Origin of the sequence: Nostoc sp. (assembly GCF_036917135.1) — a bacterium.
Taxonomy (GTDB): Bacteria; Cyanobacteriota; Cyanobacteriia; order Cyanobacteriales; family Nostocaceae; genus Nostoc.
In genome coordinates this window covers 57,672-115,342 of the sequence record NZ_JBALEA010000071.1, presented here as the reverse complement: position 1 = coordinate 115,342, position 57,671 = coordinate 57,672, and the positions used below count along the sequence as shown (strand labels likewise).

Annotated in this window: 47 protein-coding genes and 1 riboswitch (1 of these 48 only partly in view); of the genes, 20 read left to right on the top strand and 27 right to left on the bottom strand. The window is 42.7% G+C overall.

The features are described 5' to 3' along the window. The 6 genes from V7K50_RS22000 to V7K50_RS21980 form a co-directional block, all read left to right on the top strand. A protein-coding gene (locus V7K50_RS22000; protein WP_334963718.1) for a hypothetical protein crosses the window boundary here: on the top strand, positions 1-63 show its 3' end. Its footprint begins 540 nt before the window's first position; 63 of the gene's 603 nt are visible here — the last part of the coding sequence; the start codon falls outside the window, past its left edge; it ends in the stop codon at positions 61-63. Between the two features lie 12 nt (positions 64-75). Beyond that, a complete protein-coding gene (locus V7K50_RS30795; protein WP_442944653.1) occupies positions 76-150 on the top strand; it encodes a hypothetical protein in 75 nt (24 codons plus the stop codon). Between the two features lie 204 nt (positions 151-354). Further along, positions 355-561, top strand: a complete 207-nt coding sequence (locus V7K50_RS21995) for a hypothetical protein (protein WP_334963716.1) — start codon at positions 355-357, stop codon at positions 559-561. Between the two features lie 222 nt (positions 562-783). Next, positions 784-1,920, top strand: coding sequence for an AIR synthase related protein (locus V7K50_RS21990; protein WP_334963714.1), 1,137 nt, complete (start codon positions 784-786; stop codon positions 1,918-1,920). Positions 1,921-2,303: 383 nt separating this feature from the next. After that, a complete protein-coding gene (locus tag V7K50_RS21985) occupies positions 2,304-2,570 on the top strand; it encodes a hypothetical protein (protein WP_334963711.1) in 267 nt (88 codons plus the stop codon). A 367-nt stretch (positions 2,571-2,937) separates the two neighbouring features. After that, complete coding sequence (locus V7K50_RS21980) at positions 2,938-3,624, top strand: PHP domain-containing protein (RefSeq protein ID WP_334963709.1); 687 nt, start codon at positions 2,938-2,940, stop codon at positions 3,622-3,624. Positions 3,625-3,860: 236 nt separating this feature from the next. Here V7K50_RS21980 and V7K50_RS21975 read toward each other — a convergent pair whose 3' ends face one another. The 11 genes from V7K50_RS21975 to V7K50_RS21925 all read right to left on the bottom strand — a co-directional run bounded on the left by V7K50_RS21975 (position 3,861) and on the right by V7K50_RS21925 (position 14,300). Continuing rightward, entirely contained in the window at positions 3,861-4,385 is a 525-nt protein-coding gene (locus tag V7K50_RS21975; RefSeq protein WP_442944652.1) for a bluetail domain-containing putative surface protein, read from the bottom strand. 340 nt (positions 4,386-4,725) lie between these two features. Beyond that, positions 4,726-5,133 carry an arsenate reductase, glutathione/glutaredoxin type gene (arsC, locus tag V7K50_RS21970; protein ID WP_334963706.1) on the bottom strand — a complete coding sequence of 136 codons (408 nt, stop codon included), beginning with the start codon at positions 5,131-5,133 and terminating at the stop codon, positions 4,726-4,728. Positions 5,134-5,164: 31 nt separating this feature from the next. Further along, a complete protein-coding gene (gene arsB / locus V7K50_RS21965) occupies positions 5,165-6,229 on the bottom strand; it encodes an ACR3 family arsenite efflux transporter (protein ID WP_334963704.1) in 1,065 nt (354 codons plus the stop codon). Positions 6,230-6,333: 104 nt separating this feature from the next. Continuing rightward, a complete protein-coding gene (locus tag V7K50_RS21960; RefSeq protein ID WP_334963702.1) occupies positions 6,334-6,657 on the bottom strand; it encodes an ArsR/SmtB family transcription factor in 324 nt (107 codons plus the stop codon). A gap of 61 nt (positions 6,658-6,718) precedes the next feature. Further along, positions 6,719-7,423 (bottom strand): precorrin-2 C(20)-methyltransferase, encoded by a 705-nt coding sequence (locus V7K50_RS21955; protein ID WP_334963700.1) that lies wholly within the window; start codon positions 7,421-7,423, stop codon positions 6,719-6,721. Between the two features lie 2 nt (positions 7,424-7,425). Then, complete coding sequence (locus V7K50_RS21950; RefSeq protein ID WP_334963698.1) at positions 7,426-8,052, bottom strand: precorrin-8X methylmutase; 627 nt, start codon at positions 8,050-8,052, stop codon at positions 7,426-7,428. Positions 8,053-8,107: 55 nt separating this feature from the next. Further along, positions 8,108-9,739: a precorrin-3B synthase gene (gene cobG / locus V7K50_RS21945; RefSeq protein WP_334963696.1), complete on the bottom strand. Its 1,632-nt coding sequence runs from the start codon at positions 9,737-9,739 to the stop codon at positions 8,108-8,110. A 1-nt stretch (position 9,740) separates the two neighbouring features. Beyond that, positions 9,741-9,824, bottom strand: a riboswitch (adenosylcobalamin-variant (AdoCbl-variant) riboswitch). A gap of 605 nt (positions 9,825-10,429) precedes the next feature. Next, on the bottom strand, positions 10,430-11,134 hold the full coding sequence (locus V7K50_RS21940) for an actin-binding WH2 domain-containing protein (RefSeq protein ID WP_334963695.1): 705 nt from the start codon (positions 11,132-11,134) through the stop codon (positions 10,430-10,432). Positions 11,135-11,156: 22 nt separating this feature from the next. After that, positions 11,157-12,704, bottom strand: coding sequence for an FAD-dependent oxidoreductase (locus V7K50_RS21935; RefSeq protein ID WP_334963693.1), 1,548 nt, complete (start codon positions 12,702-12,704; stop codon positions 11,157-11,159). A 340-nt stretch (positions 12,705-13,044) separates the two neighbouring features. Then, positions 13,045-13,485 carry a hypothetical protein gene (locus tag V7K50_RS21930; protein ID WP_334963691.1) on the bottom strand — a complete coding sequence of 147 codons (441 nt, stop codon included), beginning with the start codon at positions 13,483-13,485 and terminating at the stop codon, positions 13,045-13,047. Between the two features lie 593 nt (positions 13,486-14,078). Continuing rightward, positions 14,079-14,300, bottom strand: coding sequence for a hypothetical protein (locus V7K50_RS21925; protein WP_334963689.1), 222 nt, complete (start codon positions 14,298-14,300; stop codon positions 14,079-14,081). A 137-nt stretch (positions 14,301-14,437) separates the two neighbouring features. Between V7K50_RS21925 and V7K50_RS21920 the strand changes: the two genes are divergently transcribed. The 5 genes from V7K50_RS21920 to V7K50_RS21900 all read left to right on the top strand — a co-directional run bounded on the left by V7K50_RS21920 (position 14,438) and on the right by V7K50_RS21900 (position 20,616). Next, on the top strand, positions 14,438-14,620 hold the full coding sequence (locus tag V7K50_RS21920; RefSeq protein ID WP_334963687.1) for a hypothetical protein: 183 nt from the start codon (positions 14,438-14,440) through the stop codon (positions 14,618-14,620). A gap of 368 nt (positions 14,621-14,988) precedes the next feature. After that, complete coding sequence (locus V7K50_RS21915) at positions 14,989-16,866, top strand: NAD(P)H-quinone oxidoreductase subunit F (protein WP_334963685.1); 1,878 nt, start codon at positions 14,989-14,991, stop codon at positions 16,864-16,866. A 26-nt stretch (positions 16,867-16,892) separates the two neighbouring features. Further along, on the top strand, positions 16,893-17,606 hold the full coding sequence (locus V7K50_RS21910; RefSeq protein WP_334963682.1) for a carbonic anhydrase: 714 nt from the start codon (positions 16,893-16,895) through the stop codon (positions 17,604-17,606). Positions 17,607-17,706: 100 nt separating this feature from the next. Beyond that, entirely contained in the window at positions 17,707-19,203 is a 1,497-nt protein-coding gene (locus V7K50_RS21905) for an NADH-quinone oxidoreductase subunit M (RefSeq protein WP_334963680.1), read from the top strand. 105 nt (positions 19,204-19,308) lie between these two features. After that, positions 19,309-20,616, top strand: a complete 1,308-nt coding sequence (locus V7K50_RS21900; protein ID WP_334963678.1) for a CO2 hydration protein — start codon at positions 19,309-19,311, stop codon at positions 20,614-20,616. 638 nt (positions 20,617-21,254) lie between these two features. Here V7K50_RS21900 and V7K50_RS21895 read toward each other — a convergent pair. Next, a complete protein-coding gene (locus tag V7K50_RS21895) occupies positions 21,255-22,334 on the bottom strand; it encodes a hybrid sensor histidine kinase/response regulator (RefSeq protein ID WP_334963676.1) in 1,080 nt (359 codons plus the stop codon). A gap of 12 nt (positions 22,335-22,346) precedes the next feature. Beyond that, on the bottom strand, positions 22,347-27,293 hold the full coding sequence (locus V7K50_RS21890; protein WP_334963674.1) for a PAS domain-containing protein: 4,947 nt from the start codon (positions 27,291-27,293) through the stop codon (positions 22,347-22,349). 353 nt (positions 27,294-27,646) lie between these two features. On the opposite strand from V7K50_RS21890, the gene V7K50_RS21885 reads away from it, so the two are divergent. Both V7K50_RS21885 and V7K50_RS21880 read left to right on the top strand, forming a co-directional pair. Then, a complete protein-coding gene (locus V7K50_RS21885) occupies positions 27,647-31,006 on the top strand; it encodes a PAS domain S-box protein (RefSeq protein ID WP_334963672.1) in 3,360 nt (1,119 codons plus the stop codon). 575 nt (positions 31,007-31,581) lie between these two features. Then, a complete protein-coding gene (locus V7K50_RS21880) occupies positions 31,582-32,673 on the top strand; it encodes a hybrid sensor histidine kinase/response regulator (protein WP_334963670.1) in 1,092 nt (363 codons plus the stop codon). 42 nt (positions 32,674-32,715) lie between these two features. Here V7K50_RS21880 and V7K50_RS21875 read toward each other — a convergent pair whose 3' ends face one another. Then, entirely contained in the window at positions 32,716-32,985 is a 270-nt protein-coding gene (locus tag V7K50_RS21875) for a hypothetical protein (RefSeq protein WP_334963668.1), read from the bottom strand. Between the two features lie 36 nt (positions 32,986-33,021). Here V7K50_RS21875 and V7K50_RS21870 point away from each other — a divergent pair, with 36 nt between their 5' ends. After that, entirely contained in the window at positions 33,022-34,908 is a 1,887-nt protein-coding gene (locus tag V7K50_RS21870; protein ID WP_334963666.1) for a serine/threonine protein kinase, read from the top strand. 136 nt (positions 34,909-35,044) lie between these two features. Here the strand turns inward: V7K50_RS21870 and V7K50_RS21865 are convergent, their stop codons facing one another. Then, positions 35,045-35,383, bottom strand: coding sequence for a hypothetical protein (locus V7K50_RS21865; protein ID WP_334803628.1), 339 nt, complete (start codon positions 35,381-35,383; stop codon positions 35,045-35,047). A gap of 761 nt (positions 35,384-36,144) precedes the next feature. On the opposite strand from V7K50_RS21865, the gene V7K50_RS21860 reads away from it, so the two are divergent. Beyond that, a complete protein-coding gene (locus V7K50_RS21860; protein WP_334963664.1) occupies positions 36,145-36,480 on the top strand; it encodes a hypothetical protein in 336 nt (111 codons plus the stop codon). A gap of 159 nt (positions 36,481-36,639) precedes the next feature. On the opposite strand, the gene V7K50_RS21855 is transcribed toward V7K50_RS21860, so the two are convergent. The 6 genes from V7K50_RS21855 to V7K50_RS21830 all read right to left on the bottom strand — a co-directional run bounded on the left by V7K50_RS21855 (position 36,640) and on the right by V7K50_RS21830 (position 45,620). Then, positions 36,640-37,305, bottom strand: a complete 666-nt coding sequence (locus V7K50_RS21855; RefSeq protein ID WP_334963662.1) for a DUF4082 domain-containing protein — start codon at positions 37,303-37,305, stop codon at positions 36,640-36,642. Positions 37,306-37,514: 209 nt separating this feature from the next. Continuing rightward, positions 37,515-40,151 carry a 4Fe-4S binding protein gene (locus V7K50_RS21850; RefSeq protein WP_334963660.1) on the bottom strand — a complete coding sequence of 879 codons (2,637 nt, stop codon included), beginning with the start codon at positions 40,149-40,151 and terminating at the stop codon, positions 37,515-37,517. 146 nt (positions 40,152-40,297) lie between these two features. After that, positions 40,298-40,459, bottom strand: coding sequence for a hypothetical protein (locus tag V7K50_RS21845; RefSeq protein ID WP_334963658.1), 162 nt, complete (start codon positions 40,457-40,459; stop codon positions 40,298-40,300). A gap of 115 nt (positions 40,460-40,574) precedes the next feature. Further along, positions 40,575-41,726, bottom strand: coding sequence for a PepSY-associated TM helix domain-containing protein (locus V7K50_RS21840; protein ID WP_334963656.1), 1,152 nt, complete (start codon positions 41,724-41,726; stop codon positions 40,575-40,577). A gap of 149 nt (positions 41,727-41,875) precedes the next feature. Beyond that, positions 41,876-44,473, bottom strand: a complete 2,598-nt coding sequence (locus V7K50_RS21835) for a TonB-dependent siderophore receptor (RefSeq protein ID WP_334963821.1) — start codon at positions 44,471-44,473, stop codon at positions 41,876-41,878. Between the two features lie 151 nt (positions 44,474-44,624). Beyond that, entirely contained in the window at positions 44,625-45,620 is a 996-nt protein-coding gene (locus V7K50_RS21830) for a helix-turn-helix transcriptional regulator (RefSeq protein ID WP_334963654.1), read from the bottom strand. A gap of 161 nt (positions 45,621-45,781) precedes the next feature. Here V7K50_RS21830 and V7K50_RS21825 point away from each other — a divergent pair, with 161 nt between their 5' ends. The 3 genes from V7K50_RS21825 to V7K50_RS21815 all read left to right on the top strand — a co-directional run bounded on the left by V7K50_RS21825 (position 45,782) and on the right by V7K50_RS21815 (position 47,645). Further along, positions 45,782-46,186, top strand: coding sequence for an NIL domain-containing protein (locus V7K50_RS21825; protein WP_334963652.1), 405 nt, complete (start codon positions 45,782-45,784; stop codon positions 46,184-46,186). A gap of 180 nt (positions 46,187-46,366) precedes the next feature. Next, positions 46,367-47,350: a CHAD domain-containing protein gene (locus V7K50_RS21820; protein WP_334963650.1), complete on the top strand. Its 984-nt coding sequence runs from the start codon at positions 46,367-46,369 to the stop codon at positions 47,348-47,350. A gap of 172 nt (positions 47,351-47,522) precedes the next feature. Further along, complete coding sequence (locus V7K50_RS21815) at positions 47,523-47,645, top strand: hypothetical protein (RefSeq protein ID WP_334963647.1); 123 nt, start codon at positions 47,523-47,525, stop codon at positions 47,643-47,645. 281 nt (positions 47,646-47,926) lie between these two features. Here the strand turns inward: V7K50_RS21815 and V7K50_RS21810 are convergent, their stop codons facing one another. The 5 genes from V7K50_RS21810 to V7K50_RS21790 all read right to left on the bottom strand — a co-directional run bounded on the left by V7K50_RS21810 (position 47,927) and on the right by V7K50_RS21790 (position 54,171). Beyond that, the gene (locus V7K50_RS21810; RefSeq protein WP_334963645.1) at positions 47,927-48,406 is read right to left on the bottom strand and encodes a YbjN domain-containing protein; all 480 of its coding nucleotides are present in this window, start codon (positions 48,404-48,406) and stop codon (positions 47,927-47,929) included. A 177-nt stretch (positions 48,407-48,583) separates the two neighbouring features. Further along, entirely contained in the window at positions 48,584-49,441 is an 858-nt protein-coding gene (locus V7K50_RS21805; protein ID WP_334963643.1) for a nitrate ABC transporter ATP-binding protein, read from the bottom strand. Between the two features lie 328 nt (positions 49,442-49,769). After that, positions 49,770-51,776: an ABC transporter ATP-binding/substrate-binding protein gene (locus V7K50_RS21800; RefSeq protein WP_334963819.1), complete on the bottom strand. Its 2,007-nt coding sequence runs from the start codon at positions 51,774-51,776 to the stop codon at positions 49,770-49,772. A 101-nt stretch (positions 51,777-51,877) separates the two neighbouring features. Then, positions 51,878-52,717 carry a nitrate ABC transporter permease gene (ntrB, locus tag V7K50_RS21795; protein WP_334963641.1) on the bottom strand — a complete coding sequence of 280 codons (840 nt, stop codon included), beginning with the start codon at positions 52,715-52,717 and terminating at the stop codon, positions 51,878-51,880. A 71-nt stretch (positions 52,718-52,788) separates the two neighbouring features. Beyond that, the gene (locus tag V7K50_RS21790; RefSeq protein WP_334963639.1) at positions 52,789-54,171 is read right to left on the bottom strand and encodes a CmpA/NrtA family ABC transporter substrate-binding protein; all 1,383 of its coding nucleotides are present in this window, start codon (positions 54,169-54,171) and stop codon (positions 52,789-52,791) included. A gap of 549 nt (positions 54,172-54,720) precedes the next feature. Between V7K50_RS21790 and V7K50_RS21785 the strand changes: the two genes are divergently transcribed. After that, positions 54,721-54,855: a hypothetical protein gene (locus tag V7K50_RS21785; protein WP_334963637.1), complete on the top strand. Its 135-nt coding sequence runs from the start codon at positions 54,721-54,723 to the stop codon at positions 54,853-54,855. Between the two features lie 116 nt (positions 54,856-54,971). Here the strand turns inward: V7K50_RS21785 and argJ are convergent, their stop codons facing one another. Next, positions 54,972-56,213 carry a bifunctional ornithine acetyltransferase/N-acetylglutamate synthase gene (argJ, locus tag V7K50_RS21780; protein WP_334963635.1) on the bottom strand — a complete coding sequence of 414 codons (1,242 nt, stop codon included), beginning with the start codon at positions 56,211-56,213 and terminating at the stop codon, positions 54,972-54,974. A 197-nt stretch (positions 56,214-56,410) separates the two neighbouring features. Here argJ and V7K50_RS21775 point away from each other — a divergent pair, with 197 nt between their 5' ends. Beyond that, on the top strand, positions 56,411-57,229 hold the full coding sequence (locus V7K50_RS21775; RefSeq protein ID WP_334963633.1) for a class I SAM-dependent methyltransferase: 819 nt from the start codon (positions 56,411-56,413) through the stop codon (positions 57,227-57,229). The last annotated feature ends 442 nt before the right edge of the window (positions 57,230-57,671 follow it).

Below are 57,671 nucleotides of genomic sequence, written 5' to 3'. Positions count from 1 at the left end.
TACCCGCTCCCTCCTGTTGAGCAAATCTTGGGTTTTTTGCTTTGGATGGCGCAGGAGAATTGACACTCTCAGGCGATCGCTTCTTACCAACGTGCGATCGAAGTAAATCCAGATTACTCTTCGTCGCATAAACACTTAGGGGTTGTTTGAACAGTTTTTTTATATACACCTATGGAGATCCCCCTAAATCCCCCTTAAAAAGGGGGACTTTGAGACTCTTATTCCCCCCTTAAAAGGGGGGCTTTGATTCCGGTTCCCCCTTTTTTAAGGGGGGTTAGGGGGGATCTTTATACAACTTGATGCTTTTCAAACATCCTCTTAAGGGATAACATTATCAAAATATAAAAAAAATATATGGATAGCAAAGAACTAGCGCAATACATCGAAGCAACTAATAGCATTACTAAACCTTGGCTATTGGTACAACTGCGCCTCAAGAAATTGCAAGAGCGTCGAGTCACCCTTACAAACGATGTCTACACTAAAGAATTAGAAGATATTCACAAAGACTTGATGAATTTGGGGGAATGGTGGCGCGGTATTGAAGATGAGGTATTTTAAAGTTAGGAGTTAAGAGTTAGGAGTTTTCTAAGGGACTTCCAAATAAAAAAACATCCTAAATTTTCTTGTGGGACGGGTTTCCTAACCCGTCCCATATTCAGGGCGGGTAGGATACCCACCCCACAAGATTGATAACTTATTTCTTGGAAGTTTTTAACTCCTAACTCATAACTTCTCATTCCTAACTCCTAACTTTTCACTCCTAATTTAAAACGCAACCTGATGGCTCAAGCTCTCGATCAAGTCGATTACGATACTCTCGATGCCGCAAAACGCCGCTTCATCGATGCTGCAAAACGCACACTTGGCTTTGCGAGCGCTTATGGCATTGTGCCCGCGTCAGGTCTCGGAGCAAGTGCCAACGCTTTCAGCTTCAACCTCGCTGCCTTTCTAGAGGCTGGGGCTAAAGAACTTTCTATGACACTTGTTCCCGAAGGACTAGGCACCGCAGACGATACCCGCCCTGACGACCTCTGTGAAGAAGAGCTTCGACGATTCTGGTGGAATATCGGCATCAAGATTATCTCGTGTCTGACCAACGATGCCGCAACTTCAGGTATGCAGACTATACTTCTTGGTTTATATCTGCCGTCAAGCACTCCTGAAACAATCTTTACCCCCGCTTTTCTTGATGGATTTCTGGATGGAGTAGTTGAGGGGTGCAAACGAGTGGGGTGTGTCTATCTCTCAGGGGAAACTCCTCAACTAAAAACGAAGATGATTTCAGGGCGGCTCGACATTGCCGGCTCGGTTTTTGGGGTTATGCCGGCTGGTGTCGCTCCTATTGACAGCTCGCGTCTGGATGCCGGAAATACAATTGTTCTCGTTGAGAGTTCTGGCCCCCATGAGAATGGCTTTACCCCACTGCGAAAGCTTGCCGAATCTCTCCCTGATGGCTACAGAACGAAACTTCCAAGTGGGCAGGAGTTTTGGGAAGCGATGAATGCTGCATCCTATCTATATACACCTCTTGTACAGGCGGTGCTTGGTGAGGGAATTCGCCCCACTGCGATGGAGAATATCACTGGACATGGCTGGCAAAAGCTGATGCGGTCGGTGAAACCGCTTCGGTATGTCGTCGAAACAATGCTCCCAGTACCGGAGATATTTACCTTTGTTGAGGGTCATCTTGAGGGCGGGGCCGAAACGATGCTTTCTGTATTCAATTACGGTGCAGGATTTGCATTCTATACAGACTCGGAGCAGGATGCAGAGAAAATCATCATCCTTGCAAGAGAACATCAGCTAACGGCTGTGATTGCCGGAAGGGTTGAAGCGTCCCTTAGTCGTGAGGTGGTGGTAGAACCCCTTGGCGTCACGTTGAAGGGAGATTCTTTTGGGATTGCGCGAGGGGTATAGTGATTGACAAGCGATCGCCAGTTTTGTGAGACCTATTTTGACACTCCTCAGCCTAAAGGCGTGAGGATTCTTGATTCAACGAGTCCACTTAAATTAGGTTCCTTGCGTTACCTAACCCAGAGGTGGTTCTCTCCCCAAGCTTTAACTTTCGGTATGCCCTACCGTAGTTGCATTACTGCAAAATTTGTTTTTTGTTTAATGCTAGTCGTCTAGTCCCTGTGAATCTTTTATCTACTTTCAGGAGGCAGCGCGGTCTTGGGGTCTCCCCAAGTAGAGCGACTGCCGTGATGTGCAAAAGCACTACTAGAACAACAAGTAGAACCCTATAGATTCAATTGTCAAGGTACAGCGTCTGCGTATTAGGCAGCAATGGGGTTTTTTAAGTGGTTGATTACCCTTCCACTATCCGTATTTTACCAAAAGCCGTCGTAGAACGACGGGGTTTTAGACCCAAGTTTTTGATAAACTCACAGGATTTGCTTTTTTGTGAGATGCCTGGGTTGGGCTACGCCTACGCTAAATTCATTACTAGTGGTCTACCACATCAACAATGCTTGGTGAATAAGTTCGTAGTAAGGACTTTAGTCCTTGGCTTGAGGGGTGGAGCCGCTCACTACGAACTCCGCAAAGTTTGTTTGGCGAACTACTAGTTAGACAAAAGTTATAATCACTGAGATAGATAATAGTTTTTATACGCAATATAGAGTTATATTTTCGGCTGATTATAGATAATTACTCTACTAAACCTATAGTATCTAAGTCTTTTACCACAGATAGTATAGGCGTATTTACGAAAAGTTGGATGCAATTTTTCGTACTACTTAAAATCAAAGTAGTTCAAAACACCCATGACTACTGACGTTAAGATTTGCTAACGTAGTCTTAACATATTGAAAAATTTGCTGAGAAAACTGAGAAAGTAGCAGCCAACACTAATTTTTAGTGCGGGTTATTTCTAATCTCGTAGATGTGGCATTTTAGTGTGTTGAGAATATATATTTTTATTCAGAGGGAGTTATGGCTGTAAATTTAGCTCAGACTACTGCTTCGGCAGAACTTTTGAAGCAAGTATTCCATAACATTGATGCACATAGTTGTCCAAGGTTATTCAACTTTCACATGCACACTATCTACTCCGATGGAAGGTTGCAGCCGAGTGCATTGATGGAACAGGCGATCGCTATTGGACTAAAAGGGTTAGCCATCACCGATCATCATGGTATTATCGGCTACCAAGCATCACTTGCTTGGTTAGAAGATTGGAAGTGGAATAATCCTGGTGTAAGCACTCCTCACCTGTGGAGTGGCACAGAAATCAATGCCAACCTTTTGGATATAGAAGTTCACATTTTGGCTTATGCTTTTGCACCAGAACACCCTAGTATAAAACCCTATCTGCAAAGAAGGCCGACTACAGGGCAAGAATACCAGGCAAGTAACGTAATTGCAGCGATTCATGAAGCTGGGGGATTGGCAGTTTTGGCTCATCCAGCTCGTTACAAGCGATCGCATTTTGACTTAATTCCAGCTGCATCCCAAAAGGGTATCGATGGCGTGGAAACTTTCTATGCCTACAATAACCCTAACCCCTGGCAACCCAGCGTCTTGGAATCAGAACAAGTGCAAAAGTTGGCTGATGAATACTTTCTTCTCAATACCTGTGGTACTGATACCCACGGTTTGAGTCTGCTACAACGCTTGTAAAGATGAATCCTTTTTTTTTGAAATCTCCTGGTTCAATGTGCCAGGAGGTTATTTTTTTGGGTATTGATGAAGAGGCAAGCCTGATATCACATTTAACATTTAACTTGCATGATTAGGGCGGGCAAGATGCCCACCCCACAAGACTTATGTTTAATTCATTTATGCAAATTAGATGTTTTTCAGCTTATCAACCGACATTTCGCAGGTTAGTTTGAAAATCAGGGTATTTGCTCTAACTAAACAAAGAAACTGCTGACTGCAATATTTCCCAACGCGGGTAAAGTACCTGTTAATCCTGTTAAATTGACTAACAAATCACTACTTGCCTGAAAACCAGCAGTGCTATCGTTAACCGCCAGATAAGTTCCCGCGAGCGCTCCACTTGTGACTTTGACTAAGACTGCACCATTCACCCCTAAAGTTTGATTTCCGGCTAAGGCACCATTAGCATCGGTAAATACCTGATTAGCTAAATTTAGTAAGGTGGTGACAGTGCTATCGGCTGCACGGGTAAAACTGCTAGGTGCATTCGCGGCTAGTCCGCCTTGAGTCAGTAAATCAATTTTATCTGTGCCAATGGTGAAGTCAGTAATGCGATCGCTTGCTGATACTGTTGATTGTCCAAACTGGAAGATGAATCTATCTGCGCCTTGGCCGCCAGTTAGAGTATCAGCACCAGCACCACCATTCAAAATATCATTTCCATTGTCGCCATTAATAACATTGGCTCCAAAGTTGCCGGTGAGGATGTCATCGAAAATCGAGCCTTTGATGTTTTCAACGTTAGAAATAAAATCGGTTCCTGCAATCTATTTAGTGATTGATTGGACAAATTGGGCTTGTTTAAATAGCATTTTTTTATATCTCTGAATAGAGAAAAATAAGATACTTATTTTGAATCTTTTTAAAAGCCTCATTTTTTGAGCAAAGCTAAAAATCATTTCGGACTTTAACTTCTTCCACCAATCTTCATCCATTGCCTTATCCCACTATCTAACAGTAATTAACGCTGAGAAATAAGCTTATTTTTCTGCTAACTCTCGCAAGAAGCTAGTTTGAACTTCTCGCAGTTCAACTTCTGGGTTGGTGGTTTGGATTGCCTCATCCAACAGATGCAACTTGCAGAGATTCAACTAGGCGAGTCACCCGTTCTCTGATTTCATCCCGTACACGAGGAAAAATTTCTGGTTGCTCTGCCGGATCATCCAATTGCCAATCTTCAAATACTTCCCGTGTTAACCACTCTGGAGGCAAATTCACACCACACCCACACAACGAAATCACCATATCAAAATTCTCTGATTTGAATTCACTCAAAGTTTTCGAGGTTTGAGCGCTAATATCAATACCTGCATCTTTCATGGTGGCGATCGCTTCTGGTCTGACCTGACTTGCTTCTAACCCAGAGCTAATTACTTCAATCTTTCCCTGACCAATAGTTTTAGCAAAACCTTCTGCCATTTGGGAACGGGCAGAATTCTTTTTACAGACAAACATCACACGTTTCATGGTTCAACTCCTCCAAATAATTTGAGTAAATTTAAAAGGTTCTCGATTCAGATGGCGAAAAATAACGTTTTTCAAACCAGAAGGCAACATTAACCAGACCAATCAATACAGGCACTTCCACCAGAGGTCCGACGACGGCGGCAAAAGCAACACCCGAATTAATGCCAAAGACTGCGATCGCCACTGCGATCGCTAATTCAAAATTATTCCCGGCGGCTGTAAAGGCCACACTTGCGGCTCTAGAATAATCTGTCTTAATCCGCCAAGCCATGTAAAAGCTGACCACAAACATGATCGCGAAGTAAATGATCATTGGAATTGCAATCTTCACCACATCTAAGGGGATCTGAACGATCAAATTCCCTTTCAAGCTGAACATGACCACGATTGTAAATAACAGCGCAATCAGCGTGATGGGGCTGATTTTAGGTACAAATTCTTCGTGATACCACTGCCTACTTTTCAGTTTTACTAAGAAGTAACGAGTGAAAAATCCCGCTAAAAAGGGAATACCGAGATAGATAAACACACTTTTGGCAATCTCGGCAATGCTGACATTCACAACACTGCCTTGTAACCCAAATAGTGGCGGCAGTACAGTGATGAAAAACCAGGCATAAGGACTATAAAAGATGACTTGAAAGATGCTGTTGAAGGCAACCAATCCAGCCGTGTACTCTGTATTGCCTCGTGCTAAATCACTCCACACAACTACCATTGCAATACATCGGGCTAATCCAATCAGAATCAATCCCGTCATGTATTCTGGATAACTGTGCAAGAAGATAGTCGCCAGAGCAAACATCAAAATTGGCCCAATAATCCAATTCTGAATTAGTGACAGGCCAAGAATTTTTCCGTTGCGAAATACATCCCCTAATTCTTCATACCGCACCTTGGCTAAGGGTGGATACATCATCAGAATTAAGCCAATGGCGATGGGTATATTGGTTGTTCCTACTTGAAACTGGTTGATAAACGCTTCTACTCCAGGAAAGAAATAGCCCAGAGCAACACCGATCGCCATTGCTAAAAAAATCCACAAGGTCAAGAAGCGGTCAATAAAGGAGAGGCGTTTTAAAGTCTTTTTGTTCATTGACCTATACAAGAGCATATCTCTATCATTTCAAAAAAAATTGATTTGTCAATGCTTGTAGAGGTAGAAGTAAACAAAATATTACAAAAAAAGTTGATGGATTTTTAAGTCTCGCAGGGACGAGTAGGTAATATTGGGCTAAAGCGGCGGAATTCTGCTAGATACTGCTCTAGGGCAACAAACTGTGGCAGATTGAGGCTGTAATAAATCCAGCGCCCTTCTTGACGAGGGCGAACTAAACCCACTTCTTTCAGGGTTTTGAGGTGAAAAGACAGTTTAGACTGAGTGGTTCCCAGGTGGTCGCACAGGTCACACACACATAGTTCTTGAGAGCGCAGTAGTTCTAAGACCTGAATCCGTAGGGGGTCAGATAGGGCATGAAAGCCAGCTGCGATCGTCTCAGGAGTGAAGGTGCTATTAGGAGGCATCAAATTTTCTTGAAGTGTTTCTTTATGGTAAACAATACCTTTACCAAAAAGAAAGGTAGGTCTATAGTCGATTCTTAGTGGGAATCACAATCATCGAGAAATATGGTACTTCAGCTGGATCAACTTCATCCAGAGGTACGATGCGTTGTTGTGATGTTGATGCCCGCTCAATATATCTTGCCCGTGATGCTAGCCCTAATTTATGCAGGATATCCCGCACTTTAGTAAAGTGACGACCTAGCTTCATAATTGCGGCTGCGTCGGTTATCAGCAGATGTGTAGTCAGTTCTTCTGCTGGCAATGGGGCGGGTAAGACTGTGAGGATGTCGTTGTAGTAGGTGAAAGGTACACCCAAGGCTACTGGACAAGCCATCAATGAAGAAACTCCAGGGACAACTTCTGTTTCGTACTGGTCACATAACCGGGTGAAGAGGTACATGAATGAGCCATAGAAAAATGGATCTCCCTCACATAACACAACGACGTCTCGACCGGCTGCTAAATGGTCGGCGATGGGTTGAATTTCGTTGTCATAAATAGACTTGGCCTTTTCTGGTTCCAAAGCGCGGGGGAGGTGAAATAATACCTCGATTTGATTGCCAGGAAGATACTGCGCTACGATCGCTCTAGCAATACTTTGTTTATCTTTGGCTGATTGATAAGCTACCACAGGAGCGGCACGCAATAGCCGCAGCGCCTTCAGAGTCAATAGTTCTGGATCGCCTGGCCCGACACCAATTCCATAGAGACGACCTTTGGGTTTCATATTCATTCTTCCTCCGTTGCCAGGGCGTTAACTGCTGCTGCGGCGATCGCACTTCCACCGCGCCGACCGTGTAATGTTAAAAATGGTACATTTCTGCTGTCTGCTGCCAATGCTGCTTTCGATTCGGCTGCACCGACAAAACCCACTGGAAAACCTAAGATAATCGCAGGTTTGGGTATTCCTTCATCGAGCATTTCTAACAGCCGGAATAGTGCTGTGGGCGCATTACCAATTGCGATCACTGATCCTTCGAGGTGCGATCGCCATAATTCTAAAGCTGCCGCCGACCTTGTAGTACCCATTCCCTGGGCAATTTCTGGCACTTCCGGCTCATTGAGAGTGCAGATAACTTGATTATTTGCAGACAACCGCCGCCTAGTAACGCCATCGGCAACCATCCGGCAATCGCAGAGAATTGGCGCTCCTGCTGCCAGTGCAGCCCTCGCGGATTGTACTGCTGTTGATGAATATCCCAAGTCAGTCACGATATCCGTCATTCCACAGGCATGGATTAGACGTACAGCAACTTTTGCTACATCTGGTGGCAGCACATCGAGGTTCGCTTCTGACCGGATGATTGCGAAGGAATTACGGTAAATTTCGTTGGCATCTCGGATGTAGTCGGGCATTCAATTTGGGATTTTAGATTTTGGATTTGGGATTGACATATAAAAATCGAAAAGCTCAGATTCCTAACTTCTCTAAAAAGTTGGGAATCTTGTTATTCACGAATGATTTAGGAATAATATTAAATAACTGGCGTAATTGGGCTAGTGGATAGCGATTAGCAAATTCCCCAAAGGACTGATCAGAATTTAAGCGTTGAATTTTATATACATCTAGCATCCGCTCTATTAATGCAGTTAGTTCGGCAAAAGTTACATATTGATATAGTTCGCGTCCGAATTTCTGCTTGCTATCACCAACATAAACGTGATAGCCCTCTACAGTTCCATTGTCAGCCTCAATGCTGACACCGAGCAGAGTAATATCACTCTTGCTATGCTGGGCACAAGATTTTTCGCAGCCGCTAAAGTGGATATTAACTGGGCAATCGAGAGTAACGCGAGTTTCAAGATACTCTGCCAATGCCAACGCATGACTTTTAGTATCTGTGGCAGAAGCGGCACAACCCTTTTTTCCAGAACAGGCAACTAATGCACTCTTGATGCTGGTTGCAGAGTAATCTAATCCTAAGAAAGCAATTTCATTTTGGACATCATTAACCCATTGCTGAGGAATATCTGTAAGCAGCAAATTTTGCCAAGGGGTTAGTCTGAGAGTTCCACTGCCGTATTTTGTTGCTAAATCTGCTAAACCCCGTATCTGTTTACTCTCCAATCGTCCAAGTGGTAAGAGGACACCAATGTAAAATAAGCCTTGCTGACGTTGGGGATGGATACCAATATGCTGGTACTTAGCATTTGACCTCTCCCCCAACCCCTGTCCTTGTAGAAGAGGGGAGAAATTCTCCCCCTTCCCTGCAAGGGAAGGGGGTTGGGGGGTTAGGTCTTTTCTGATTTCACTCCCTAAAAAAGAAAAAGGTAGACGCAGCTCAACTTCTTGGAGATAATTTTCACAACCCAAAGTATTCAATAACTCTAAGAGACGTAGCCGCCGCTTACTCGTAGTATTACTATGAGCTAGATAGACATGCGTCAAAGCTGCCAAGACGGGCAAACATTCTTCTAGTGGTAACAAAATTCCCATATCGCTGGGCGGTTGACCCTTCTCAGCGACACTAAGATAAAGGCGAAAGTAAACATTCCCGTCAAGTAAGACAGCAGCAAAGGCGATATCATTTAAGCGATCGCACACCGGAATTATCCCACCACCATCAAAGCAAACGCTAAATTTTGCCGACAGTCCCGAAAGCGCCGGATGTGCAGCAATATAATCATCCCAACCTTGGACAAAAGGACGAGTGTCAATTAATTCGTGGGGGTCGATACCAGCAGTTGGACTGGTCATAATATTGCGGATGTGGTCTACAACAGTATTGCCAGAACCTAACCCCATATCTTGTAAGTACTTCAGAACCTCAGCATTTATCCCCGTGCGGATTTCACGAATTTGCAGGTTAGCTCGATTAGTTACATCTACATAGCCGCCACCGTAATTATCGGCTATATCTGCGATCGCACGGCACTGCTGACTACTAATAATTCCACCTGGTATTCTAACGCGAGATAATATACCATCTGCGGCGGGAGTAGGATAAAACAAGCCAGGACAAGTGGCAAATCCAGAAAGCAAACTTAGAACTCCTTCCCCGTGCAACGCAGGGAGTAAATGGTGAGTGTGTCTTGAAGACATCCTGAGAGTTGGCATTCTGACTTGGGTGATCCCATTACAGCTGCGGCACAGTCCCGGAATTTCACCGGAGTTTCCCAACTCTCAGCTTTAGTAATTTAGACTTTGTTTCGGTTATAGATATCAGCAAGATAATCATCTTACATTACCATAGCCGTAAATTTTCCTGGTAATTTCTTAACTTACCGGAATTTTTCAGTTAAGCAACTTCCAACAAATAAATTATCCAATCTTGTGGGGTGGGCAACATGAGCGCCTTTGGCTGTGGGCAATGGCCGACTTGTACCCTTGCGGGGATCTTGATCTTGCTACACGCAGCGTCTCCCCCTGGGAGAAGCACCTGGCGTAGAGAGCCTCACAAGGAGGCTTAGACGACGCAAGGAATCTAAGTTAAGTGATCTCAGTGAACCAAGAATCCCCGTGCGTTCTGTCAAACTAGTGTGAATATCCTTTAGTATCAGAGCAACAAATCCAGCCTTGAGTTTATAGAACTACCCTTTTCAAGGTGGGTAAAAATTTTGGTCAAAGAATCCCTCTTTACTCTGTGTTCTCTGCCTCTATGTGGTTAAATAAATTACTTTTAAACCGCAGAGGCAATAGAGTTGCCAGTGCGTTGGGCGGGTTTCCCGACTTGAAGCAACTGGCGCAGCGCAGAGAGGAAATCGGATATTTTATAGAGTTACTAATGACTAATTAACGGATTCCTAAGAGATAGCTAATAGCTTGAATTACACTTAAATAAAAATTACCTTCTCTTTCGCGGAATAGTTCAAAGGCAGAACCAGGTGTGCCAAAAAATGGTCTGAGAGTCCATCCTAACTGACTGCCTACGAAAGCATAAAGAAGTAGCCAAAATTGTAAAATTTTCTGGCGTGTCTTACTACCTTCATTATCTTGTTCTAAAACTAAACTTGTGGCTTGATATAAAGACGAAATACCAATAAATCCAGTGATGGCAAAGATAAAGACGTTTAACAGAATTAAAAATTGGTAATTGTTGGTGGTAATTAAGAAGAACAGTGTGATTGGGGCAAAGCTAAATAAAAGTACGCTTGTGACTGAAACCGCAGTTAAGACTAATGCTAAATGCTGTCCAAAAGTTCGTTTGGAACCAAATATAATGTTAGCAAAGTACAGCGTCGGGATACAAATTAAAAGCGTGATTAAATAAAGGGCTGGGAGTTTAATGGCGGAAGATATAGCTTGCATCCAGCTATGGTATGCACCAATGATTCCGCCATAAGCAGCGATAAATAAGGAACTGCAAACTAGCAGCGAAATGATTTTGTTTGGTAATCTCGTACCTTGGCGAACTTCCTCTAGAAATCCTTGGCGATCGCGCAGGAATCCAATCAGCACCGCAAAGTATTTTATTCCTAAAGATTTCCGTTCAATCATATTATCCTCACACAGGAATTATTCAAGTTTCATCTGAGTAATCACCGCCAGAACCATACTTCCAGGCATCAATTAAACGATGCCAATAATATTGTTGTTCTTTTGGTTGATTCTTTATCCATGTTTCTAACATTGGACTGAACCAAAATAAGGCAGTATATACACCTAAATTACTGTAATGTACCGTCCAATCTAATAAACTCCCTAAACCTACTTGCGGAATTATCTTGGCAACTAATAGGGGATGAGATAAACCAGTTTTTAACAATGTTTGCGTTAATGCCGAAAACTGCACTATATCCTGTAAAAATGGTTTTAGGACTGGTGTACCCAACTGTTCCATTTCCTGAAATACTGCCGAGAGTAGTTGATTAATTTGATCTGGGGCAATTTTCTGATTTACACCAACACTCATTGCCTTTTGAAACAACCAGGTGACAGTCAAACTTGGCTGATAGGGTTGCAGCACTGTTAAGGCTTGTGCAGATAATTGTTTTGTTTCTAGCGCTTCGTAAATGCCAAACGTTAAACGCTTCAGGTGACGCACCATTGCCCCAAAACCACCAAAACTTAAGGGAGATTGACTACCACTGCTATCTCCGACTGGTAAAATGCGACTCCAAGGAGTTTTTAGCGGACTTTGACGATAGGTAGGAAAGAAACCAAATAGCGATCGCTGAAATTTCAGTTTGCTCAATTCCACTCCCTGATATTCTGGTAATAGACGCAGATATTCTTCAAATAAAGCTTCTAAAGTTAAACGTTGGGGATGTGCATCCATGTAAGTAAACAAGTAAGTGGTTCTGCCATCCCTGGCTGGGAATGCTTCCCAAAAATACTGGCATTGATTTTGCAAAGATGTGAATGATAATATTAAATCGCCTGAGTTATTTTCAGGAAAACCTTGAGCGCAGCTTCCCACAACTAAGCATAAAGCGTCTGGTTTTTTGCCTTGGCGTGCTTGTTGGCTGATGGGTGAAAAATGTCCCATCGCGTCGATTAATAACCGAGTTTTGAATTGGTTATTTACCATCACCCCATCTGGATGAACCACCGCTTCAGTAAAAGGTGTATTTTCTAACAATTTTCCACCAACGGCGAGAAATCGAGTTTTCAAAGTAGCCAATAGATAAACTGGATCTACACCGATATTCAAAACATCCTCTACCCAAACTTCTGTACCGCCATCAAAACTAACTCGCGCTGGGTTATATTGAGTTGCGATCGCACTCTCTAATTCTTCCTGTGTTAGCAAGTTCAATTCCACAAACACATCTAATTCTTTGCGAGAAATATTCCACTCTTGTTCCCTCCCCCGCAAAATTCCCCGTTCCATCAACGCCACCCGCAATCCCTTCACCGCCAAGGCGCAACCAATTAAAATGCCCAAGGTGCCACCGCAGATAATTACATCGAAGTCTGCAACGCCTAAAGGCTGTTGACTTTCTTTAACTAACGTTGGGATAGGTGCGGTGTTTTCGCGCAGAGATGTTAGGGTGTGATCGCTTTGGCGTAACCCTGCTAATGCATCGCCAGGTAATTGGGAAAGAATTTCTTCAGTTAAAGACATTTGGGAAAAACTCAACTCTACATTCTAAAGCTACCTGAGAATGAAGAAAGCAGATATGATCATGTCCAGATAAATGGTAATTAGAACAGGACTTACGCAAAAGAGATCCCCCCTAACCCCCCTTAAAAAGGGGGGAACCGGAATCAAAGTCCCCCTTTTTAAGGGGGATTTAGGGGGATCTCCGACGAATAAACACGTTAACTGAATCGTATTGGGTCGGGTTCTTGGAGTTTAATAAGTAATTAAGCGGACATGATATCAAGGCAATGGAATTCGCAGCGACACAAACGAACTCCGCCTTCGCCCATTAATTTTCAAGCGTTGGGACAGATGGAGTAAATCAGTTCACTTTTTTTAAAGTACCAGTAAGTACTGAACCTAGATTGGTTTGGATAAGAAAGATTTCTTTGCCACCATCAACAATAGCACCGCTTAAAAAAGCGGTACCAGTAGCGACGAATACTATTTTCAGCGAACAATCTTGTTTAACGCTATAGGTTCCTGACACTGTCCTATCTGTAGATGTATCGTCACTGGTAAAAGCATCCGTTCCTTGAAAATTTCCCCTTCCATCAAACTTGATTAAACCAACCGCAGCTAGTTGCTGTGCGTTGAACGTCCCAGTGAATTTAGTTCCATAGCTACCTCTTATGGTTGCATTATTACAAGAAGGCGCACCTTGGGCGTTTACCTTTTGAGAGATAGCATCTGAAATGGTCAATGCTGACACACTACCAATTATTAATGTCGTAAAAAAGCGTTGGATTTTAAAGTTCATCATATTCATGAAATCAAGACACGCTTGCATAAACATTGACACTAGAAGATTACTATTGAATGACTTAACTTGTAAATCACACGTAAAATTCTTTACCTCGTTCCCAGCCTCCAGGCTGGGAATGTATTCCGAGAGGTTCTACCTCTCCTCAAATAACAGGAGGCGGCAGCCCTTTATTGTGGGGTGGGCACTCGTGTCGCCCACCCCACAAGATTGGATAATTTATTTCTTGGAAGTCCCTTAACGGAGTTAAAAGACTCGTTGACGGAGTTCAAAGCCTCGTTTATGAGCCTTGGCGAATAGAATTCGCGGCTACACAGGCAAAGTTCACCTCCGTGGACTAAGAAAAAAATTAACGTGAGTTCGATGAACCTCTCCCTCCGAAACGGAAAGGGAGGAGCAACGAAAAATTCGGTTTTTTGCTCCCCTCTCCGCATCGGAGAGGGGCTGGGGGAGAGGTCAAATAAGACTTGTCGAACTCACGTAAAATTAGGTATTTTCAGGTAAATAGACCACGCGGTAAGGGCACAGCATTGCTGTGCCCCTACGACAGATGTGGTTCAAATACACGAAAACTGCTGTAAGATATAAAGATTTTAGCGATCGCATTCATAAAGTTGATCATCTAAGTTGGCAGCTAGAGAACCGTGAGATACTGCACCGATGAAATCTGCAAGGCGATCGCTGCTTTGGGTGGGTGGGTTGGATGCTGGTGATTTTTGGGTACGTCCAAGTTGTTGAACATACTGCAACACGTCTTTTAGGTGTTGCTCTGGCAGTTGTTCAATAGCGTCAAAGATGGCTTGTTTCGTTGTCATGGCAATAGCTCAATGTCGCTTTTAGCTTGTTAATATTTTATGTGCTAAACTGCGGTTCGCTCACGCCCAGAAACTATAGCCGAGTCTATTATGTGGATATAGACACTGTACAATAACTTGCATTACAGGGAATACTGATGAACCGCTCGAAAATAATTGCTATTCTTACAGGTGCGATTTCGATCATTTTAGCGATCGCCTATCTCATCCTAGTCCAACTGCTGGACTACCGAGACATGAAACCCGCCCCCATCAGCCAACTTGGCCAAGCACCTGCGATTATTTCTTTTTGTTGCGTTGACAAAATCACCGAAGTGTGAATCAAATTTAGCTGAATTATAGAGACGCAAGCCCTTTGCGTCTTTTGTCATTTATGTCAATAAGTAAAAACTAATGATGAATATTGATTAAGCCAACAGTTAATTCATAGATAAAAAACAATAGCTATTATTCATTACTCAAATAGTTTTTTATATAAGAATTAATTAGAGTAATTATCTCAAATTTCTTTAGATAAAGTAATTCCCTTTTGACAGATATAACGGTAAGCTGTTTCTAACAAGATTAAATAAAGATAAATTTGTGTGAACTGCGACGCTGAATAGCCCGTCGTAGACGTGGCTTAACAGGGATCAACGCTAGTTGATTCAAAACCCCTAACTTTTGATAAAAATATAGAGGTAAGTTGATGGCTCAGTTTCTACTAGAGACTGTTTGGCTAGTTCCTTGCTATGCCTTAATCGGTGGCTTATTAGCGGTACCTTGGTCGCCGGGAATCATTCGGAAAACAGGGCCAAGACCGGCGGGTTATGTAAATTTGGTGATGACATTTATGGCCTTTGTCCATAGTGCGATCGCCTTACAAGCAACTTGGAATCATCCAGCCCAAGAAGTATTTATCCCTTGGTTATCTACGGCTGGTTTAGACCTAACCATTGCTTTAGAAATATCCTCAGTGAGTGTCGGCGCTTTGGTTGTCATTAGCGGCTTGAATTTGCTGGCGCAGATTTATGCCATCGGCTACATGGAAATGGATTGGGGTTGGGGACGCTTCTATTCTTTATTAGGATTATTTGAAGCGGGACTTTGCGCCCTTGTTCTCTGTAATAACTTGTTTTTCAGCTATGTAATTTTGGAAGTCCTCACACTGGGAACCTACCTCTTAGTTGGTTTATGGTTTAGCCAGCCGTTGGTAGTTACAGGTGCGAGAGACGCTTTCTTAACCAAGCGGGTGGGAGACTTATTTTTGCTGATGGGAGTGTTGGCATTATGGCCTCTCGCCGGAACTTGGAATTACACAGAACTTGCTGAATGGGCAACTACTGCTAATGTCAACCCCACAACAATGACACTCGTAGGTTTAGCCTTAATTGCGGGGCCGATGGGTAAATGCGCCCAGTTCCCCCTGCATCTGTGGTTAGATGAAGCAATGGAAGGCCCAGTTCCTAGTACCATTTTGCGGAATTCGGTAGTAGTCGCTAGTGGTGCATGGGTGCTGATTAAATTGGAACCTGTGTTAACCATCTCCCCCATAGTTTCCTCGGCAATGGTGGCCATTGGGGTAGTAACAGCGTTGGGTGCTTCGTTAATTGCGATCGCTCAAATTGATCTGAAACGCTGCCAATCCTATTCTGTCAGTGCATACATGGGTTTGGTATTCATCGCCGTGGGAACGCAACAATATGAAACGGCGCTATTGTTAGTCCTCACCCATGCTATATCCGCAGCCTTGTTAGTCATGAGTACTGGGGGAATTATTTGGAATAGCATCACCCAAGATGTCACCCAATTAGGCGGATTGTGGACACGCCGCCCAATTTCTGCGATCGCTTTTATCGTGGGGACATTGGGATTAATTGGTTTTCCACCCTTGGGTAGCTTTTGGGCATTGGTGAAATTAGCCGATGGGTTGTGGGACACTCAACCTTGGTTAGTGGGAGTAGTGATAGCGGTAAATGCTTTAACAGCCGTGAGTTTAACCAGAGAATTTGGTTTAATTTTTGGTGGTAAAGCGACACAAATGAGTCAGCGATCGCCTGAAGCTCACTGGCCGATGATTTTACCAATGATGATTCTACTTGGCGTTAGTCTACATCTGCCTTTAGTGTTGCAAAGCTTATCACTTTTACCCGATTGGGCAACTCTAAATAAAGATGTCACACTGCTTTTAATTTGGTCGAGTATTTCTAGTTGCAGCATCACTGCCCTGATTTATTTAGGCAATATTCCTAAACCGATTCGTCTCCCTTGGCAAGGTTTACAAGATTTATTTGCATACGATTTTTACACCCCAAAAATCTATCGGATAACCATAATTTTCGGTGTTGCCAAAATTTCCCAACTTGCCGACATGATTGACCGCTTTGTAGTTGATGGCATCGTTAATTTCGTTGGTTTATTTTCGCTGTTAGGTGGCGAAGGTCTCAAATACAGCACCTCTGGGCAAACCCAATTTTATGCGTTAACAGTTCTTCTAGGAGTAAGTTTTTTAGGAATGTGGGTAACTTGGCGATTTTGGGGAATACAGTTTTTAAATTTGGTTTTCCAAATCTCGACACTTGGGTAGCAGTAACAAAATAAGAGGATAAATCGATGAGCATACAACATCCCCAGACAAATCTTTCCAGAAGAAGTTTATTCAAATTTGGCGCAGGTGCCATCGGTACAGGTGTATTGACAGCCGGACTTAGCTCAAACTTACTTGCAGCAGAAATTGCCCCAGTAGAAGAAGATATTACACCCGACAAAGCATTGCAAGAATTATTAGAGGGAAATCAAAGGTTTGTCCAAACAAAACGGCGCAATCCCCACCAAAACCATTCGCGTTTAGTCGAAGTTGCTAAAGGTCAAAAACCCTTTGCTTCTATTCTCGGTTGTGCAGATTCACGGGTACCTTCAGAGATTGTCTTTGATCAAGGACTGGGAGATTTATTTGTCTGCCGTGTAGCTGGTAATATTGCGACAGCAGAAGAAATTGGTAGCCTAGAATTTGGCAGCTTAGTATTAGGTTCTAAAGTCATTGTGGTAGTGGGACATGAAAGATGTGGTGCAGTAAGTGCTGCAATTAAAGGTGGTGAAGTGCCAGGACAAATTGGAAGTTTGCTTGAGGCAATTAAACCCAGTGTAGAAAGCTCAAAAGACCAATCAGGAGATAAATTAGAAAATGCTTGTAAAGCAAATGTTTTGGCACAAGTTAAAAAATTAAAATCATCACCCGTTTTATCTAAGTTAATAGATGAAGAAAAGCTGAAAATAGTTGGAGCTTATTACGATTTAGATACTGGTAAAATCAGTAGAGTCAATTAGCTGTTTTTAAATCTCAAATTAGATCCCCGACTTCTTTAAGAAGTCGGGATCTGGACACCGCAAATTTTAAATTCCCAATTTCATAAAATCCCAAATTACCATGTTAAGTGTCTTGATTTGGCTGCCAATTTTTGCCGCTATTTTGATAGCAATATTACCCGTAAGTATCCCTAGTCATCGCATTCGGCTAACAGCATTAATTTTTTCTGGGATAGTTCTTTTATGGAACCTGTTGATCCTGCTAAAATTTGATATCAGCAATCCAGGAATGCAATTTAAAGAATATTTGCCCTGGAATGAAACCCTTGGCTTGAGCTATCAATTAGGGGTTGATGGACTTTCTATCTTGATGTTGGTGTTAAATAGCCTGCTCACTTGGATTGCTATTTACAGCAGTAGTAAAGAAACTGAACGCCCCCGGCTGTTCTACTCGATGATTTTATTAGTTAGTGGAGGAGTCGCAGGGGCTTTTGTAGCAGAGAATTTGCTACTCTTCTTCCTATTCTACGAATTAGAATTAATCCCCTTCTACTTACTAATTTCCATTTGGGGAGGGTCAAAACGGGGTTATGCTGGGATGAAATTCCTGATTTATACTGCTGTTTCGGGAGCATTAATTCTGGCAACATTCTTGGGTATAGTGTGGCTGAGTGGTTCTACCAATTTCGCTTTTGATGCAGTTTCCACAGAAAATCTGTCAACAGCAAAACAAATCCTTTTACTAGCAGGAATAGTATTAGGTTTTGGTATTAAAATTCCCTTAGTTCCCTTCCATACTTGGCTACCCGATGCTTACGTTGAGGCTTCAGCACCAATTGCCATTCTTCTGGGTGGCGTGTTAGCAAAGCTGGGAACCTATGGATTGCTGCGATTTGGGTTGGGTATGTTTCCCCACGCTTGGAGTATTATTGCACCGACTCTAGCGATTTGGGGAGCAATCAGCGCTATCTATGGGGCAGTAGTTGCGATCGCTCAAAAAGACATCAAGCGCATGGTAGCATACAGTTCCGTCGGTCACATGGGCTATATTTTGCTAGCTGCTGCCGCCAGTACTTCCCTAGCACTTGTGGGTGCAGTCGCCCAAATGTTTAGCCACGGTCTCATCCTAGCGATTCTCTTCCACTTGGTGGGAGTTGTGGAAGCGAAAGTCGGCACCCGCGAATTAGATAAACTCAATGGTTTAATGAGTCCCATACGCGGTTTACCCCTAATTAGCGCCTTACTAGTTTTAAGTGGGATGGCTAGTGCTGGTATTCCCGGTTTAACCGGATTTATCGCCGAATTCCTGGTCTTTCAAGGTAGTTTCTCCGCCTTTCCCATCCCAACAATTTTGTGTGTAGTGGCTAGTGGATTAACCGCAGTTTATTTTGTCATCCTCCTCAACCGCACCTGTTTTGGCAGACTCGATAACTTAGCCTACTATCCCAAAGTTTTATGGTCTGAGAAAATACCAGCTTTAATTTTGGCAGCTTTTATCATCTTTTTAGGAGTACAACCCACTTGGTTAGTACGTTGGAGTGAATCTACAACTACAACAATGGTGGCTGCAATTCTCCCCTTAGAAAAAACCGTCATCTCCGAAGTCGCGCTGAAATAGAAAATACATCAAAACACTTGTAGAGACGGTGATTTATCGCGTCTCAAAACTCAAAACCTATCCCACAGACGCGATTTATCGCGTCTCTACAAATTTACGATTACCATGACAGCAATTAAAACAGCAATTAAATTACCTCCTTCAACGCACGAATTTGCCGAAGTAATTCACCGCTTAGAAGCAGGCGGTGCAATGTTACCCGATACTCCAGAAAATTTGATGCAAATCATCGGTTTATACAAAGCTTATGCTGTACCGATGGATTTTTACTGGCGTGACCTACTTTATATTGCTGAACGCGAATTTTTAAACCCGCTTCCCTTCTTTAAATACTTCTTACCCAAAGAATATTTAGAACTGCATAATCATTATGCTGGCGATGATGCCGACTTACGAATTTGGCGCGGCGAAGCTACTGCACATCCCGAACTTTTGGCATTTATCGAGAAGGGTGAAACTTTTAAAATGCCCAAGTTGTTGCATCATTTGTTCCACGATCGCATTAACATGGAATTTGCGGAAGCTTGTATGCGGGCGATGTTGTGGCACAGAGGGATGGGTGGGCAATTTGACCCTTACCTAGATTCTGAAGAATACAAAGCCAACGCTGACAAGGCAATTAAAGCTTACTTCCAAGGAAACCCCGTCATGCTGGGGCTTTATCAGCTGTTCCCCGATATGTTTTTGGAACAGTGTCGCCAGATGTCATACTACGCTAACCTGGGTTTATTCTGGGAAATCATGGCTCCGGTATTCTTTGAAATGTCCGACCGCTATGACGAAGGGAAGATTAGCAGCGTCCCAGAGGCGATGAGCTTCATAGTTAATGGTATATTTGCGATCGCAGGTCGTCCCATTTACCATCACGTTTATATTCGTGGCGAATGCTACGAAATTATCCCCAAATCCAAGGGTTTTATGTGGCTATATGAAGCCGCATTACCTTATGTAGAAGCAGTTTTCTACCGCACCGCACCCTTCCGAGGCACAAAATCTTATAATGCTCAAGCGCGTCAAGTCCCAGAAGACCAGAAAGATTTTCACTATGGTATTCTTTACGCTGATGTATTTCCAGTGGGTACGGCTGGCATTCCCCCCACATTATTAATGCAAGATATGCTGCATTTTTTGCCACCATATCTTATTGATTACTACAGCCAACATTGCCGGGGTGAAGAAGATATGTTGATTCAGTTGGGAGTTAGTTTTCAACGGTCAATGTATTGTGTCACTTCTGCGGTAATTCAAGCTTTGCGAACAGCACTTTTATATCCATTAGATGACCCAAATCCCAAGCATTTACAAGCCAATCGAGATTTCTTTGAAATGCAGCTAAATCGCTTCACTCGACCCGACTATAATATTCGTGATGCTGCTCGTTTGGGGAGTATTCAAAAGCAAGATTATCGATAAGAGATCCCCCCAACTCACGCCAGTCGCTCCACTACAGCGCTTCGCGCATCCTGCGGCGGGGGAGACCCCAAGACCACGCTGGCTCCCCTTAAAAAGGGGGGTTTTATTTATTGTTTTTTGAATATTAATGGATTTACGGTTTCTCCTGATAATATCCGTGGACTAGATTAAAATCATTCCCTTAATACAGCAGTTTTCATGTATTTGAACCACAGATGTCGTAGGGGCACAGCATGCTGTGCCCCTACCCCGTGGTCTATTTACCTGAAAATAGCTGTAAATAAAACACTCAAATCCCCCCTTTTTAAGAGGGGTTAGGGGGGATCTTCACCCGTATCCATAAATGTCTAGACATTTGAATATTAGTGGATTTACGGTTTCTCCTGATAATATCCGTGGACTAGATTAAAATCATTCCCTTAATAAATAAAACACTCAAATCCCCCTTAAAAAGGGGGGGATTTAGGGGGATCTAGAATGTTTTACTACCGTTTAGAGGACTTCATCCTCTTAAAAACCTACGGCTGTTTCATTTCCGAAAACGGTTAAAATTACAAGTGTTGAGGGGATAAAAAATGATGGGTGCAAATCTGATTGAACCATTTTAAAAAATAATGGAACTGCAACTTGAGAGTTAATTATGGATTTTTGAGTAATACAGTAAAAATACTACCATAAGGATGATTATCTCTGATGGTAATTGTACCGCCATGTGCCTCGATCGCAATTTTACAGAAAGCCAATCCTAAACCAATTTGCGAAACTTCTGGCATCAGAGTTCCAATTTCATACTTCTGGAAAATGATTTGTCGTAAGTCTTCAGGGACTCCCGAACCAGAATCAGCGACCTGTACTTTCGCACCTCCTGCGGGCAAATACTCTCCTCGGAGGGTGACTTGAGACTTGGATGGCGAAAACTTAATGGCATTAGAGAGCAAATTATCCAGCACTCGACGAAAGATAACTGCATCTACTGCAACAATGCCACCAGGTTGGGGTAATTCACTAATCAGGGTCAGGTTCTTTTGGGCTGCCATCGCCTCAATATCTGCTACAGCTGAGATACACAGGGCACAAAGGTCTACTTCTGTGTAGTTGAGAACCATTTTTCCCGATTCTAGCTTTGCCATGATCAGCAAGCTATCAATCAACGATTGTAGTTGTTGTCCAGCAATTAAAATTTGATCGATTTTTCCTTGCTGGTGTTTCGGTGACAAACCTGGAAACCGAAGAATCTCTGCTCCTAAGATAATACTGGCAAGTGGATTTCGCAGATCGTGGACAATCATATTTACCATGTCTTCTCGCAGTTTGAGCAAGACTTGCATATCGTCATACTGCTGCTTAATCCGCAACATCGAATGAACTCTGGCTCGTAATTCTACACCATTGACGGGTTTACTAATGAAGTCATCTGCACCCGTCGCCAGACATCGAGCCAAATCTTCTTTATCGGTTAATGCTGTCACCATGATGATGGGCACCGCTTGCCATTGTGGATCAGTTTTGATCAGCTGGCAAACTTCCATCCCATTGAGATCGGGCATCATCACATCTAATAAAATCAGATCGGGCTGAAAACTCTCAAGACGATTTAGAGCTTGTTGACCACTAGAAGCGTAGTATAGCTGGTAGTTTTCACCATCCAGCAAGGTTTCAACAACATCAAAGTTATCGGGTTCATCATCGATCACTAAAATAGACGGTTGACTATTCATCGAGAATTTCCGTTACCTTCTTAAAAGTAGTTGAATTGTGGTTACAAGCTGTTTAAGTTTGATGGGTTTGGTCAAATATTCGTTAGCTCCAGCTGCTAAACAAGTTTGGCGATCGCTAGGCATAGCTAACGCCGTTAGTGCAATCATAGGAATATCCACAAATTGCTGCTCATTACGGATGCGGTGCATTGCTTCCAAGCCGTCCATTCCCGGCATTTGAATGTCCATCACAATTAAGTCGGGGCGTTGAACTCTCACCAGGTCAATAGCTTGTTGTCCATTGTTTGCCAGAATGAGATCATACCCTCGACTTTCAAGATAACCGGACATGGTATCAATATTTGCTTGGTTATCTTCTACCAGCAAAATCAAAGGCTTGTCCAGAAAGACTTCTGGGACTATAAAATTTGGCGATGCGACACAGGCAGAATGTTGCAGTTTCTCTATAGTTACCTGAAGTTGAGCGCGGGTAATCGGTTTGACCAGATATTCAAAGGCTCCCTGAGCCAATCCTTTGCGACGCTCATCTACAACTGAAATGATGATTGCTGGAATATCTTTGGTTTTTGGGTTGTTCTTGAGTTGATTTAGCACATCCCAACCCGATAGGTTCGGTAGTTGTAGATCCAGAATAATCAGAGCCGGGTTAACTCGTAGTACTTCTTCTACGGCTCCTTCACCTTTGGAATAGGTAATGGGTTGCATTCCCATTTCGCAGAAGTAGCGAGTAATTTGGTCAGCCGCCACAATAGAATCTTCGATAATCAAAACTTGAGCATTTTCAGTAGGTAAACAATAGTTGGGCAATGAAGTAGTTACTTGCGTGGTTAGAACATTACCGTTGGTATGGTAGGGAATGCGGACAGTAAAACAACTTCCTTTACCAACTTCACTGCTAACTGAAACCATTCCTCCATGCAGAGTAGCAATCCGCCGTACCAGTGCCAAACCTAGACCAGTGCCACTGTACTGGCGGTTAAGGCTGCTATCAAGCTGGATAAAAGGCTGAAACAGCTTACCGATTTCTTCAGGGGCAATACCGATGCCGGTGTCAGTGACAATGAAGCAGAGGTTTAGGGAAGATGAAGAAGAATTTACCCCCCCTGCCCCCTCTGCCCCTCTGCCCCTCTGCTCCCCTACCTCCCCTGCCCCTTCCAGCTGGACTTCTAGCTTTACAGATCCCCCTTCTAGCGTGAACTTGACAGCATTGCTTAAGAGGTTGATCAGTACCTGACGCAGGCGGCGATCGTCTACTTGGATGCTGTCAATATTCTTAGAAATATGAGTACTAAGACGAATATTCTTTTTCAAAGCCATCTGTTTAACAAAGGCCACGCTACCATCACAGAGACTCCTGACTGAAACATCACTTAATTGCAGTTCCAGTTTGCCAGATTCGATTTTAGATAAGTCTAGAATGTCGTTGATTAGTTCTAATAAATGTCTGCCACTGCGTTCAATAGTGGCGATCGCTTTTAGTTGTCTTTCATTGATGGAACCAAATACACTTTCCTGCAAACCCTCTGACATTCCCAAAATGGCATTGAGAGGTGTTCGTAGTTCATGACTCATGTTTGCCAGAAATTCATCTTTGAGGCGAGTGGCGCGGGCCAGTTGCTCATTGGTCTGCCGCAGTTGGGTGTCAGCTTCTTTGCGATCGCTGATATCAGTGATCCTTACTAGATGCATCGTCCGTTCAGCTACAGTAATGGGTTTAGCTGCAATGTTTCCCCAGAAAATCCTACCCTGAAGAGTAACATATTCAATCTCTAAGCTCCATACACCTTTAGAGTGTATATTTTTGACGATCGCATCCGTTTCGCTGTCAGTGAATGGACGGTGCTGGAGTGTCTGCCCGTTTATATTGATCAATTCAGCTTTGTCAACCGCCTCAAACAGTTCTACCGCCCGCCGATTGCAATCTAAGGTGAGTAGCGTTTGCGGATCAACCAGAAAAATGGCATCGGCAGATTCGTTAAAAATTGCTTCTCGCAAATCCCTGTTGTGGATGAGTTCTTGTTCGGCTTGTTTGCGAGCTGTAATATCATAATTAACCCCAATCATCCGTACAGTTTCACCCTGCTGGTCACGCTTGATAATACCGTAGCCTTTGAGGATACGAACTTCCCCACTTGGTTTGACAATGCGAAATTCTAGATTATATTCTTTTTTGCCTTGCACAACTTGCTCGATAGTTGCCGATACATCATCGCGATCGTCTGGATGCACGTAGCTTAACCAAGCATTAAATGTTTCGGAAAAATCGCCGTTGCTCAACCCATATAGTTCGTGCATTCGGTCATCCCAAATTTGTCTTCCTTGGGCGAAATCATATTCCCAGATCCCGAATCGTCCTGATTGGAGTGCTAGGGTCAGTCTTTCTGAGAGTTGATGAAGTTGTGATTCTGCCTGTTTGCGATTGCTGATATCCGTTAGTGTACCGATATAGCCGATAACAACCCCATTGGGATTAATTTCGGGTAACACATAAGACTGAAACCAATTGATACTGCCATCTGGACGCAGATGCCTACCCTCGTTGCTAAAAAGTCGTGTTTGATCTAATCCTCTTTGATACCAAATCCTGATGATGCGATCGCGGTCTTCTGGGTGCAAAGCCTTGATCCAACCCATCCCCAATGCTGCCTGTGTTGGTCTACCCGTCATCTCACTCCAGCGATCGTTAACGTAAATACACTTACCAACGGCATCCAACTGAAAAATCGCTACAGGAGCCGCTTTTGCCAGATGTGCATAACGCAGTTCGCTGTCTCGAAGGGCTGTCTCTATTTTTTTTTGCTGGGTAATATCTTTGACAAAAACCAAAAATCCGATATTGTGTCCTTCCAGATCGTGTAGGGTTTTCACTGACAGAAATACAGGGAAGCGAGAGCCATCTTTGCGAATGTGAATCCATTCCCTTTCATAGGCGCTTCCGTCTTGAGTGACGATAGTAAAAAATTCCATACCAGATGCAATTTCCCTACCCAATTGCAGCGAGAGTTCTGCTGCCCGTTGCTTGAGTTCTTCTGGTTCGTGAAATATAGTTGGGACTTGGCCAATTACCTCATCTGCTGTGTAGCCCAACATTTTCTGAGCAGCTGCGTTGAAGGTTTGGATACCATTGAAGCTATTGTAAACGATGCCATAGCCAGTGCCATCTAAAATCGCTTGTTGCAAACTAGTGATGGCTAATAACTGGGCTTCTACGTGTTTGCGTTGGCTAATGTCAATGTTGCAACCAACTACGCGGAGTGGATTGCCGTCTTGATCCGACTCAATGACGCGACCGCAGCAAATCGCCCAAACAGTAGAACCATCTTTATGTCGATATCTCACCTCATTGTAATAAGGGATTTGATTAGAAGTTTGAAAATATTGGTGAAAGCTTTCCAGAAACCCCGGTAAATCCTCCAGAAAAATTAGACAGCGCCAATTATCTGAGGGATTAACTAACTCGTGAGCCTCATAGCCAAACATCCGCTTAAACGTTGGGCTAAAGTATCCCTGATTGTCCCGAATATTCCAGTCCCAATAACCCACCTGTGCTGCTTCCAGGATATCCTCAAGGAGCTGTAATTCAATTTGGAGCATCTGGGTATGTTGCCGTTCTGCCTCTGATAGCTTGCGTTCTGTAATATCCATCAGCACGCCCAGCATTTGCAGCAGTTGTCCACTTGCGTCGTAAACTCCCCGTCCTGTTACCGATACCCAGTGAATGCTGTTATCTTGCCAGACAACTCGATATTCCACAGCATAATCGGTTTGTGTAGCGATCGCCTGCCGAAATTCCTGCTCAACCCATTCCTGATCTTCTGGATGTACCTGATTGAGCCATTGTTCATGAGTCCAGATCACGCTACTCGGCTCAGAACCCAAATAGTGAATTGCATTCTCACTAATAAATAGTTGATTAGTGATTGGGTTACACTCCCAGTAGCCAATACCAGCAAATTTCAGGGTAAGTTTAAGTTTCTCTTCGCTGGTTTTGAGGGCTGCTTCTGTCCGTTGACGTTCTGCCAGTTCTGCCTGTGCTTGCTGATAGGCACTTCCCTGTTGAATGGCGATCGCTATTTGCACCGCCAGTTGATCTAACAAATCCAGTTCTACTGCTTCCCAGTGGCGAGATGCACTACATTGGTGAGCAATTAATAATCCCCATAATTGCTCCTTCACCAAAATAGGTACTACTAAATTGGCTTTGACTTCAAATTGTTCTAGAAGATGCAAATGGCAATTTGTTAAGCCAGCCTGATAAATATCATCGATTGCTCGTTTTTTCCCGTGGCGATAGTCATTTCCGGCTCCCTGTTGAAAACAGGTGTCTAAAATCTGCTTCCCCAAAGCCACCGTCCAACCTGGAAGCACTGACTCTGCCTCTACTGTGCCGCTCATATCTGGCTGAAATTGAAAGACAACGACTCGATCTGCTTTCAAAAACTGCCGCACTTCTGTTGCTGTGGTTAGCAGAATCTCTTCTAGTTTCAGAGACTGACGAATCCTTAAGGCGATCGCCGCAATCAGTTGTTGTTGTTCCCGACTTTGTTCTAACTGTCGGGTAAGATGCATCCGTTCAACGGCATGATGAATTGCGCCTCGAAACATTTCCGCCGTGAGTTGATCTTTAACCAGATAATCTTGGACACCACTTTTCATCGCCCGCACAGCAATGATTTCATCCCCTTGTCCTGTCAGCATAATCACAGCAGTTTCGGTATGTTTACAGCATTGCCGAAATTGCTGAATAAACTTCAGCCCATCCCCATCAGGCAACACAAAATCCAGCAAAATGATATCGGGTATCTCCTGTTGACAACATTTCAGTGCTTGGGTTGCCGTCTCAAACTCCAAAATGCGATAGGTATAGAGACTGTCCTGCTGCAAGAAGTGAGAATATGCTTGCCGATCTTTAACGCAATCATCAATCAGCAGGATTGTCAGGCAACAAGGTTGACTCATAAGTTAAAAATATCAACGCGATCGCACTTTCAAAAAATTATACCTCGACAACCATGATCCAATGGCACGCTTGTAAAGCCCAAATACTTGTCTAACCTCGTTCCCAGTCTGAAGACTGGGAATGTATTCCCAATGGGCTGCTGCTTCTCGTCAATAAATAACCCAATAATAATATAGTCTCCTGAAAAACTCCAGATTTTAAAATGGATGTAGTTGATTGCAAATAATGTCAAACTTCAATAAAAAATTAGAAATAAATTAATCATAGAAAATACTGATGTCTTTTAACAAGTTATAAGCAAAAATGTTATTTACACTTTTTTAAAATTTTTTATTCCAGGCATCTGTATATAATGTTCATTAACTCTCTCAGTGCTGATAATTTACAACTGACTATTATTCGTCATCCGCTCATTGTAAACTCTGAGATTCTCCTTCCCCATGTGATTGCACTAATCAATGAAGCACAAGCCAATTGTAATAGTTTATCAATCAAAGATACCAATTTTTTAAAAAAATCAAGTCAATACATAGATAGCATCACATCTCAAACTGCCAGTTGTGTTTTAGTTATGGAAAACTCGCAGTTGGTGGGGATAATTACGCAGCGAGATTTAATTAAGCTGACAACACAAGGAAAGAATTTAGAGGCTATCAGTGTTACGGAAGTGATGACAAGGGAGTTAATAACACTCAAGAGCCGAGATTTTAAAGATGTTTTTACTGCCTTAAATTTGCTGAGGCAGCATCGGATTTGCCATCTGCCCATTGTCGGCGAGCAAGGAGAATTAATTGGATTAGTTACTCCTACAAGTCTACTAGAAGTTTCTATTCAACAAGCCGAACTCTACAATTATACACGAGTTAAACTTGCAGAACGCCAGAAAATCGAAGCAGAACTGCGATTAGAGCGTAATTTTGTTTCTACCATTTTGAATCTAACAGACGCTCTAGTTATTGTACTAGATTATCAGGGGAAAATTCTGCGCTTTAATCATACTTGTGAACAAACTACAGGTTACCCATTTGATGAAATTAAAGGAAGATTTATTTGGGATGTGCTACTGTTACCTGAAATAACAGAATATCTCAAAGATATTTTTCAAAATTTAGCAGAGAGAGAATTTCCTCAACGTTACGAAACTTCTTTAGTTACAAATAATAGCGATTGCCGCTTAATTTCTTGGTCAAATAAGGTCTTATTTAATCGGGATAATCAAGTTGAGTATATAGTCTGTACAGGTATTGACATTACTGAAAGCCGAAAAACCCAAGAAGAACTCCAGCAGACTCGCAACTTTTTACAGTCGATGATTGATAATTTGCCTGTGGCAGTCTTTGTTAAAGATGCCAAACCAGAAAGTTTTGGGAAATTCAAACTCTGGAATCATAACTGCGAAAATATTTTTGGCATCACAGCAGAGCAGGCTATTGGCAAAACAGATTACGAATTCTTCCCAAAAGAACAAGCAGACTTTTTCCGCCAAAAAGACCTAGAAACCTTTGATAGGGGTGTACCTGAAAAAATTTCTGAAGAAAATATTGACAGCCCCAGTTTTGGCAAAAGAATTTTACACACAACTAAAATTCCCTTGTATGACAAAGATAAACAACCCGAATACCTGTTGTTTATTTTCGAGGACATTACAGAATACAAACGGGCAGAAAAAAATCTGCAACAAACAAAAGAGCAATTACAAACGGTTTTAGATGCAGTACCTGGGTTTGTTTCTTGGGTAAATTCTGATGGATATTATTTAGGGGTTAATCGCCATTTAGCTGAAAGTTTTAACTTGACTACCGATGCTTTTGTTAGTCAAGAATTGGGTTTTATGGAAAACAGCCCACAATTTACAAAATTTATGCGCGAATTTTTAGATGGGCAAGACATATCAGATTCTAGCGTTATTGATGTCCAAATAAATGGCAAAATACTCAATTACTTGCTAGTGGCTCAAAAATATCAACAAAATACAGCCGCAGTTGCAGTCGGAATTGATATTACAAAACGCAAACAAGATGAAATAGCCTTAGAAAGTTTGATAAAAGGTACAGCTTCTACCACAGGACGTGACTTTTTTCCAGCATTAGTTGAGCATATTTCTTCTACTTTAGATGTCCGTAATACTTTAGTAACTGAGTTAATTGATGGGGAAGTTCACACTTTAGGATTTTGGTCTGATGGGCAGTTACAACCCAATATTTGCTATCAACCAAAATCAACGCCATGTGAAATTTTGCTCAAGCAAGGATTTTACCATTGTAGTTCGAGAATTCAGCAACTCTTTCCTAATGCTAAAAGATTAGCTGCTATGGAAGCTGAAAGTTCTATGGGAGTTATTTTGAGTGATGATTTTGGTCAACCCATTGGCTCATTATGTATAGTAGATGACAAACCCATACCTGACCAACATAAATTTAAAGGAATTCTCAAAGTATTTGCAGCCAGAGCATCTGCTGAACTGCAACGGCAACGAGCGCAAGAAGCTCTACAAAAACTCAATCAAGATTTAGAAGTCAGGGTTAAGCAACGCACTTTAGACTTACAAAAAAGTGAGGCAGAACTTAGGGCTATTTTTCATCAGGCAGCTGTAGGAATTAAACTAGAAACTTTAGATGGTGATTTTCTAAAAGCTAATCAAAAGTTGTGTGAAATTATCGGCTACAGCCAAGAAGAAATACTGAAGAAAAATTCTCGAGATATCACACACCCAGAGGATATACAAATCCATCTAAATAAGTTGCAACAACTAATAGCAGGAGATGTAGAAACATTCTCCATAGAGAAGCGCTATTTACATAAAAATGGTGATGTAATCTGGGTAAATATAACGGTTTCTCTAATTCGAGATCCCATTGGCAAACCCATTTATGTGATTGGGGTAGTTAAAGATATACGCGAACAGCAAGCTGCGCTGCGCGAACGCAGAAAAGCTGAAGAAAATATTTGTAAAGCTTTAGAAAAAGAAAAAGAACTTGGTGAGTTGAAATCTCGTTTCATTTCTATGACCTCCCACGAGTTCCGAACTCCTTTAGCTGTGATTGCTTCTTCTGCCGGAATCTTAAAAACTTTTAGCCATAAACTGGATGAACAACAAAAGCAAAAACATCTCCAGTGTATTCAGACATACATTCAACATACTACTCAACTTTTAGATGATATTTTGCTCATTAATAAGGCAGAAGCTAGAAAATTAGTATTTGAACCAACTTGTATTAATTTAGTTGATTTCTGTTGCTCTTTGGTAGAGGAAATTGAACTCAGTTCTCCCAACCATACCCTAGCTTTTTGCCCCCAATATTTTGGTAATTCATCAACAAATGATCACTTTGTGGCTTGTATTGACAAAAAACTTTTGCGACAAATACTGAGCAATTTGCTTTCAAACGCTGTCAAATACTCACCAGATAGTAGTAATGTTGAAATTGATTTATTAGTTCAAGATAAAAGTGTAGTTTTTCTAATTAAAGATGAAGGTATTGGTGTTTTACCAGAAGAACAACAGAACTTATTTGAACCATTCTATCGAGCTAGTAATGTTGGCAATACGCCAGGAACTGGATTAGGCTTGGCAATAGTTAGCAATTGTATAGACCTTCATGGAGGAAGAATTACCTTCGCTAGCCAGGTGGGAGTAGGTACGACATTTAGGGTGGAACTGCCACTAATTATCAGTAGTGTCCTCCATGAAAAATATCTAATGTGTTATTAGTAAATAATTTGAGGGAATAATAAAGTACGGGATATTATTTCCCAAATCGTCAAGTTAGAGAATCTATTCTGACATTTTAAACATCAATATGGTAACGTGGACTCAAAGAATTTAAATAAAACCCAGATCGGTGGGTAAAGTCTTGTATAGCCGCATGGCGTGCCGGAGGCATCATTCCATTGCCAGGGCAAGCGTATTTTTACAAAAGTCAGATGCTCCCTTGCAAATATTGCTAACCGCAGAAAATACAAAAATTCCATTTGCTGAACTATAGTAAATAGTAGATTATTCTACAATAATTATCCGGCAAACTTCAGTGTTTATACTTAAGACATCCATGTGAAGCTGCGGTATTATTGAAAGTTAATTTTTCTTGTTGAACAAGATAATCTGGCGTTGCTGATTGCGGTATGAAAAATAATTTTGCGTTATTTCAAAATCCTTGTAGAGACGTTGCATTGCAACGTCTCTACATCCAAATTCATACCTCGATTCAGCAACACCGATAATCTTTAGATGGATGCTATCTCATCCTAGACCAATCAAACTGATATTGTTATTTTTACTAATGGCAGATGAACACAATTTTAATCATAGAAGACGAACCCCAAGTTAGGGGAAACATTCAGGAAATTCTACAACTTTCTGATTTTGAAACTTTAATAGCTCCAAACGGTAAGATTGGATTAGAAATTGCTAAAGCCAGATTACCAGATTTAATTATCTGTGACATTATGATGCCTGAATTAGACGGTTATAGTGTGCTGTCTGCTCTGCGTAAAAATGAGTCAACTATGAATATTCCTTTAATATTTGTTACTGCTAAAGCAGATCGTTCTGATTTTCGTCAGGGGATGGATTTTGGGGCTGATGATTATTTGACTAAACCATTTACTACTGAAGAACTACTCAACGCAATCGCTTCTCGTCTTAATAAACACGCTTTGGTTCAGCGCCAAACTCAAGCGAAACTAGACGAACTCAGTATGAATATTGCTCACTCATTACCTCATGAACTGAATACTCCTTTAAATGGTATTATCGGTATGTCGCAGTTATTAATAGAAAATTGTGATATTACATCTGGCTCTGAAGGAGTCGAGATTGCAGAATTAATTTACACATCTGCCAATCGTTTGAATGGATTAATTAAAAGATTTTTATCATATACTAATCTGGAATTGATAGCCAAAAATCCCGAAAAAATCCGTCAACTCCAAGAACAAAGAGATAGTTGTCTGGCTGAGAGAATTATTAGTGAAGTCGCTCTTAAAAAAGCGACAGAAAACTGTAGACAAAAAGATTTAAAGTTAGATATCCAAGAATCTAGAGTACAAATATCAGAAGAAAATTTGAGTATTCTTGTTGAAGAATTACTTGAGAATTGTTTGAAATTTTCTTTACCAAGCAGTGAAGTTAAAGTTATGAGTAAGGTAGAAGGTAGTAAGTTTAATTTATATGTAATTGATCATGGCAAAGGGATGACAATTGAAGAGATTGATAAAATTGGAGCTTTTGTACAATTTAATCGAAAGTTATGGGAGCAACAAGGCTCTGGTTTAGGGCTGGCTATTGTTCAGCATATAGTAAAATTATCTGGTGGTGAATTTACAATCGATAGCATTCCTGAAAAGGGAACTATTGTCAGTGTTAATTTGCCTTGCTAGGGGATGTTTTATAAGAAGAATTCAGAACTTAGGAGTCAGAATTCAGAATTGAAGTCCGACTGGATAATGAAAAACTCCATCCCCTTGTGGGTGGGGTTTTTGGGCGTGGGGAATGAGGTATGGGGAAAAATCAGGCGCACTGGTTTGGGATACCGCATGGCTTGGGCTTGACAATCGTTGTACGGAGTAGCCCAAAAATAGCGATCGCTCAAAGGGCTGGTTTGACCTGAAATTAGGTGGAGAGGCAGACGACAAAATCGAGAGAGTATATTGGTCTGGGTGGGTGAGAGCGATCGCGCACAGAAAAAACATAGTAAATTAAGTAACAATACCTTTGCCAACCAGACTATGAGTAGCTATCCAGATTTTTCCCCACAAGGCTATCAAGTCATAACAGAACTAGGACGAAATCGAGAAGGTGGAAGAATTACGTGGTTAGTATCAGACCTAAATACAGGTCAACAGGTAGTATTAAAACAGTTTTGCTTTGCAATCGTCGGTTCTAATTGGTCGGCTTATAATGCCCTACAGGGACTCAATCATCCTGGTATTCCCCGCTATTTGGGTGCGTTTGAAATATCTGATGGCTTTTGTTTGATTCAGGAATACAAAAACGCCCCAACTCTGGCAGTCCAGCGCAGCTTTACCCCAGAGTCAATTAAGCAAATAGCGATTAAAGCACTCTCGATTTTGGTTTATTTGCAAAATTGCAATCCTCCCGTTATTCATCAGGATATAAAACCAGAAAATATTTTGGTGGATGACCAACTCAATGTCTATCTAATTGACTTTGGCATGAGCCGCATTGCCACGGGTGTTGTATCTGGAAGCAGTGTATTTAAAGGCACTCTTGGTTTTATGCCACCTGAGCAAATGAGTCAGCCAACGTTAGCTTCTGACCTTTATGGTTTGGGTGCAACGCTGATTTGTCTCCTCACAGACACTCCTTCAACAGCGATTATTGACTTAACCGATAATGATGACCCTTATCTCATCAACTTCCGTCATTTATTACCCCGGTTAAGTCTGCGCTTTCTGAACTGGCTGGAGTTAATGGTAAAACCTGAACTCGAAGAGCGTTTTGACGATGCACAAACTGCTCTAGAAGCTTTGACACCACTTGATGTTATTCGCGTGCCGGGAGTTGAGTTGAGTGAATCAGTAGTGAAGTTCACAGCAACTCGATTGGGCGAAAAGCTGAGGCAAACTGTCACTGTGGAAAACCCAGTACCTGATACAGTACTCTCCGGGAGATGGGAAGTCGCGCCTAACCCTCAAGATCCACCACATACCCCAGACTCCCATCCTTGGATTAGAGTTGAACCAGCTTTGTTTCGCCAAAATAATCCTGTGTGTCTGATTCTAGTAGATACTAGCAACTTGATGGCAGACAAACTTTATGAACGTCAGTTACTTCTGCATACAAACGTATATCCAGAAACTTACCCAATAACAGTGAGAGTTCAGACGGCTCCTCTGGCGATTGAGAGGCGAAAAGTGCCTTATGGTGGGCTTTTGAGTGTGTTGTTAGTTGCTGCGATCATATCTTGGTTTACATCTTTCTCTATAGCTAAGGCTGGGGCTGTGGCTGTGGCTGTGGTTGGGGCTGGGGCTGTGGCTGGGGCTGTGGCTGGGGCTGTGGCTGGGGTTGGGGCTGTGGCTGGGGCTGGGGCTGGGGCTGGGGCTGGGGTTGTGGCTGGGGTTGTGGCTGGGGTTGGGGCTGTAGCTGTGGCTGGGACTGTGGCTGTGGCTGGGGATTGGTTTGGGGCTTGGTTTGGGGATTGGTTTGGGATTTGGGCTGTGGTTGGGGCTGTGGTTGGGGCTGTGGTTGGGGCTGTGGCTGTGGCTGTGGCTGGGGTTGTGGCTGGGTTTCGGGCTGGGGCTGGGGCTGGGGTTGGGGCTTGGGCTGGGGCTTTGGCTGGGGTTGGGGCTGGGGCTGTGGCTGTGGTTGTTTCTGGGGCTTGGGCTGGGGCTTGGGCTTGGGCTTGGGCTGTGGCTGGGGTTGTGACTGGGGCTGTAGCTGGGGCTGGGGCTGGGAAGGATATGTCTACTAATGTATTGTTAACACTCACCGCAGGGTTAGGAACGAGCTTCGGAATTGGTTGTATAGTCGGACTTCTCAATCCCTATGTCCTATTAGCGATCGCTCTAACCGGATTACCTTTAGCAACAATGTTGCTTTATCCACCCCTCAAGCGACGCAAGTTAGTTGCCAAATATCGGCGGTCAATATAAAACATTCACATACTCACAGTTATAACGTGTCGCGGAAGTCCCCACCTTCAATTTATTTGAGAGAGCCACCACTCACCCGGAAAGGGGAGTGTGTGGAGTATGTCACAGTATGTCACAAGTCCCTCAAATCGCCCCATTAAAGTTCAATTAGCTGGAAGCCCCAAGGTTTGAGAGCTGCTAGAGCTAGTTCTGGATCTACACCTTCATAAGCCTCCCATTCGGATGGATGCTCTTTAGGATGTCCGTCGCCAACATTACCTGCAACTTTGATGATCGGACAATTGGCGATGCGATCGCGCTCCAGCCCTTTGGGAATTGCTAGTTGGATTTTGTGACCGACAAACTTCGCTGTACTTTCATTAGCTACAGATTCACGGATTAAACAAATATCACCAGCAGTCCCCCAAGTAGTTTGGTAGATGTGGAGGAACGATATATAGGTTGCTGGTTTGATGGATCTTTTTAGAACATGCATTATCTGTAATCCTTACACTATGAATCAAAAATCATATAAGTATTTTCTATCACGTTCGCAGGAAAGAAGAATGTTTTTAACTCACTTTTTGCACCAATTCCAGGCGATGATAAGTCGCCTGGTGGAATATGTGAGGCTCAAAACACGATAATTGCCCACATACTAACGCCCAACCCAATATGGTTCGTTGAGCCTTTGAACTCGGAACACCGAGCTTCTCACTCGAACGTTGAGCCTTTGAACTCGGAACACCGAGCTTCTTACTCGAACGTAGAGCCTCTGAATTTGGAAGTTCAACCTTTTTGCTCGGATGTTGGAGTTCTGAGGTCGAAGTTTTGGGTTTTGAAATGTAACTGTCGAGTTCTGAGTGTAAAACTTGAGGGTTTGAGGTTGGATGATGGGGATTGGAAGGCGATCGCTCCTAAATCATCTCATACTCGGCAATTTCGCATCAAAGCTGTATAGCCTGCTTGTACAAAATGTCAGTCATAGGCAAGCGCCTCAGCAATAATTTGCATAACTCTGTAAGACTATTATATTTTCAATAGACTCCAAGATAATCTCATTAATCCCTGCTTGTTGACAAAGATTTTAGCGTAGGCGTAGCCCGTCGTAGACATCGCCTTGAGGCTTAGAAAATAAATCAAACGATAAATGCTGATTTTTTCGTTGATTCTTAACCTTGGTGGTGAGAAAGTATAATTTAGATGCGTTCGCCCTGAGTAGAGAAGGCACTTGTTCCGCGACACCCTTTGCTCAAAATGAATTATTCTTCAAGTTCAGCGATCGCTCATCAAACACCAGGGCTTGTAGAACAGGGTAATCCCACTTTGTTGTTAGTTGAAAATTCAGTTTCGGGTGTAGAAACCAAAGCTGTTAATGAGGGTGTTCGCGCAGCGTCTCGTAGAGAAGGTTCCGCCGCACCTGTTACCAGCGCTGAAAAGTGGTCACAGGAGGCGATTGTAGCGCGGTCAAATGTAGGACCAGAACGTATGCAGAAACTCAAGGTTGCAGCGAATTCGGGGCAGAATCCGGGGTTTGACTTTTTGCTCTCGTGTTGGAAGGGAGCAACGCGAAAAAGTGAGATCGGGGTTTAATTCTCAGTTATATGGTTAGATTCTCAATAAAAACAGATGTTTCGCTGCGATCGCACTATTAAACAGGTGATTTATCCCCCTAATTTTTAGCACCTCTCCCAGCGCACGCGCAAGGGAGAGGCAAAGAAGCACATAAAGTCCTATTTACTGTCCGTTCGTTTATTCTGTAACTAGTTGCTTACGTTTACGAAGAGACGCGATACCGAAAGCACCTAAGCCTAAGATACCAATCAGGGATGTGGGTTCAGGAACAGCTTGAGTAACTACGTCAAATTTGAAATTAGGGCCAATCCTACCGTTACCTGCTGTCAGGGTTGAAGGAAAACTAAAGCCTTGGGATGAACCATTTCTGGCGCTACCGGTGAGAGTAATTTCTGGAGCCGTATTTACAAATCCGGGAACAGTGTAAATATCACTAAATGGACTAGTTATTGCTGCACCAATAACGTATGACATTCCAGCAAGAAGATTGACTGACATTATATCCTGGTAACGAAAGCTTCCAGTTAGTGGACTGGTGGTTTGAACAGTTGTTGAAGCTAGTAAATTCCCGTCCGATGTCCACAAACCAACTAAGTGGGATTGTGATAGAGGATTCGCAAGAGTTTGATCGTAAAAACCTAATGCAGTAACCGAGAGGTTGTCATTAGCAGTAAATGACCAACCAATTGTTTGATTTGTACCATTAAAAGCTGGGAAGTTAGATCCACCAGCGAAACTCTGTATCGCTTCAGATGCATATACAGATGGTGCAGAAACTAAAGCTGTTGTCAGGATGAAAGGAGAAGCTATTGATAACTTTTTTAGTACATTTACGATTGTCACGATCTTATTTCTCCGATAAACTTTAACATTCGAGACTCTCTACAGCAATATAACTTTTTATACTAAAAATACCAACAACTTGCAGCAAAATCACGCAAAATTTAAATAAGGGCTAGTTTATTTAGCGTAAGCCATTAGCATTGGATTTTAGATGCTGAGGAGTACCTTAATTCAAAACCTCACAAGATGTCAAATGGGTTCTATATAGCTCAAAACACGATAATTGCCCACATACTAACGCCCAAAGCGATCGCTACTAAATGCTGCCAAAGGAGTGATAGCACTGGTTGCTTGGCAATTTTTTGCGTTAATAACATAGTCAACAACACGGAGAAAATTATGGTCGTACCCTGCAAAAAAGCAATCACAGCCGGGTGAGCAACCAATATTGGCAACTGTTCACCATTCAGACCAAGGGTAGCAAAGGTAACAGGTAAAATCCGCCCACCTTCACCTAAACCTAAACGTAGATAGTGAGCCAAGTTTCCTCCCAACACCAATGGAAGGTAGCCATAAGCAAGCTCTACAAATGATCGAGTCTTAATCCAATTTGGGATTTTTGATTTTTGACTTCGGCTCCTTTCGACTCCGCTCAAGGCAAGCCGCTCAGTCGAACGATTTTTGATTTTTGATTTGGCTGCTTCGACATAGTTGGCTAACCAGTAAGACCCTTGTATTACTTTGTAGGATGCGAAGGTAAAAGCGGCTGGGATAATTAACACTAGCAGCGATAATCCCAAGTGCTGCCAAAACTGCGTTAAATCCAGTTGTAACCCCAAGAGAGATAACAACTCTGGCAAGCGATGCAGATATATCCCACCCAATAGCAAAAACAATAATGCTACTTCATAGCTGCGGGGTACATGAGTTGTCCACAGTTCAATACCAGGGGGACGTAAGTTGAACTCGACGGAACGATGGGGACAAGCTTTGAGGCAAGTCATGCACAGTACGCAATCTCTGTTATCTTCTAACTGTGCGGGGTGCGAGTATAAAGGACATCCATTGGTTTCCATCCCCTCGCCCTTTTGCGGTCCACCTTTATAACACTGATAAGTGGTGCAACTGGCAGAACATATCCCTTGCTGGGCGCGGAGTTCCGTCATTGAGAGTTTGGCAAATAAACCATTCATTCCCCCAATTGGGCAGAGATAACGACACCAAAACCGCCGCTCAAAAAGGGCAGAGAAAATCATCGCCCCGGCGGTAATTAATAGCAGCAAACAAGCGCTGAGGTAGGCAGTATTTTCTAAATGCCAGAGTTCTTCCCATAAGAAAATTAGGGAGAATAAACCAAACATGAACCATCCGCCCCATTTTTCAGCTTGTTCTCTAGGCCAGCGCTTGAGTTTTCGAGGCCACAGCCAGAGGGAGAGCTTTTGGGTAATTTCCCCGTAAATCATGAATGGACAAACAGAACACCAGACACGACCCAAAAAGGGAAAGAGAAATAAGAAGAAAGGCCACCACCAAGCCCAAAATAGATTTAATACGAAATTGCGATCGCGGGTTTGCGGCCCAATAAATAATATTGCAATGATGATGGGAAAAGCCGTGGCAGTCAAACCATAGTTAATGCGATCGGGCCACCAGGGGCTACGTAAAAACCGCCGTAAAGGAGGATAGGCATTTAATAAATTCAACCGAAATCGTTTTTTCTTGGTTTCGGCTGGCCAGAAAATTTCTTCTGTTAATTCATTGGCACCCTCAGCTTGCACGATCGCTCTTTCTACCAGATTTTTCAATTCCTTGAGGTTCCCAGGAAAATCATAAGACTGGAGACGACGCAAAGCTTCTGGGGTGATGTGCGGTTTAGAAACGCCTCTAGATCGAGTGTAGAGACTAGTGTAATATTCAACTTGTGTCTGAATATCGGCTTTCCGCACCCGTAGCGGTGGTACTTTAATAATGTGACCAACAGAACGTTCAATTGTCGGCTGAGTTTTTTCGGAAACAATCAGAATTCTGGCTTGACTGGGACGAGGTTGGGCGGGTGGCTCTCCAGAACGACTGACGGGGGTATATGTGCCAGCTTTGAGCAACTGCGTCACCGGAGATAATAATTCTTCGGGCAATTCTTGGATGTTGTTGAGAACTAGAGTACCTTCTCCCAACCATTCCAATAGTCCTGGTTTGCCGCCAGCGCGACCAAATAAGTCTGCACCGCTAGTTTGGAGAATACCACAATTTACTTTAATAATTGGTTCTCGCCGTTTTGAAGAGCCAAAGTGGATCAGGGCTGCTATATTGTCTTTTTCTAAACCTGGTTCTCCGAAAATATCCACTGATTTGCGATCGGCCGCCGCTTCTCGAATTTGCTCTCGCAGCCGCACAGCATAGCGACTTGTACCGACAATTCCCCGTTGCGCCTTGGTAACTAAATATGGTCGTAAAGCTACGGAACGTTCTTGTTCATAGCCAAGTGCAGATGTTACCTGAGCTAATTCTTGAACCAATTGGCGGGAAAAAGCCTGAGAAATTTCGGGGTATTGGGTGACTAAAGCACGTAATTTAGCAGCAGGTACAACCCACAAATGACATTCTGTTACTGTAGTAATTGTGAATGGAGTTAATTCTTCCAACAGCAATTCTTTAAGGTGAATCACTGCTCCGGGGAGGAATCCACAAGCTAAGGCTGGGTTGCTTTCATTGCTGCTATTGCTTTCGAGTTGACCTTCTTGGAGAATATAAAGGGCTTCTGGAGCAGTGCCTTCCCTAACTAAGTCAGTTTCGGCTGGTACCACTTGTTCTTCAATTACTTGGGCGATCGCATTTAACACTTCAGGTGAGAGAATTCCTAAAGTCGTGCGTTCTTGTAGCCATATAACCGTTTCTGGAGATGTCATATTAATTTCTCCGTGCAGGCTGCTGTATAACCAGAATTATCCCTGAAAGCTGGATCAAGAATTCAAAATTCTGAATTCGGAATTCTGAATGAGCAAGAGGAAGTCATAGAACCCCGACTTTTTTAAAAAGTCGGGGTTCTGAACCTCTACTTGTGAAGTAAACTATCAATAGCTTTATTCTCAAGTTTCGTTTCTGCCCAAGCAGGTTGAATTACCAGGTTGCTAATAATTTCTACTACACTTGCTGCTAGCCATAGTATAGATAGATATTGGGCTGCCAACTTTTCATACGTGTCCCTGTTGGGCATAACCCACTAAATTGGCAATCTGAGTCACAGTTAACTTACAGAGAGTGCGTTAGCGAAGCTTACCGCAGGTAATGACTCTATCGATTCGTCCTGACATAAATTCTGCTGTTCAATCCTACCTAACTAGTTGCAAATCATCTTTCTGCTTACGTTTGCGATACCACCACATGATAAAGCCAGTGATGAATAGAATTAACGGAGCCAGACCAACGAAGACATAGAGAATGCGAGTGAGTAAGCCGCCAAAGATGCCGTAGTGTAGTGGCTCGAAGGAATTAAGAATTTTGTCGCCTAAGGATGCCTTTAACGAATTATCAACTCGTAAAACCTGACCACTGTACTGATCCAGATAGACATTGCTCTTACCGTATTCCTCCCGCTCTTGGGGCAGCTTCAGCCGCAATCGCAAGGGAGCTTTGGGGTCTGTCGTTAAGTCAATGCTCCGCAATGCTCCGTCAGGCAGGGCAAGTTGAGCCGTTTTCACCTGTTGGCTGAGGGGTAAAGGAGGTTGACCTGCGATCGCTACAGAGATAAGCTCAGGCAGCGATGGACTGAAGGTGATGGCACGAATCACAGGGTCAACATAGCCCAAATTCCAAGCAAATCCAGTGAAAAATGTCAACAGTAAAAATATGGCGGTAGTAATACCAGATACCTTGTGTAGATCGAAGTTAAGGCGCTTGGGGTGGGCATTCCACTTTATTTTGAAGCCGGAAATCAGGTTTCGCCAACCGGGCCACAAGATAATTCCCGTGATTACAACAATGGACATCACTAAACCGACGATGCCCAGAATCTGTAAACCTAGATTGCCCAATTTCAACGAGGTATGGAGTTCATAAACAATCTGGATAAAGTGCTGTACGGCATTAGGATGTAGGCTGTCGCCCAGAATTGACCCCGTGTAGGGGTTGACGTAGACTTCTACCCAATCGTTACTTGGAATTGAGATGACGACATTAAAGAGATCATCTGGTTTAGTTGGCAAATAAACCCTTTGCAATGCCATTTCTGACTGCTTGACATAGGCAGCTTTGACAATATCCAGGATAACTTCCAACGATAAGCGTTCCCATTTTGGGTTGCCGTAGGCATCGCCTTTGGGTAGGATAGTGCCAAACTGTTGATGCAGTTGAAACTCGTTAATTTCGCGCTGGAAAACGATCAGGCTGCCAGTTAAGCCAACTAGGATGGCAATCAGTCCCACAGCTAAACCAATATAACGATGCAGGGTCAATACGAAGTTACGTAGTTTTTTATTACTCAAGGTAGACGCTCCTTTGCACGATGTTAGGCTTAATTACCCCCCTCAATCCCCCCCTTAGAAAGTGGGGAAGAAGAATCATGTTCCCTCCCCTTTATAAGAGCAGGGTTAGGGTGGGGTAACTTCTTTGCAAGGGGAGAAAACAAGGGGGGTCAAAACTCAAAAGAAATTGTCCCCTGTACGGTAAATGGTGCTTGGGGGAAGGTGAGGTAGTCGTTTGATTCGTAATATTTGACATTGAAAATGTTCTTAAAATTGAGCGCCGCCCGCCAGTTATTGCGTTTGTAGGAGACAGAAGCATCGGTTCTGACATAGGAAGGAAGGATGAATTGCTCATTGATATTGGCAACGCGATCGCCTACAAAAAACAACCCCGCACCAAACTGTAATCCTTGCAAGTTACCCTTTTGAAATTCATAAGTTGTCCAGAAACTCGCACCATGATAGGGTGCATTTGTCAAATGCTTACCTTGGAGTGTCTGGTCATTATCTTTGCTGACATAGGCATCATTGAGAAAACCAGAGGCAATCACCTTCCAACCTGATAAAATTTGTCCTGCTACATCCAGTTCAATCCCTCGACTTTTTACTTCTCCTAGCGCGATCGAGTATTGATCGTCGATAGGGTCTGTAGTGGCGACATTTGTTTTAGCGATATCATAAGCTGCAAGGGTTGCTGAAAGTCGTTTATCAAATAGTTCAGCTTTGATGCCAACTTCGTACTGAGTCCCCCGTGAAGGCTCTAGTAACTCCTTATCTCTTCCTCTGCTGCCATCAGTATTGAAGGATCTACTGTAGCTGACGTACAGCGAGATCGGTTCGATGGGTTGATAAACTATGCCTAGACGCGGGGAAAAGGCTTCATAGTAATATCCAGACTGGCTCGATTCGCTACCGAATACTGATGTGTCAAAATTTTCACTGCTTGAGTCAATAAAATCATATCTGCCACCTACAAGCAATTTCAGATTGGGTAGCAATGTCACCTGGTCTTGCAGGTAAATTCCTGTAGTGGCGGTTGTGGTGTTACCTTTGCCGTATGTAAGATCGGGCAGTGGAACGTCATACCTTGGCTGAAAAATATCTATTGAAGGAAAATCAACATTATAGCTGTTGTTATAATCAAAGACATTCCGGTTCCAGTCTATACCTAAAAGCAGTTGATGAGCGATCGCACCCGTGTTGAATTTACCAATCAAGTTGGTTTGCAGGGTGAAGATTTGTCTATAATTTGGACCATCACCAAACTGTCCTCGCGGCAGGGTTCGACCATCATCTAAAAGAGGATCGCCAACTTGGGTAACTTTTTCACTATTTTCATCAAATTGTGCAGAAAATCTCGTCTTCGACTGCCAATTTTCATTAAATTGATGATTTAGTGTTAGCTCAACACGATGGCTTTCAGTATTAAAAAAATCATCTGGTTGATTTAAAAGGCGATTTATAGGCAACGTTAAAAAGATCGATTCTGGACTAGTCCCCCTGTCAAACCCTTGTTTAGAATTGAGATATTCATAGGCGAGGTCTAGGGTTGTGACATCACTAATCTTGTAGGTGATAACCGGAGAAATATAGAGGATATCGTTTTCAATGTAATCCCGATAGCTGCCGGAATTTTCGTATGAAACATTCAAACGATACAACAACTTTTTATCAGTCGTCAGTGGTCCCGACAGGTCGATTGCGGGATTGTAGAAATCGAAGCTTCCAGCCGTGAAACTAGCAGAGTAATAGGGGGTGCTTAGAGGTTTTTTTGTTACATAATTCACCAACCCACCAGGCTCCAACTGACCATATAGCACTGAAGCGGGGCCTTTTAGCACCTCCACCTGTTCGATGTTGGCACCATTGGCAGGAAGTAAACCAGTAAACCCATCTACTGAGGTACCGCTAGAAAAACCGCGAAGCCTAACATCACCGAAAGTATTGCCATAGCCTGCCCCTATATTAGCACCAGAGACATTACGAACCGCATCGGTAATCCGTGTGATTCCCTGATCCTTGATTACCTGTTGGGGAATCACCTGAATTGACTGAGGAATATCACGTAAAGGTGTATCAGTCCTAGTTGCAGTTGATGCTTCTGGTACACTATATCCATCTTGCTCACCAGTCACCACTAACTCAATCGGTTCATCACCTGATTGAGTTGGCTGTGTTTGTTGTGCTTCTTCCTCTCCCCTTGGTAAGGGGAGGGGTGCCGTAGGCGGGGTGGGGTTTTGCGCTGAGGATGCAGCACTCGCCACAGAGAAAATCAAACCCTCATCTGGACTATCAAACAATTCGACAGTTGGTACACCTATTTCCCCTGTCACACTCACTCGGATAGTCTGAGCATCAAAGTTTGTTACCGTTATTTCACCAACCCCTGCAATTGGTTTTTCCGAGCGAAATGTAAAAGCATCCCCGTTGGGTAAACGCAGTTGAGCATTGGGAATATCAGCAATAAAGTTATTGCCAGAACTCCTATTGACTATTTGCAATTGTTGCCCTTTATCACTCTGTAAAATCACCTCCACACCCTTAGCGGTGGGATTTGCCTTCACTGAGGTAACTTGTATAACCTCACCCACCTGGCTTTGCCCTGGCGGGTTCTGTTGTTCTATCTGAGCTAACCATTCTTTGACTGTTCTTGCGGAACCGTCTAGTTCCTGCACACGAGGAATTTCACTCTCTTCCTTTGCCTGTCCAGGTTCCATAACCATAGAAAGAAAAAAACAGGAAATAAACAGCGATCGCCACAGTTTCATCACTCCACATACCCAATCATATTTCTCAAAACAGAACCACTACTTGAGAATTATTTTTATCTAACTCTCTTTATTGAGAATACGGGAAATTGTGCGATCGCATATAGACTGAAACCGGATTTTTTTTATCGGAATCGGGATCTACTCTCTGCTACAAGCCTTTTTGTTTACGATACTCTCTAGGAGTAATACCAAATTGCCGCTTAAACAGATACCCAAAATGACTTAGGCTCTCGTACCCTACTTGAGAAGCAATTTCTACAATTGTTAAATTAGTCTCGATGAGTAACTGCTTTGCTTGTTCTAGCCGTAGAGATTGCACATATCGCAACACCGTAGTCCCAAACACTTCTCGAAATCCCCGCTTGAGCTTAAAGTCATTGAGTCCAATTTGGCTGGCTAAATCTAGTAGAGAAGGTGGATGGGGCAACGTTTGATTTAAAATAGCTTTGGCGTGATGTAAACGCTCAATTTCATCAGCACGGAAAAATTGCGATCGCTGCAATCCCTGATGATTTTCCCCCCATTGAGTAATCTGAAGTACTAGTAATTCCAACACCTTTGCTTCTAAATACATTTGTCTGAGTGTTCCTCGGTATGGACACTGCAATATTTGTCTCAGTAGCAGTTGCATTGTCGGTGTGGTAACTCCTAACGGCTGATGAAACGGCTGTTTCATCGGATTTTCTCTCAAGTGCTGGAGCAAAGCTGGCAATTGCTCAAAGCTGCTTTGGAAACTAGAAAGTAAATCAGCATTCCAATAAATTTTAATATTTTGGCAGTGTTGATTTGCATTAAAATACTCAAACTCCCGAACATCGGGCAAGCAAAATAAGTAGTTATAACCTGCGATTTCTTCATAATCGTTACTGACTCCAGGTACATTTGGTGTTACAGTTCTGATAGCACCAGATAGAAAAAACTTAGATATAAGCTCAGTCGAATTATCGTGTTTCTGCTGTGCAATCACTGGATGAGAAAACTCATCGTCACAGATTGCTATCTCCAGGTTATGGCGAAGAAAAGTCCAGCGAAAGCTACTTTGACCAAACCAAGTAGATAATTCTGCTTTTCCCTCATAGTCATTAAACTGCACATCTTTGCAAAATTCGCCAAAGTCTTCTGTCCCAGTTAGACGAATGATCATGATACTATTTATCAACTACTTGTTGATAAATAGTATCTATTAGGATAGAGAGCGATGCCTACAGCGATCGCAGCTAACGCACATAGCATGATTCTGAATTTCAGAATACTTAAACTGATTGGTTGCAATGGTTACCATAGAAAAAACTCTCTGCTAAACCTGTGAAAAAACGAGTCACACTCACCTTTCCGAAACGCGCGGTGCAAATGCCAGTCACTTATGTACTGGCCAAAGATTTCAACGTCGCCGCCAATATTATCCGCGCCCAAGTAGCCCCAAATCAAATCGGTAAACTAGTAGTCGAACTATCAGGAGACATCGATCAATTAGATGCGGCTATCGAGTGGATGCGATCGCGCCATGTTAACGTTTCTTCTACATTAGGCGAAATTGCCATCGATGAGAATGCGTGTGTCCACTGTGGCTTGTGTACTGGGGTTTGTCCTACCGAAGCCCTCACCCTCCACCCAGAGACATCCAAATTGACATTCACGCGATCGCGCTGTATTGTCTGTGAACAGTGTATTCCCACTTGTCCCGTACAGGCAATTTCTACAAATCTCTAGATGTTAGTTGTTAGTTTGATTGGATCATAAAATCTGCGGTAGAATCGATTTTTGCTGAGTAATTTATTACTCATAAACATACTTAACAATCCTGATTACATAAAAAAATCTCAAAAGTAAATGCAGACTTTTAACTAATGTTATTATGCAGTAACCTCATGAGGTAGTCATTAATCAATTATGAAATTAGCCACACAACCCACGGTTAAAACTCTTGGTGACTACGCCTACCAAGCGATTCAAAAACACTTTAAGAAAACCTTTAAGTGGGAAAAATCTGTTAAGAAAGATGAAGATCCAGAAGCGCTGCACCAAATGCGAGTAGGAATGCGCCGCCTACGGACGGCGGTAACTCGGTTTGGGCTAGCAGTGGATATATCAAAACCAGTAACCGATAAAAATATCGCTAAAATAGCCCGTCGTCTTGGTAATCTCCGAGATTTAGACGTACTAAAAGAAAGTTTGGAAAACGATTATAAACCAAATTTACCCCGCAAAGAGCAAGAATCTTTGCAAACAGCTTTCACAGCGTTGGCTAAACAACGTGAAGATGTACTATCGAGTGTGCAGAAAATGTTAAAAGATGAATCTTACAAGTCTCTAAAAGATTCATTGGATAAGTGGTTAGAAAAACCCAGTTATCAACCTTTAGCATCTTTTACCATTCAGCAAGTGCTACCAGACTTACTTCTACCAGAAGTGAGTAACTTCTTACTGCATCCGGGTTGGCTAGTTGGCACCCAATTTGTAGACTCAGAAGTTAAAATCCAGAAAAACTGGGAACCACAAAAGATAGAAGAACAATTGACAACAAAAGGTGAAATTCTTCATAGTTTGCGAAAAGAAGCTAAACGTATACGCTACCAGTTGGAGTTATTTACTGATTTATATGGCGAGTCTTACGCAGCTTATATTGCAGAAGTGAAAAGTATCCAAGAAATTTTGGGTACGATGCAAGATAGTGCCGTTTTAACTGACTGGCTTGCAGATGTTTTCAAGTCAGAAATTCCGACTCAGTTGCCCACCCTTGCTACTTTGTTAACTGAAAATCGTTACCAGTCGTGGCAGCAGTGGCAACCTTTGCAAGAACGGTATCTGAAAGCTGAAACCAGGCATAGTTTTCATTTAACAATATTGCACCCGCTTTCAGAGGTAAGAAAGTGAACTTCTTGGGGGTTTCCCCCATGAGCAAGTGGCGTGGATTTAGGGGGATCTCCAAGGGTTAGGCGTATACAAAAAAACTTTTGAAACATTCTCTTAAGAATAGAATCCGGGTTTCGGCTATTGTTTATGGGACTGACAAGAAATAAATTATCCATTTTGTGGAGTGGGCAACATGAACGCTCTAAATCTGGGACGGGTGGGGACACCCATCCCACAAAAAATTTGGGATGTTTTTTTATTTGTCAGTCCCTATGTATTTTTAGCAGGAATTGTGCGAAATGGGATGAGAAACTAAATTGGTGGTGCAGTTTTGAAAGTGTCACTCAATATACTCGCTTTTTGATTAGAGCAGTGATATTATCTAATTGTGTGAGGAGCAAGTTAAAAATAAAAAGCGTCTGGGGTGGAAACACGGCAACACTCCCAGGCGCTTTTTAATTGGTATACAAAAAGAAGTCCTTGCAGATTCGCTGGAGTTTTTGAGATAATCAGCTACAGTTCAAAATCCAGTCAATCCCACCCACAATCAAAATTAGAAATTCAGGTGTTACGGCGAAGTCCAAAATCCCAAATTCTTTAACTTGCACCAAATTCAGATTGTAAAGCATCATCGTTATTATCAGCGATCGTTGCCACAATGGTAATTAGCCGAGACACTTCACCAGGAGATAACTCAGCTAAGGTGCGTGTCGATATGACAACGACCTGGTTTTCAATAATACCGAAACGCGCTTCAAAAGTGCTGGAGCAGTTTAACTCCAAAAGATACCGCAGCAATCTGGGTTCATCTTTAGCAGGTAAATTTAGCACTGTAGACCAAATCGTTATGGTGTCTTCATCGGTTGTCCCGTTGAGTTTGACAAATACTTCCACACTGCCGTACTTAAACTTCCAGAGATAACCACCCTCTGGAGTGCGGCTAACCATCGCACTATCATCTTGTTCCAAAGAATCGATGACATTTTCAATTACCTCCACATGGTTAATGCTTGTTGTCTCGGTGATTAGCTCTTTAGTGGGTTCGTTACTAGTTAAGGTTTCTGGGTAGTTTGTCATACAGATTTTCTCTCAACATACTTGCTGTTTTATCTACACATACTTTATAACTTGTGGACGCAGTTGTAAGAGCAATTCATGAATTGCCCCTACTGATTGCAGCGTTCCTGCCGCCACCATCCCGCATGGTGGCGGCAGGAATAAAGAATTATTCTGGAAAAATTAATGAGGATTAGCTTAACCGACATCATCATGGGCAAAGCGGTTAAAGAGGAAGTCTAGGGCATGGTTACGCAGTTGGTAGTATTGTGGATCTTCCATGATCCGGCTGCGATCGCGGGGACGAGAAAAAGGAATTTCCATAACTTCACCAATCTTTGCATGGGGGCCGTTGGTCATCATTACCAATTTGTCTGCTAAAAATAGTGCCTCGTCGATATCGTGGGTAATCATCAGCACTGTACAACGGTTATCGCCCCAAATTTTCAGCAATTCTTCTTGTAATTCTTCTTTGGTGATGGCATCCAGCGCCCCAAATGGTTCATCTAAAATTAAGACCTTGGGACGAATCGCTAAAGCACGGGCGATAGAAACTCTTTGTCTCATCCCACCAGACATTTGCATTGGTTTCTTTTCCATTGCATCAGCCAGTCCCACCATTGCTAAATGATCGCGGACGATCGCTCTTTTTTCGGCTTGTGGTTTGTTGGGATAAACGGCGTTGACAGCTAAGTAGATGTTTTCAAAAGCAGTGCGCCACGGTAGCAAGGCATAGTTTTGGAAGACAACCATTCTGTCTGGGCCTGGCTTGGTAATGGGTTCTCCTTCTAGTAACACTTGCCCGGAGGTGGGAAAGTTAAAACCGGATACCATATTTAACAGTGTCGATTTGCCACAGCCAGAGTGGCCGATGACACAAATAAACTCGCCCTGTTCGACGTTGAGGTTAACGCCGTCGAGTACAGTGAAGGGGCCTTGCTTTGTCGGATAAACTTTGGTAACGTCTTTAATTTCTAGGAAAGGTCTGCGGGTGGTGGTTGCAGTGACAAATGGTTTTCCTAGTGTGTTTGTAGCTGTCAGGTTGCGGTTTTGCATGGTATTTTAGGGGTTACAAAGCTTGATGTTTCAGTTCAGAGGCTCATGAATATGGACTTATGCAAAAACCCTCTGAAACTCTTCTTCCTTTGTGTCCTTTGCGTCCTTTGCGGTTCGTTTTTTCATGATTTTGCATAAATTGTGAGATTTTAAAGGCTCACTAACACAATACGCTTGGGCTAAAAAAGTCAATTTTTTAACGAACCGCAAAGGACGCAAAGAGCGCAAAGGAAGAGAAGGAAGAAATGGTTAACTTGTTTGTTAATCGAGTTTAAAGACTGGCGAGTGATGTCCTACTTCTTCCACTTCCTCTTTCTCTCACAATTTTTTATGACGCGAGTTTCCTTCTTGGTGCATCAAGAACAACTTCCGCGACTGAAAAATCACGTTTAATTTTCAAGCTGTTGAGATACGCGATCGGATCGTCGGCGTTAAAGGGAGTACCATCGAACAGTTTGATCGGTTGGCGAATATAGCTAATATCCAAACCTAATTCTCGTGCGGCAGTGCTGAAAACACGCACTCGACATACCCGTTCTACAACTTCTACCCAATTTCTAGGGAACGGAGTATCACCCCAACGCGCCAATTGACTCATAATCCAAATTTGTTCGGTGCGACTGGGGCGATTAATGGCAGATTCAGAATAAAACTGGTGATGGGCATAGTCCCGCAAGGGATGGTCTAAGTCACAGGTGAGACTATCTGGATCTTCGAGTTGAATGTATTCTAAATCAGTGCTGACATAATCTCGCCCTGCTAAAATTTGCCGAATCTCTTGGGCATTATCGGGATTTGCACAATAATGACAAGCCTCTAGCAAAGCTTTGGTTAAGGCGATATGCGTATTTGGATAATTTTCTGCCCAATCTTCCCGCACACCAAGAACTTTACCGGGGTGTCCGAACCAAACTTCTAAGTCGGTAGCGATGGTAAAACCAACATTTTCTACAGCCGCGCGGTAGTTCCAAGGTTCGCCGACGCAGTAACCATCAATGCTTCCGGCTTGCAAGTCGGCTACCATCTGGGCTGGGGGAATAGTCTTCATATCCACATCGCTATCGGGGTCAATTCCACCAGCCGCTAGCCAGTAACGCAGCAGTAAGTTGTGCATAGATGCGGGATGCACTACCCCCATTGTGTGCCTTTCATCGCGGGTGGAAAGCAGATATCTTTTGAAATCTGATAAAGTTTGTACGCCTCGGTCGTAAAAACGTTTTGCCAAGGTGATGGCGTTACCGTTGCGAGTCATGGTCAGGGCGGTGACAACGGGAAGAGGTTGGTTATTATGTCCTCCCAAGGTTAACCACATGGGCATTCCTGAAGGCATTTGAGCCGCATCTAAATAACCGCCGGTCATGCCATCGACGATACCCCGCCAGTTGCTTTCTCGCACGAGGTTAACTTCATCTAAACCATGCTTGAGAAAAAAGCCTTTTTCTTTAGCAACTGCTAAGGGAGCGCAAGCCGTCAGAGGTAAAAAGCCAATTTCTAGGTTAACTTTTTCTAATCCATGACGGGCAATATCAGCAGTTTTCCGCGCCCGAATTTTCTTAATCCGTTTTTGCTGATTGAGGAAGTAAATCATCTCACTTCGCAAGCTGTAGTAGCTGGGATGTTCTACTACTTCCATGCGCTTGCGGGGTCTGGGAATATCCACTTCTAAAATGTCACCAATTTTAGATTCGGGGCCGTTGGTTAGCATCACGATTCTGTCAGATAACAGCACTGCTTCATCGACATCATGTGTCACCATCACGGCGGTAACTTGATTTTCTTCGCAGATTTGCATGAGTTGTTCTTGCAAATTCCCGCGTGTGAGTGCATCCAATGCACCAAAGGGTTCATCTAGCAAGAGTAATTTGGGACGAATCGCTAAGGCGCGGGCGATCGCAACTCGTTGTTTTTGTCCACCTGATAACATTCCTGGTTGTTTGTCAGCATGGGGACGCAAACCCACCATATTGATATGTTTTTCGATAATGGCATTGCGTTCATCTGCGGATATACCCCTCATTACTGAGTCCACAGCGAGGGCAATATTTTCTCTTACCGTCCGCCAAGGTAATAGCGAATAGTTTTGGAACACCACCATCCTGTCGGGGCCTGGTTTGGTGATTCTTTGTCCTTCCAGGGTGACAATACCTTCAGTGGGCAAATCTAAACCCGCAATCATATTTAATAGAGTGGATTTGCCACAACCGGAGTGACCAATTAAAGAAACAAATTCTCCTTTTTTAATTTGGAGGTCGATTCCTTTGAGGGCAATATATTTGCCACCACCAGTTAATTCAAAAACTTTTTCAATTTGATCAACAGCTACGAACATACTTATTAGTCCTTTGTCATTAGTCTTTTGTCTTTCGCCATTAGCCCTTAGTACGTGGTCATTAGTCCTGAGCTTTCTACAAATGACCAATGACTAATGACTAATGACTATTTTTGCTCTGTTGGTAAAATCTTGTTTTGAAGCCAAACCATGATTTTATCTAGCACCAAGCCGACAACGCCGATATAAACTAGAGCTAAAATCACTTCGCTGACGTTGTTATTTTGATAGGCGTTCCAGATAAAAAAGCCGATGCCGACAATACCGGACATGACGATTTCGGCGGCGATTATCGCTAACCAAGCTAAACCGATGGCAATTCTCAATCCGGTAAAAATGTAGGGTAATGCTGCTGGAATCAAAATATTAGTGAAATATTCTTTGCGGCTAAGTTGCAGAACTTTGGCGACGTTGTTGTAATCTTGGGGAATTTGGGTAACACCGACAGCAGTGTTAATTAAGATCGGCCAAATGGCGGTGATGAAAATTACGAATAAGGCGGCTGGTTCGTTTTGTCGTAAAGCTGCTAAAGAAATCGGTACCCATGCTAAAGGTGGTACAGTCCGCAGTAATTGAATCAGGGGGTCTAAAGCTTTGGACATGGTTTTGTTAACCCCAATCAATATGCCCAAGCCAATACCAACTATTGCCGCTAGGGTATAACTGATGGCGACTCGTTGCAGACTGGCGAGAATCTGCCAAAATAAACCTTTATCAATGCCACCTCGGTCATAAAATGGCCAGAAAATCAGAACCCAGGTATCTTGAATAACCTGTATTGGCCCTGGTAATGTGGCACCGGGAATAAAAGCGAAGAGTTGCCAGAGAACGAGGAAGATGGCGATCGCGATCGTTGGTGGTATTAGGTTAGGAAATTGCTTTTGCAGGCCAGATATAAAGCTATTACTAAATCTAGGGCTTGCAGGACGTTTTTGGGCGAGTGTCATAATGCTGTGTTCTCCGCAAATTTTATTTTTTATTAGTCATTTACCAATGACAAATGACCAATGACAAATGACTAAATACTTACCTTTTTGATTGTGAGACTCTTGAGATATTCTTCTGGATTTTCGGGGTCAAATTTGATGCCATCAAAAAACTCTTCTACACCACGGGATGTATTTGTCGGAATATCAGCAGCATTAATTCCAGCTTCCTTGGCAGCTTCTTTCCAAATATCTTCGCGGTTGACTTTATTGATAAGTTCTTTAGCCTTAACAGCATTATTTTCTAGGTAATCTTTTGGTAAAAATCCCCAACGAACATTTTCAGTTATGAACCACAAATCATGGCTCTTGTAGGGATAGGAAACACTACCTTTTTCATCTTTCCAGTAGTAAGCAGCCATTGATTTATCATCAATTTTGCGACCATCACCCATGTCATATTTGCCTTGGTATGGATCTGCTAATATTTCCGGTGAAGAAAGATTGAAATAATTTCGTGCTGCGAGAATTTTAGCCGCTTCTTTGCGGTTGTCAAAATTATCTAGCCACTGCTGCGCTTCCATAATTCCTTTTAAAATTGCTTTGGTAGCCTTAGGATTTTTATCAACCCAATCGCCTCTCATCGCAAGATATTCTTCAGGATGATTTTTCCAAATCTCTGCGGTTAATGCTGCTAGGTAGCCAATTTTGTCTTTAACCAGGCGATAAGGCCAAGGATCGCCTGTACTAAAGGCATCCATTGTTCCGGTTTTCATGTTGGCCACAGTTTGCGCCGCGGGGACTGTGAGCAATTTGACATCTGCATCTGGATCTAAGCCGCCTGCTGCTAACCAGTAGCGAATCCACAAATCTTGGTTGACGTGGGGAAAGGTAAATGCAGCTGTAAAGGGTGTTGAAGATTTTAATTCCTTAAATAGGGACTTAGCGCTAGCGAGTTGTAAACTAATACCTTTGCCTTGGTGCTTGTTGGCGATCGCAATTCCATTTCCGTGTGTAATTAATTGACACAAGACATACATAGGAATTTTTCGATTCCCTTTGGTAATTAAACCTTCTGAAATTAAATGTGGCATTGGCATCTGCCATTGTCCGCCATCTATCCCACCACCGGCAGAACCAATTTCTACGTTGTCTCTGGCTGCACCCCAAGAAGCTTGTTTGGAAAGGTCAACCTTAGTCATGCCATACTTTGTAAAAAAGCCTTTTTCTTTGGCAATAATTAAAGGAGCAGCTTCGACAATGGGAATATATCCCAGCTTGACTGTAGTAGTTTCTGGTGTTTGTTCAGGGCTAATATTAGCGACCGATTGAGCAGTTGGTTGTGCTTGAGTGCTTCCACCAGTCAGGTTTTCAGGAGGATTACCTAAACAGCCTTTGAGCAATAGAGTACCCGCAGATGCTCCGGCTGTAAATATGAATTTGCGACGGGAAATTTGATTAAAAAATTCTGTCATAATCTCTCCTGAAAACGTAAATGTTATTTTTTATAGCTATGACAATTTCCGCAAAAAACGTTATGTTTATTGCATTATTAATGATTAATCAAGCTATATTTGACCAAGCAATCGCAGCCATTTCATCAATGAAATAGCTACCTATATCAGAACTCGGTTAAATTATTGACTCTGCTTTTCTAGTGTGATGCAGAGGTATCATTCACCTTGTTGAAATCAGTTTACAGCCTTTGATGCCGAAATTGTTATCTTGGAGTCGGGATTATTAAACAAATATTAGATTGGATGCATAAGGAAAAATTTATCTATTATCCCTAACTATAGGAATAATTTCTAATATATAAACTCTTATTTATGAAGACTATTGTGTTTACTTTATGATTGACTATCTTCACTTCTTTTGTAACTTAACTTTAGTAGTAATTTATCATCTATAAGTTTTTATTTATCACAACTATTATGTTATCTCTATAATTTAAGGGCGCACTGTGATGAGAGCGAGATGGTAAGGCTGGGAAAGTTGGAGACTTAAGCAAATACCCCAAATAGGTGTATTTATTATCCAGCGATCGCAACTATCTAATCGGTCAAATATGTCTGCTTCCCGTCGGTGAGGATGTTGCGAAAATGCGCGTCAAAGTGGATGATTCCCTTCGTCTTCAAAAAGGTAATCGTCGTGCATAATCTAGGGGTTTTTGAAGTTTGTTGGGGTTTTCCCACAGCTATGTTTCCAGAAGATGGGATATGTACTCTAAGACGCGATAAATCGCGTCTCTACAGCGCAAACAATTGTGGGTAGTTCACGTAGTGTATTCAGCGTTAATCCTCACGTAGTCATAACTTAAATCACAACCCCAAGCTTTACCCACACCATAACCATTGCCAACATTAACAGAGATTAATACTGTATCCTGTTGGAGATAAGCACCTGCCGATGCTTTTTTCAAATAAGCACTTGCTGCTGCACGGTCAAATTGCAGAGGTTGCCCATTTTCTAACATTAAAAAATCCCCTAGTTTAATTTGCAGGTTTTCTTGCTCAAAGGGCACACCTGCGCGTCCGGCGGCGGCGGCGATGCGTCCCCAGTTGGGGTCACGTCCAAAGATTGCAGATTTAACTAAGGATGAACCAGCGATAGTTTTGGCTATTTGTCGGGCTGAAATTTCATCATGGGCCCCTGTTACTTCCACTTCAATTAGACAGGTTGCGCCTTCACCATCACGAGCGATCGCTTTGGCTAAATGCTGACAAACTGCTGTTAACATCGCCTCTAATTTCTCTGCTTCTGCGCCCCATTCTATAATTGCTGGGGTGCGAGATTGACCGTTTGCCAAAGCGATTAAGCTATCGTTGGTGCTGGTATCACCATCCACAGTGATGGAATTAAAACTTTTATCAGCCGCCCTTGCTAACATCTGCTGCCAAAGGTGAGGCGAAACCACAGCATCACAAGTCACAAATGCCAGCATGGTTGCCATGTTGGGGTGAATCATCCCGGAACCTTTGGCAATGCCGCCAATTCGTACCGGGCGCTCGCCTATAGTTGTCTCTAGGGCAATGGATTTTGTTACCAAGTCTGTAGTGATAATCGCTTCGGCGGCGGCATCTGAGCCTGTGTCTGACAGTGCTGTTACTAGGTTGGGAATACCGCTTCGCAAGGCATCCATCTTAATTCTTTGACCAATCACCCCAGTAGATGCCAATAACACAGATTCTGATGGGATGTTCAGTGCTTGGGCTATTGCCATAGCAGACTCTAGAGCATCAAGGTAGCCTTGATTACCTGTAGCAGCGTTTGCTTGTCCGGCGTTGCAGAGGATGGCACGAGCGCTCTGTTTAGCTTGCAAGCGTTGGCGACAATATTCTACGCAGGCAGCTTTGACTTGGCTGGTGGTAAACACACCTGCGGCGATCGCTTCTACCTCTGAGAATATTAAAGCTAAATCTGGCAACCCCGAAGGTTTCAACCCTGCGGTAATTCCCGCCGCCTGATACCCCCTTGGTGCTGTGATACCACCTGTTACTTTTTGCCAATCTGCCATTATTTTTCACTCTAAACTATTGAGGGATTTTAACAACCCCTCAATAGTTTAAAGTTTTGAGGGTAAATTTTAAGGTTTCAGGTTGAGGAGGCTGACTATTTTACAAGAAATGGACGTGTCAGGGTTGGGTTCAGCAGTAAGCAACTCAATATCACAACAAGAGTTACTATGAAGTGGAGAAAATTTGACATTTTGTTATGACTGATTTGGATAGTTATAAGCAGCAACTAAGAGAATTTTATGGTAGTAGAACTACTTATGACCATGAGGAAGGTACTCGCCATCCTCTAGAAGCCAAGCTTTTGCTTGAATTTGTGCCGCTAGAACTGGGACAGAAAATTCTTGATGTGGCCACTGGAACAGGTTTAGTGGCGATACCCGCAGCTGAAAAAGTTGGTTCAGAGGGTTATGTGATTGGAATTGATCTGACTCCTGAAATGTTAGATCAAGCAAGACTTAAGATTGGCGCAGCCGGATTACAGAATATCGAGTTAATTGAGGCAGATGCAGAATATTTCAACTTTAGTGATAGTAGTTTTGATGTTGTCTTTTGCTGTGAGGCCATTGTACTTTTTCCCGATATCCTTACTACTTTGCAAAAGTGGTATCGCTTCTTGAAACCTGGAGGATTTGTGGCATTTACCTGTCCTCTCGAAACTGCTTATATGGCATCTCTTCATCAGAGTATCTACACCAGAGTTTTGGGCGTATCACTACCATATATCCTTGAACCACTGGGGACTCCAGAAAAATGTCGCAATTTGCTTAATCAGGCAGGTTTTAGAGATATGGAAATTAAGATTGAGCCATCAGGACGTTATCGCCATCTTCGGGATAACAGATTATCTAGGACAGCAATTAATATAAATTTTAAAGGTCATCCCCTGTTGTCAAAATTATCACCAGAACAATTAAATCAGTTGCAAGTTGAGTACAAAGCTGAAATTGAGAAACTAGCAACTGCTCAAGGTATTTGGGAAGACACGACAAAATTCTTTGTTCGCGCTCGAAAATAAGTTGCTCGGCAAAGCTTTGCTTTTAATCTGAAGGTTGCCAGCGATCGCACCCGATCAGCTTATACCAATTCTCTATGAAGATGCGCCAAACTACATGAGGAACGAACCGCAAAGGACACAAAGAAAGAGAGAAAATTTGGCGCAGCCTCACAAAGAAATGGTATTACCGTTAATAATAGACATCTGGTGAAATTAATATACAGCGTATTGCCCGAAATCTTTGGTAGGCACAATTCATGAATTGTGCCTAGATCATTTTCAGCAGATGTCTAATAGACATCTGCTGAAAATGAATTGTTTTGACGTAGCAGTGCTACGTCTCTACAAGGATTCTGGGTAACGCATATTTAATTTCTGGAGATGTCTTCTAATGACAATGACAGTTTAATCTCATAGGCCGATGTGGAAGTAAACATTTTCAGGATTTACTTGAACAGCCCGG

Coding starts and splice junctions, on each gene's coding strand:
- V7K50_RS21880 (WP_334963670.1), top strand. CDS start 31,582: ATGAACACAATTTTAATCATAGAAGACGAACCCCAAGTTAGGGGAAAC.
- cobG (WP_334963696.1), bottom strand. CDS start 9,739: ATGTCTTCAAGACACACTCACCATTTACTCCCTGCGTTGCACGGGGAA.
- V7K50_RS21865 (WP_334803628.1), bottom strand. CDS start 35,383: ATGCATGTTCTAAAAAGATCCATCAAACCAGCAACCTATATATCGTTC.
- V7K50_RS21930 (WP_334963691.1), bottom strand. CDS start 13,485: ATGATGAACTTTAAAATCCAACGCTTTTTTACGACATTAATAATTGGT.
- V7K50_RS21900 (WP_334963678.1), top strand. CDS start 19,309: ATGACAGCAATTAAAACAGCAATTAAATTACCTCCTTCAACGCACGAA.
- V7K50_RS21775 (WP_334963633.1), top strand. CDS start 56,411: ATGACTGATTTGGATAGTTATAAGCAGCAACTAAGAGAATTTTATGGT.
- V7K50_RS21890 (WP_334963674.1), bottom strand. CDS start 27,293: ATGAGTCAACCTTGTTGCCTGACAATCCTGCTGATTGATGATTGCGTT.
- V7K50_RS21980 (WP_334963709.1), top strand. CDS start 2,938: ATGGCTGTAAATTTAGCTCAGACTACTGCTTCGGCAGAACTTTTGAAG.
- V7K50_RS21850 (WP_334963660.1), bottom strand. CDS start 40,151: ATGACATCTCCAGAAACGGTTATATGGCTACAAGAACGCACGACTTTA.
- V7K50_RS21790 (WP_334963639.1), bottom strand. CDS start 54,171: ATGACAGAATTTTTTAATCAAATTTCCCGTCGCAAATTCATATTTACA.
- V7K50_RS21955 (WP_334963700.1), bottom strand. CDS start 7,423: ATGAAACCCAAAGGTCGTCTCTATGGAATTGGTGTCGGGCCAGGCGAT.
- argJ (WP_334963635.1), bottom strand. CDS start 56,213: ATGGCAGATTGGCAAAAAGTAACAGGTGGTATCACAGCACCAAGGGGG.
- arsC (WP_334963706.1), bottom strand. CDS start 5,133: ATGAAACGTGTGATGTTTGTCTGTAAAAAGAATTCTGCCCGTTCCCAA.
- V7K50_RS21950 (WP_334963698.1), bottom strand. CDS start 8,052: ATGCCCGACTACATCCGAGATGCCAACGAAATTTACCGTAATTCCTTC.
- V7K50_RS21860 (WP_334963664.1), top strand. CDS start 36,145: ATGAATTATTCTTCAAGTTCAGCGATCGCTCATCAAACACCAGGGCTT.
- V7K50_RS21910 (WP_334963682.1), top strand. CDS start 16,893: ATGAGCATACAACATCCCCAGACAAATCTTTCCAGAAGAAGTTTATTC.
- V7K50_RS21920 (WP_334963687.1), top strand. CDS start 14,438: ATGAACCGCTCGAAAATAATTGCTATTCTTACAGGTGCGATTTCGATC.
- V7K50_RS21915 (WP_334963685.1), top strand. CDS start 14,989: ATGGCTCAGTTTCTACTAGAGACTGTTTGGCTAGTTCCTTGCTATGCC.
- V7K50_RS21895 (WP_334963676.1), bottom strand. CDS start 22,334: ATGAATAGTCAACCGTCTATTTTAGTGATCGATGATGAACCCGATAAC.
- V7K50_RS21905 (WP_334963680.1), top strand. CDS start 17,707: ATGTTAAGTGTCTTGATTTGGCTGCCAATTTTTGCCGCTATTTTGATA.
- V7K50_RS21925 (WP_334963689.1), bottom strand. CDS start 14,300: ATGACAACGAAACAAGCCATCTTTGACGCTATTGAACAACTGCCAGAG.
- V7K50_RS21810 (WP_334963645.1), bottom strand. CDS start 48,406: ATGACAAACTACCCAGAAACCTTAACTAGTAACGAACCCACTAAAGAG.
- ntrB (WP_334963641.1), bottom strand. CDS start 52,717: ATGACACTCGCCCAAAAACGTCCTGCAAGCCCTAGATTTAGTAATAGC.
- V7K50_RS21875 (WP_334963668.1), bottom strand. CDS start 32,985: ATGTTTTTTCTGTGCGCGATCGCTCTCACCCACCCAGACCAATATACT.
- V7K50_RS21935 (WP_334963693.1), bottom strand. CDS start 12,704: ATGTCTTTAACTGAAGAAATTCTTTCCCAATTACCTGGCGATGCATTA.
- V7K50_RS21835 (WP_334963821.1), bottom strand. CDS start 44,473: ATGAAACTGTGGCGATCGCTGTTTATTTCCTGTTTTTTTCTTTCTATG.
- V7K50_RS21845 (WP_334963658.1), bottom strand. CDS start 40,459: ATGCCCAACAGGGACACGTATGAAAAGTTGGCAGCCCAATATCTATCT.
- V7K50_RS21820 (WP_334963650.1), top strand. CDS start 46,367: ATGAAATTAGCCACACAACCCACGGTTAAAACTCTTGGTGACTACGCC.
- V7K50_RS21990 (WP_334963714.1), top strand. CDS start 784: ATGGCTCAAGCTCTCGATCAAGTCGATTACGATACTCTCGATGCCGCA.
- V7K50_RS21960 (WP_334963702.1), bottom strand. CDS start 6,657: ATGCCTCCTAATAGCACCTTCACTCCTGAGACGATCGCAGCTGGCTTT.
- V7K50_RS21870 (WP_334963666.1), top strand. CDS start 33,022: ATGAGTAGCTATCCAGATTTTTCCCCACAAGGCTATCAAGTCATAACA.
- V7K50_RS21815 (WP_334963647.1), top strand. CDS start 47,523: ATGAACGCTCTAAATCTGGGACGGGTGGGGACACCCATCCCACAAAAA.
- V7K50_RS21885 (WP_334963672.1), top strand. CDS start 27,647: ATGTTCATTAACTCTCTCAGTGCTGATAATTTACAACTGACTATTATT.
- V7K50_RS21805 (WP_334963643.1), bottom strand. CDS start 49,441: ATGCAAAACCGCAACCTGACAGCTACAAACACACTAGGAAAACCATTT.
- V7K50_RS21830 (WP_334963654.1), bottom strand. CDS start 45,620: ATGATCATTCGTCTAACTGGGACAGAAGACTTTGGCGAATTTTGCAAA.
- V7K50_RS21940 (WP_334963695.1), bottom strand. CDS start 11,134: ATGATTGAACGGAAATCTTTAGGAATAAAATACTTTGCGGTGCTGATT.
- arsB (WP_334963704.1), bottom strand. CDS start 6,229: ATGAACAAAAAGACTTTAAAACGCCTCTCCTTTATTGACCGCTTCTTG.
- V7K50_RS21995 (WP_334963716.1), top strand. CDS start 355: ATGGATAGCAAAGAACTAGCGCAATACATCGAAGCAACTAATAGCATT.